Raw genomic sequence first — 57,671 nt, 5'->3', positions numbered from 1 at the left:
GGAGATAAGATGCGGCATCCTGTTTATAAAGTTGCACTGCTTTTTGTTCTTCAGTTAAAAACCGGTCGATTGCTTTTGCAAACCGGGCATCTTTAAGCCAATGTGCAGAATAAGTCGTGATTGGCTCAAAGCCACGAGCAATCTTATGTTCGCCTTGCGCGCCAGAATCAAAACGCTTTAAATCATGCTCAATGCAATAATCCAGTCCCTGATAATAGCAGGTTTCAAAATGCAGACTGTTATAGTCCTCAAAACAACCCCAATAGCGACCATATAAAGTATCGGCACCGATAAAACTGAGCGCTGCTGCAATAATTTTATCGCCTTTAACTGCCAGAACAAGCAATAATTGCTCACCCATGGTTACCGCTATTTGTTTAAAAAATGCCAGGTTTAAATAAGGCTGCGAGCCTCTTTTTAAATAAGTCATCGTGTAAAGTTCAAAAAACACCTGCCATTGACCATCACTGACATCCGGTCCTGCAATGCGTAACAAATGAACATCTTGTTCGCTTACCCTGCGGCGTTCACGTTTAATCATTTTACGTTTACTGGCGCTTAAGGTTTGCAGGAAATCATTAAAATCCCCGTAACCCTTGTTAAACCAGTGAAACTGTACGCCCTCGCGAATACTTAAATTCAATGACCGCAACAGGTCTACCTGTTGCGGGTCAGGGAACAAACAATGCCATGAAGAAATGCCACGCTGCTCTGATAGTTGTTTTATAAAAGTCAGTAAGGTACGCGTAATTTCAAGCTGATCCGGCTCTTCCGTTTTACTAACAATACGCGCTCCCTGGCAGGGCGTCAGAGGGATGGCAGTCAACCATTTTGGATAATAATCAAGTCCATGTTGCTGATAAGCTTGGGCCCACTGATGATCGAATACATACTCGCCCCAGGAATGCTGTTTAAGGTACAACGGCATAAAGGCAATTAATTTATGATTATCCAACACCAGTAAATGCGCAGGCAACCAACCCGTTTCCCCGGAAACACAACCGCTTTTCTCCAGTGCCAATAAAAATTCATGGCGCAAAAAAGGGTAAGTATGACCGGTAAGGTCATTCCAGTCTGCGCTGGCAACTTGGGTCATACTACTGATTTGTTTTACTTCCATTTTTAAAAACAGTACAGTTAAAACAACAGAATAACATCAATTCATTAAACGCATAGCCCATAAATATTTTTATTGGCTTACTGAATATACTAAAAAAATATATTTCAACGGTTAATGCAGGTAGGTTGTAATTTACTTTGCGTAGCCATCTCTCTCCATGCACAGAGCTTGTGTACTTTGGTGTTTGTTTTTACCAATCGACTCCAGTTTATTAAAAGCCTGGAGCAGCTTGACGTCAGAACTGACAGCCTCAATACAAGTCCCTGTTTCTGGAATTATTAACACCTGTTTACGGATTAAATCAACATGCTGAGATCGTGGAGCCTGAAAATGGATTTTAGCAAGGCCTCAGGTCTTGCTGTCTATCTGCAAATAACGCAAAAAATTATTATCGACATTCAACTGGGGCGATTACCGCCTTCCACCATGATGCCGGGAAGCAGAAAGCTGGCTGATAGTTTGAATATCAACAGAAAAACTATCGTGCAAGCCTACGATGAGTTGGTGGCGCAAGGCTGGTTGTCTACAGAAAGTCGTCGGGGCACCTTTGTTTCGGCCAAGCTCCCATCAAGCCATATTGCCGAAAACTTATGCACTGAAACCGTAACTTATACACCATCCGCAGTTACAGAGGCGCCCTCTTCACAGGGAAATGTTATTGATTTTAATGACGGTATTCCTGATACCCGGTTGATTCCGTTTGAAGTGCTTTCCAGAGCCTTTCGTCATGCGCTGGTGATATCCGCAAGAGCCAATCGTTTAGGCTATGATGACCCTAAAGGTATCTTGGCGCTCCGTAAAGCGATTGCTGCCATGCTCAATATGGAGCGGGGTTTACATGTGGGGGTTGATCATATTTGCATGGTACGCGGCAGTCAGATGGGTATTTTTCTTGCGGCAAGATTATTGACGCGGCCTAATGATTGTATTGTCTTCGAGCGGCTGACTTACCCGCCGGCACGTGAGGCGTTTAAATCTTGTGGTGCCAACGTGTTGAGTGTGGGGCAAGATGAATACGGCATTAACGTAGAGGAGTTGGAGCAGTTATGCAAACAGCAAACGATACGTGCCGTCTATGTCACGCCTCATCATCAATTCCCTACGACCGTGATGATGACGGCAGAGCGCAGGCTCAAGCTGTTAATGCTGGCAGAGCAATATGATTTTTCCATCGTTGAAGATGATTATGATCATGAGTTTCATTTTTTACACCATCCGGTATTTCCACTGGCGAGTACGGATCGTGCAGAACGAGTGATTTATGTCGGTTCATTATCCAAAGTTCTGGCGCCTGGTTTGCGTATTGGCTATCTGGTCGCGACTGCCGCTTTTATAGAGCGCTGCGCCGCTGAAATTATGTTGATAGATCGCCAGGGTAATTCAGTCACCGAATTGGCGGTTACCGAGTTGATGGATGCCGGTGAAATCAAGCGCCATATTCGTAGAACTTTTAAAATTTATAGCGAGCGTCGAGCTACGCTGGAGCAGCTCATCCATCAGGAGCTGAGTTCACTGGTTGATTTTGAATTACCGTCAGGTGGTTTGGCATTTTGGCTGCGGCTCAAAAAACCCATTACTATCGATAATCTGGCTGAACGTGCTTTCTCCCAAAAGGTACGTATTTTGCCCGGCTCACTTTTTACGGATGACAATGAAGCGACTCAAGCCATCAGACTAGGCTTTGCCAGCCTGAACAAGCTTGAGTTGACGGAAGGTATTCAACGTCTTAAACGCGTCTTGAGTGCGCCATAACTGTCATCTGGACCAGTCAGGTTTCTAATACTGGAGGTTACAACTAGACCAGTAAGCCTTTACTATTAATCCTGACATTATCACTGTGGACACCTCCGCAGAGATTTTTACATTACAAAAGGAAAATTTCAAGATTATGGCCGATACCTTTCACATTGAAAAATCCGAACTTATTGCCAAGGCCCATCAACAGATGCAACAGGTACTGCCGGATAACTCATGGACTATTCGAGAAAAATTGGCGCTTACTTGTCGCATTCTTTTCGATGCGGGGCATGATTCCGGCTTGGCAGGACAAATCACCGCCAGAGCCGAGCATTCCGGCACCTATTACACGCAACAATTCGGCCTGGGTTTTGATGAAATTACACCGTCAAATCTGGTGCTGGTGGATGAGGATTTGAATGTCATTGGCGGCTCGGGCATGGCCAATCCGGCCAATCGTTTTCATAGCTGGGTCTATCGTGCACGTTCTGATGTTAATTGCATTATACACACGCATCCGTTACATATTGCGACCCTGTCCATGCTGGAAATACCGTTAGTGGTATCGCATATGGATATCTGTCCCTTGTTTGACGATTGCGCATTTTTGCAAGACTGGCCGGGCATACCGGTGGGCAATGAGGAAGGCGAAATTATCTCGGCTGCCCTTGGTGACAAACGTGCCTTGTTATTATCCCATCATGGTCAATTAGTCGTAGGCACAACCGTTGAAGAGGCTTGTATACTCGCCATACTTTTCGAGCGTGCCGCCAAAATGCAACTGCTTGCTTTGGCTTGTGGTGATATTAAACCCATCCCGCAAAAATTGGGCAGCGAGGCACATGACTGGATCTCCACCGAAAAACGTAACCAGACCACCTTTGCGTATTATGCCCGCCGCGCATTAAGGGCCCATCCTGATTGCCAAAATTAGGTGATATCCAAGAATTAATATACCCAAGTGACACAGGATTTTTGTTTATTTACAACGACTGTAAGGATGCAGGAGCTAGAGCAACGCAGGAGCAGTTGCCGAGGCGGAAAAATAGGCGCGTAGCTGGCTACGTAACTATTTTGACAACGTGGTAAATAAATAAAAAGACCAGCAAGCTGGGTATATTATTCGCAGGAAATCACCTTAAATGTTTCGATAAGTAATTTAGCCGACATTTACTCCGCGAGGTCATATTTACGGAGTTTATGCCGGTCATCTTTTTACCCACCACAAGGACTTAAATATCATGTCAAAAAATCTGTTCAGAGGTATCATCTCTTATCCAATTACACCTTTTCTTGCAGAAAATGGTGGGGTTGATATTAAAACGCTGGAGCAACTAATTGATCGTCTTATTGATGACGGCTCTCATGCAATTGCTCCACTAGGCAGCACCGGCGAGAGTGCATACCTGAATGATGAGGAATGGAATGCGGTGGCTGAAGCCTCGGTAAAACATGTCGCGAAACGCGTACCGACAGTGGTTGGCATATCCGATCTGACGACTCAAAACGCCGTGCGCAGGGCTAAGTTTGCCGAAAAAGCGGGGGCAGATGCAGTAATGGTTTTACCTGTTTCTTATTGGAAATTGACCGAACGGGAAATTTTTCAGCATTACGCAACTATCAGCGAAGCCATCAGTATTCCGGTGATGCTCTATAACAACCCGGCTACCAGTGGTCTGGATTTGTCGCCCGAGTTAATCGTGCGCATTATCAAGGAGATTGACAATGTGACGATGGTTAAGGAAAGCTCTGGCGATATTCAACGTATGCATCGAATAGCCCAACTTTCCAATGCAGAAATCCCTTTCTATAACGGTAGTAATCCTTTGGCACTGGAAGCTTTTGCCGCAGGTGCTGTCGGCTGGTGTACTGCAGCACCCAACCTTATTCCTGCCTGGCCGTTGAAGCTGTATGAGGCGAGTCTGGCTGGTGATTTAGGGCAGGCGCGCGAAGTCTTTTATAAACAGCTCCCCTTGCTGCAATTTATTCTTAAAGGTGGCCTACCTACGACGATCAAAGCCGGCCTGCAAGTACGCGGATTTGATGCCGGCGTTCCCCGTAAGCCTTTGTTGCCACTGGATTCTGCCGGTAAAAATGAATTAGCAGAATTGATTAAACAATTAAATGGCTAAAACTTACGCCAAGGATATTTATTCTTGGCGAATTTTTTGAGGATATGCTATTTATGGATTATTCAAAGAATCATTCACCCAACCTGAGAGGCCGATGATTAGTAGTGCTTGTCCACAGTATTTAGCAACAATTACCCCCCGCTGCTACCGACTCACCCTGCGGTCCCGCTGTACAATCAAATAAACCAAAGTGTGTGGTTTTGTCTCCCCATACTAAAAAATGTGGCGCGTAGCGGCTTTCCATCAGCATATCAGTAGAATTACCACAGATGCGCAAGGGACGTCCGGTTTCAAAATGATGATGGTCGTCCAAATCAAAAGCATGTAGATGTTCCGGTATCGTGCCGAGATAACAGGCCACTTGTCCATAATCTTCGCAGCGGTCTTCCAGCGGCATTTTGAAAGCACGCACGGTGACAGAGCGGAAATTCACCATACCGATTTTTGCTGCCACTTCCGGATCGTCCAGACTAATGGTGCTTTCCTTGGTTGTACGTATGTCGAGACAACCCAGATCAGTCAAGATACGGCGAAAGTCTTCCCAATACATGGCGCCACCCAGGCATTCGCCAAGCAGGACAGGATCATTACGTAAAGTCGCCGGAATACGACGGTCGGCAAATACATCCGAGAAATAAAGCTCGCCGCCGGGTTTAAGAACCCGAAAAATTTCCGCCATTACCTGTGCTTTCTCAGGAGATAAATTGATAACGCAATTGGATACCACTACGTCAATCGAATTATCCGCAATACCTAAAGTAGCCAGGTTTTCAATATGACCGTACAAAAATTCCACGTTGGAGTTTTTGTAGCCAAACCGTTCCGCATGCCAGCCGCGGTGGCGAGTGGCAATTTCTAATTGTTCCGGTGTCATATCCACGCCGATCACGCGCCCCTTTTCACCCACTAGTTTCGATAACAGGTAACAATCCCGTCCTGAACCACAGCCTAAATCCAATACGGTACAACCTGACAGAATCGGCGGTAAAGGTGAGCCGCATCCATAAAAACGTTCCACTACTTCAGGGTGTAGTTCGGCGAGCAGTATTTTCAGGTGAGCAGGGATCGAATCGATACTGCAACAGGCACTAGTTTTTAAATCGTTAGTGGATTGTAGTACTTTGCCATAGTAGTGCCGCACGGATTCACTGATTTCAATAATACTGCTCATATTGTGCCTCTTATTAAGTTATATAGGGTCATTGTAACCAGCAATGCCTAGCCTTGCCAGTTATTCAACAGGCATATCCAAGGGACGCAGAAAATAATAATATACCGCTTATAATTAAAGCTCTGATAGAGCGCCGTTGTAAATTATCGGCCAGTATTTTAAGAAATATCGCTTCCTTAATTGATGCTTAAAATTATCGCATCTACACAACATCAACTTCTATTTGCTGTTTCAATGGGTAAGGTAAAATAAAAAGTACTACCTTTCCCCAATTCACTATTGAAATACAAAGTACCTCCATAAGATTCAATAAGTGAGCGACTAATGGATAAACCCATACCAGTGCCGTTTATCTTGGTGGTGTAAAAAGGCGTCAATATTTTATATCGTTGGATTTCATCAATTCCCAAGCCATTATCTTTTACGCTAACCTGTATATCATTATTGGCGGCAAAGTGACTTCGAATGGTTATCTGACGTTGAATATTTTGGGGCAAATCTTGTAACGCTTCAACGCTGTTTTTGATCAGGTTTATGATGACTTGCTCAATTTGTATATGATCAACGAATACAGGACACAAATCATTTATTAGTTCAAAATTTAACTTCACGTTATTGTACTTAAGTTCTGTAATGCAGAAGTCTGAAGCGTCATAAATCAAGCGATTGATGTCAGTATTTAAATGATGGTTTGAATGTGACTTACCAAATTCCTTCATACGATGAATTATTTGTCCCGCTCTTAATGCCTGTTGCTGAGTTTTAGATAATATCTCCTTGATCTTTATCAGATCAGGATTTTCTATATTGAGAAGATTTATAATAACTTGCGTGTAGGTAGTAATAGCACACAGGGGTTGGTTGACTTCATGAGCAATGCCTGAGGCCATTTCCCCCATCAGTCCAAGGCGTGTGACATGGGCAAGCTTTTCAAGATGCAACCTCTCTTTATCGTCCGCCCGTTTACGCTCAGTGATGTCACGTGATGAGCAGAACAAAACTTTCTTGCCGCCTAGTTCAAGCGAAGAAATGTTAATTTCGACGTCGATAATAGCTCCATCTTTACGCCGGTGACTAGTCTCGATCAGTCTGTTAGCCTGCTTTGTGAGCTGATCCCGTACTATGGAGAGGCATTCGGCTTCGGTGAAACTGACATCCCATTGGGTTACGTTCATCCCGATAATTTCATCATGTCGGTAACCTAGCATTGCGCTAAAGGAATCACCGGCATCAATGATATTACCATCGGAGTCTAGGATATGAATGCCATCGCTGGCATTACGTAACAGAGCAATGTTTTTCTCAGCCTCAATTAGTAATGAATGCTCAGCTTGTATACGATCATTGATTTCCTGACGAAGAGATATTTCGGTCTCTTTCAGTCTTTTAATTACCACGGCCATATCTGCACGAGTAGCTTCATCACTATCGAGTAATTTTTCTATTTCATGCTCCAAATGTCTACTCGATGGATACACCTCGAATTCATCAAATGGATCACCTTTGGCAACAAAAGAAGTCTGGGTCGCCCAGCAGTTCTTTTGGAATAATTTTGAGCATATTCCTGAAAATTTGCCAGCAAGCATACCGCTACCCCAACAAACACCTATAGACGTCTGATACATCCCTTCCCAGTTGTTATACGCGCGAAAAATACAATGTTGACGTTTTAAATCGTAACTAATGACTTGCCAATCGCCCCAACCAGCCACGGCAGCAGTAACCTTAAATGCAGAAAAACCTTCATGAAAATCTTCAAAGCCAGAGATTAGGAGCCAATCGGATTCAACACTTTTCCTACCTTCGGACTGTAGGGATAGATTAAATCGTTCCGGTCCCACCATAGTGGCCATTCCTGTCATTAAACCAGCGAGAGTACTGTCTACCCACAGCATAGCTACAGGGATACCCTGGAATGTGCACTGCCCCTTTTTTATATCCCATTCAAGTTCGATTCCGTTGACGTTAATTTTTTCTTCATATGGCCCATGCTTCAGTCTGTCGGGAATAGATATGGTTTTTTCTTTTTTTTCGATTTTGTTAATATTGATCATAAATATTCTGAATAGACTTGAGTTTTCGTTGAGAAATGCTTAAACAATAAACCAGGTACCTAGTCAAGCTGATTTTGTTAGATACTATATCAGTAAATTCGAGTTTTTAATGCTAATTTTGCCAGAAATTACAAGACTGACAGTCTCTTAATATGTATCTACTCTTCAAGTATTGATTGGCATTTTATATCAATGACGATCCCTATTAGCATCACCTTTTTATTTAAAAAAGGGGACAGAGTAAAATGTAAAGCAGGCGGTTCTTAAGAAGTATCGATTACCTGATAAACCGAATGAAGGTTTTAAACGTGCGATAAATATAAAAAATCCACGACTAAATTCGACTTTAAAAGTGTAACTAAAGATAACAAAGTGCAATAATTTGAAAATGAAAATTGTGAGGTTGTTAATTAGTCAATTTTGCTATAATTGAAGCGTTTACAGGGCGCGTTGCTTATGTAATGAATCTAGGTTTCTTTGATATATGACACTATTTTCGTTTGATACCGAACGATTTTCAAAAAGCTGTTACTTTTTTTACAAAAACAGATGTTTTCTGGAAGTCCGGATCAAGTAGTAGTCCGGGGTGATAATATCGTGAAAGGCTTCCCTTATCTAAATCATCTGGGTGTATATTTTGCAATTTTTTGCTTATATAGTATAAATAACCAACTATAAAGAGTAATTAGTCATGACAACTAACAAAACGCCTTACAGCCTGATCGGCGGTGAACAGACTATCCTTGGTTTGGTTGACCGGTTTTACTTTTATATGGATACCCTGCCTGAAGCACAAGGTATACGCGAGATGCACCAAGCCAATCTTGCCTCAGCCAAGGATAAGCTGTTCAAGTTCTTGTCCGGTTGGCTGGGTGGCCCCAATTTGTTTATTGAAGAATTTGGTAACCCGATGCTACGTGCCCGTCATTTCCCGTTTACCATTGGCGAATCAGAGCGTGATCAGTGGCTGTTGTGCATGAATAAAGCACTGGCGGAAATGACTATGGACTTACAGCTAAGAACCACTATCCAAAATGCTTTGCAGCAACTGGCAACGCACATGATTAATCAAGAGCCTGCGACAAAATACTGAACCGGCGTTTCAAAATCGATTGACGAGCACAATTACTAACTATAGATTTTGGGATAATTAAATTCCACGCATATAGATACCATCCCTCGAAGGGATGTTATCTATATGAGTTTACAATGAGGTACATTGGAAATTTAATTTCTAAAAGTCTATAAATGGCTGGTCAATTTCTGAAAACGGTCATGTATAACGACTCATATAACCCGCGCCGATGAGCAGCGGGAAACAATCGCTCATCTGGCTGGCTAGACTTCCACCGGAGCATTTCTATTCTCAAGTGCCTGAACTTCAACACGAGCGCCCCATAGTTGGGAAAAAACTGTCTGCGCATTTTCCGGTGAGCCCGTGGTGAAGAATATTTCTCGGCCTGCACACTCATTTGGGTCGATGTTCATCTCACTACCCAGATGCCGCATGGTTTGGCGGGCAACGGCTGCTGATGATTCAATTATATGCACTCCCGGTCCAACAATGCTGCGTATCTCGGCTTCCAAAAAGACATAGTGCGTGCATCCGAGGACGAGGGTGTCAGCTCCTTGATCTATCAACGGGGAAACAAGCTTTCGAAGGTACTCGCGGGTAACCGCGGATGAGAGTTCGCCGCGCTCGACCAGTTCCACCAAGCCGGGGCAGGGTTGTAGGAGTATATTCACACCCTGGCCAAATTTCCTGCACAGCTTTGCTACAGCGAGACTCTCTAAGGTTCTTTCAGTAGCCAGAACGCCGATAATTCCGGTCTTTGTATGAGCGACCGCCGGTTTTATCGCGGGCTCCATCGCAACGATAGGGACGGTCAGTTGTGAACGAAGCTTTTCAACGGCTACCGCAGTCGCGGTATTACACGCCACGACAATGATCTGTGCCCCGGCGCCAACCAGGGAGCCTGCTATATGAGAGGCCCGACTTTCGATGAATTCTGTCGATCGGCTTCCATAGGGAGCATTACCTGAATCTGCTATGTAGATAAAATCAACTGTAGGGTGCTCTTTTCGAATTGCTTTGAGTACGGACAAGCCGCCGACACCGGAATCGAAAACCCCGACGGTTTGAACAGAAGCGGATAGATTAGTTATTGCTTTGATTCGTAGACCTAACAAGTTATTAAAAAAATTTTGCTAACATACCTACTTTATTGTTTTATTGTCAAGAATTACAGGTCAACGCCGGATTTTCCAAGCGGTGTAATCAATCTATAGACTTTCAGATAAATAATTTCAATGCTAACGGATACCATCCCTTCAAGGGATGTTATCCGTAAAGGCTCAAAATTTAATGTAGTGGAAATTTAATTTCTGAAAGTCTATATAAGTTTCCACTACACATCGCTGTGTACATAGAAATTATTTATCCGGGAATCTTTAGCTTGCCAATCTGGAAATTTCATTCCTGGCAGTCTATAGTTATTAGTAAAGACAGCACCAAAATGCTTTAACTTAGCAAAGGTACATTCATTTTGGATAAATACCATACTCCTACCGCGATAGTGTTTGAAGGGATTCAATCGCTTCGGGCTATTGCCGCGATATTTGTGTTACTCATGCATCTGACTTTTATAGAGCAAAAATATGGTGCTGGTAAGTCAATAATGCCGGAAGTGTTTCACTATGGGAGTATCGGGGTAGATATTTTTTTTGTGATTAGTGGCTTTATTATGGCTATGATCACTAAAAATTTATTCGGCACTTCTTGTGAATACAAATTTTTATATAAGCGATGTATCAGAATTTTCCCTATCTATTGGTTTTACTCTTTGTTGGTGCTGGGAGTTTTTCTTTTTAAACCAGAAATAGTTAACAGTACGCAAGGCAATCAAGTCAACATCATAAAATCTTTGCTATTACTGCCGGATAAAAACCTGCCGTTGTTAATGGTTGGGTGGTCGCTTATTTATGAGATTTATTTTTATTTTATAGTGACTTTAGCTCTGCGAACAGTCAAAGATACTCGTTACCCTTTATTTCTCATTATATGGGCTTTTGCTGTGGTTCTGATTTCTTGGGTATTTTCCGAATTTTCTTTGACGAAAGAAAGCCCATGGTTTAACGTCATGACAAGTCCGTTATGTCTTGAGTTTATTTCCGGAAGCTTTATTGCACTTTTTTATCATAGGGTAAAGCCAAGCTATGGAGTTATTTTTCTTGGCACAGGCACGTTAGTTATTTTAACTACCCCTGTTTATATGGTGAGTATATCGGTTCCTTATATTCCGGGAGGATGGGCTAACACGGCAATATTCGGTACCGGAGCTTTTTTACTGGTTTTGGGAACGGTTGTTTGCGAGCAAAAACTGAAGCTTGTTCTTCCAAAATGGTTAACCAAGATAGGCGATGCATCTTATTCTTTATACCTATCGCATATTTTAATCTTGTCTGCATTAGGTAGAGCTTGGTTATTATTACCATTTGGACATAGTGGGGGTGGCCATATTGTTGCTCTCGCCTTAATATTTTTCTTGGCCATTTTATGGGCATTAATTAGTTATAAACTTATTGAAATACCTATAATCGCATGGCTCAATAAAAAAGATTATCACTTTCCTTGGTCGATACGCCCATTTCTATCCAGGCTCTTACCTTGACTATTGAATGCTTGGCTAAATATAGATGGTTATATTTTTTGCTGTTTATTGACAGAAAAATTTTGTCAGTAAATAGTAATCAAAAGGCATCATCTTAGCCACCAGACTTAGTGATTTGTTTTTTATGGTCTTATCAAGCCGAAAAATAATAAAAAACCGATTGGTTTCTAAAAGTATGCAATACAAGACAATAATTTTTTTAGAAATAAAGGGGGAGTAAAGCAATTAAATCGAAACGTTGTAAATTCGCACTGGCTGCTTTGTTGATGCCGTTACTTTTGACTCCGGTCGCTCTGGAGAAAATAAGGTAATATATGACAGCAAATTTATCCAAGACACTTTTTACGGTTCAAGCTCTACGTGCACTGGCTTCTGGTGCTGTCCTCGCTTATCACGTCCTTTTTATGTTGGTCCATAATGGCGGTTATTCGTTTGTTGTTTCAGACATCGGTGCAATAGGCGTTGATTTATTTTTCGTTATAAGCGGCTTTATAATGATTTATACAACCTATAATTCATTTTGTCAGCCGAATGCTTCGGTAGCCTTTTTTCGCCGCAGAGCAATCCGAATTGTTCCTATATATTGGCTTTACACTACTGTAGTTGTCTTATTGCTGGCATTTGTTCCAGGATTGTTTTCCGAAACCAAATTTAACTGGCAGCACGTTATATCGTCCTATCTGTTTGTCTTGTCCAAAAATTCCACTGGTAATGTCGGTACTGTTATGCAAACGGGATGGACTTTATGTTACGAAGTTTATTTTTATCTGCTATTTGCAATACTCCTTAATTTTCCCCGAAAGTATTTTCTTATTATTTCCGGTACTGTGTTTATGGGGGGCATCATTCTTGGCTCAATAAATGAGTTGCCGCCTTGGGCGACGGTGGTAGTAAACCCAATCCTGTTTGAGTTTTATTTCGGGACAGTCATTGCCTTTTTGTTGATTAATGGCTTTTTTTTACCACGAGCGCTCGCTATTGCCGCGATAATTCTTGGTATTGTAATTATCATCATAACCAGAGATGAAGATATCGGTAAATGGACGCGTGTCATCTTTTATGGTCTCCCCGGTGGTATTTTACTACTGGGCACTATTTCACTGGAGAATGCCGGAATGAAAGTCTCACGGCTATTTGTCGCTCTTGGCGACAGTTCTTACAGCCTCTATCTCGTTCATCCTTTCATTGTTCCTGCATTGGGCAAGCTGTGGGTAAAACTACATCTTTCTGAGTGGATGTCCCCGGTAATGCTTTTCCTGGTTGCTTTCAGTTGTTCCTTGGGGGCTGGTCATGCGTTATATCTCTTAATCGAGAAACCGATCACACTTTGGTTGTCGCGGACATGGAAAAACGTGGCGAGCTACAATCCATAAACTGCAATTGTTTATTACCGTATTTTAAAGGTGGAGTAGGGTTGTCTTGGTTTAAAAGCCAATTTTGCTGATGGCTGTAGGTTGATTACAAATATTCAAAAACATCTATAGATGTCATTAGTGATTTCCTTAGAATAATATACTCGGCTTGCCGGTCTTTTTAATCGTTTACTGCATGGTAAAAAAAGCTTTTTCGCAGTAGGTTTTCTATTCTCGGACAGCTGTTCCTGCGTTTTTTAAGGAGCTTACTGTTGTTAAAAACAGGCAAAATATTGGTAGACCGGAACCGGGGAAAAGCATGAGCGGCGAGTTTGGAGTAACATACCGGGATTAATATTAATAATCCCGGTATGTTAAATTGTGCAGGTTATTTAAACAGTTTCTTGTTCAGTTTCATTGGCGCGGTCAACTGACCATAATTTTTCCAGTTGATAAAAGCCACGGGCTTGGGCGGTCATGGCATGAACAATTACGTCACCCAAATCCAACAGTACCCAGTCTGAACCCAAATCACCTTCAATACCCAAGGGTTTAAAGCCGTCTTCCTTGGCTTTTTCTACAACGTAATCGCATAAAGCTTTCAAATGACGGTCAGACGTTCCTGTGACTACCACCATGTAATCAGTAAAGCTGGTTTTTCCCCGGACATCCAATGTTGTTATATTCTGTCCTTTACGTTCATCCAAAACATCTTGGACAATTTTCAATAAATCTTCTACTACTTGCATTAAAATTCCTAGTATAAATGAAGAGACTAAGGTCTCTGGTAAAGCTTGTGTTGCCTGATATAGGCAATAACATTATCGGGTAATAAAAAGCCCGGATTTTGTTGTTCTGCAATTTTGTTTCTGATAGCCGTTGCCGAAATATCCAGTTGCGTGACTTGCTGAAAGTATAACTTACCCGCACCGGTGTTTGCCAATTCTGTTATCCCGGTAGCCAGTCGGCTGTTAAAAAAATCATCGAGATTCTGTAGGGTAAAGCCCGGTCGGGTCATCACGACAATATGCGCAAAAGTAAATAAATGCGGCCATTGGTGCCATGTTTTTAACTGATTAAAGGCATCACTGCCGATAAACAACACTAACGTTTCGTTGGTTAATTCTTGTCGCAAAGACCGTAAGGTATCCACCATATAAGATGGACCCTCCCGGTTGAGTTCGCGGGTATCAATAACCAGGCCCGGTTGATCTTTTATGGCCAGTTCCAACATGTGTAAGCGCATTAGTGCGCTTGCAGCAGGTTGTTCCCGATGCGGTGGTTGGGCGCTGGGGATTAAGCGAACTTCGGTTAAGCCAAAAATTTCCTTAACTTCAAGGGCTGAACGCAAATGTCCATAATGAACGGGATCAAAAGTACCGCCAAAAATACCGATCATTGTGTAAAAAGCAGTTTGTCCACGAAAGGCGCGAAAATAGTCAAAGGAATAGGCAGTGATAAGTCATTGTTACAAGGACAGGTGACTGTGCAATAAGACCTGTTGATTTTTTTATTTCGTGTCTAAATGATGTTTCAAGATCGGATATGGCCATCACCCAAAACAATATACTTTAATGACGTAAGACCTTTTAAACCGACGGGGCCACGTGCATGCAACTTATCGGTACTAATACCAATTTCTGCACCCAAGCCGTATTCAAAGCCATCGGCAAAACGGGTTGAAGCGTTAACCATTACCGAGCTTGAATCCACTTCGCGCAGAAAGCGTCTTGCCAGCGTGTAGTCTTCAGTGACAATGGCTTCGGTATGGCTGGAGCTGTATTGGTTAATATGCTCCATCGCTTCATCAATACCCTGCACAATTTTGATTGATAAAATGGGGGCCAGATATTCGGTGTGCCAGTCTTCTTCTGTGGCTCTTGAGCACTGTGGAATTAAGGAGCAGGTTTTAAGACAACCGCGTAATTCAACACCTTTTTCAAGATAGATTTCAGCCAATAAAGGTAATACTTTTGCAGCAATACTTTCGGCAACCAGCAACGTTTCCATGGCATTACAGACGCCATAACGATGGGTTTTGGCATTGACGGCAATCTTGACGGCTTTGGCAATATCGGCTTTATCATCGATATAAACATGGCAAATACCATCAAGATGCTTGATCACCGGAATGGTCGCGTCTCGAGAAATACGTTCGGTCAAGCTTTTGCCGCCGCGTGGCACAATAACATCCACATATTGCTTCATGGTAATGAGTTCGCCCACCACCGCACGATCTGCGGTTGCTACAATCTGCACGGCTTGAGGAGGTAAGCCGGCAGCTTCAAGTCCTTTGGTAATGCAGATGGCAATGGCTTGATTGGAATGCAAAGCTTCAGAACCGCCCCGTAAAATACAGGCATTGCCGGATTTAAGGCACAAGGCAGCGGCATCGATAGTCACATTGGGACGGGATTCATAAATAATACCAATCACCCCTAAAGGGACGCGCATTTGCCCGACTTGTATGCCGCTAGGTCGATAACTTAAGTCGCTGATTTCGCCGACTGGATCAGGTAACGCAGCGACTTGTTTCAAGCCTTCAACCATCGCTTGAATGCTGGCGGAAGTTAAGGCCAGCCTGTCCAGCAAAGCAGCATCCAGGCCATTTTGCTTACCGGCCGCCAAATCTTTTTGATTTTCAGTGATCAGTAGGTCATGGTTGCTTTCAAGTGCCTCGGCAATTTTTAATAAGGCCAAGTTTTTTTTGCCTGACTCAGCCCGGCTGATTTCCCTTCCAGCCTTTCTGGCTTGCAGGCCAAGGCCTTGCATATATGCTTTAATATCCACGGCGTTCTCATTGGCTGGAATAATTTAGCCGCTTATTATATAGGTTAAAACAGGTTATTAACAGGTTTTAAATCAATCAACTAACGGATAATAAAAGGATTTATGTTGGTTGCTTAGATTACTTGTGCTGGTTGGGATATAGTATTGATTTATTAAACTTGATTAACGAGAATATAATTTCGGACAGGATTTACAAGGCAAGCTGTTTTTATTAATCTTAATTTGACGAGGAATACGATGATGAAATCTTACACATTACTATGGGCAGGGCTTTTGTTTTTTTCTACAACAGCGTCAGCACTTGAAAAAGTTAACCCCAAACAGGTTGATGAAGTACAGCAACGCACCCGGCAAGTGGTGCCTTATGCGCTGGATAAAACGACTATGACGTTTACCAAAACTGTCCATGGCGGCGTTCAGCATGTGGTTGCAAAATCGGCTGACAACACCCGGCAGATAAAATTGATTCAGGAAAATCTGCTTAAAATGGCCAATGATTTCAGAAAAGGTGATTTTTCTGTTACTGAACATATTCATGGCACTATTATGCCTGGCCTTACGCAGTTAAAAAAAGCCGAAACTGACGACATTAAATATCAATATGAAGCTTTGCCAAATGGTGCGCAGATTCATTATTCAACTGAATATCCGCAGTATGTTCAAGCGCTGCATGAATGGTTTGATGCCCAGATGAGTGAGCATGGCAACGAAGCCATACCTGAACATAGTCGGCACCATTCAACACCGGCAGAATAATTCAATAATGGCCGTGCGTACAACAGGCAGGCAAGCTTGACAGTCGGGTCGCTGGTAACCCGTCGTATTGGCCATTTATAATGACGGGTTACGACTATTACTTTATTTATGTATTTTAAAAAATACTCTGAGCGTTATGTTTAATTATTCATTACCATTATTTTTTACCCATATAGGTTCAGCAAGTCCGCTAGAGTTGCTGATTATTTTTTTTGGCCTGTTTGTGGTGCTGTTTATAAGCTCACCGCCAGCCAGTGAAGATTTTCAGAAGCAGGCTAACAGCTATTTATTTTCTGCATGGGCTGGTCGTGTGGCGTTAGGATGGGTGTTTTGGCCTTTTTTCCTCATTTTAAACAGTAGCTTGTATGCAGCAGATACCTTGGCAAAAATCGGTATGTTAACGGTATCCAGTTGGGATGATGTGCATTTGATGCTGTTACTGCCGATTGTTTGGTGGGTTGTCGCTATTTGGCGTTGTTCAGTCAATACGCATTTACGCGTTTGGATGGCGTGTGCACGATTGCTGACACTGGCGGTGTTTTTTGAATATGGATTGAAATTGCTGATACGTATCGATTATCCACGTATCTTTTTTGGCTGTGAGGAGTTGTTGCTGGATTATGGTAGCTGTTTTTAAGTAGCAACTTACTTTTTTAAATTAATTATTAGATCACTTAAGGTCTTTGCGATGGCTTTTGCTGTCGGCAGGATATAAAAAATTATTTTATGTGCAAAAATAAACTATTGTGAGCATAGGGTTTTCAATGCCTTGAAATCACGTATTATTTCTTCGTATTTATCGATATATTTTGCGTGAAACAGACTCTTTAAAGAATTATTTTAGACTGCTTTATCTGCTTCTGTTGCTGTTAAGTATGAAATATTGGTTATTCAGGTAAAATGTGCGGTTACGCGTCAGTCATTATGGCTGATGTGATGACTGTTTAATTCGGTATATGGTTAATGAAAATACTAATTCTTGGCGCTGGCGTCACTGGTTCATCTGTTGCGGCAGCTTTAGCGAAAGAAGAAAACGATATTGTTGTTATTGATTTTAAGCAGGACCTCCTCGATGCTTTAAAAGAACGTTTTGATATTGCCACGGTCACCGGTAATGCCGCCCATCCCACTGTGCTGGAACAGGCTGGCGTATACCATACTGATATGGTGATAGCGGTTACTGATAGTGATGAAACCAACATGTTGGCCTGCATGATTATCAACACACTTTACAGTCGCCCGAAAACAATTGCCCGGGTGCGTGCCATTGAATATCTGAAAAATCCCAAATTATTTGGCCCGAACGGTATTCCTGTCGATATTGTTATCAGTCCGGAACAAATTGTTATGGAGTCGATTCGTAATTTAATTGAGTTTCCGGGGGTTTTACATATATCCGATTTTGCCGGCGGTCTGGTACGACTATTTTCTGTTAAAGTAGGTGCTGAGGGCGTTTTAACGGGTAAAAAAATTAAAACCCTAAAAGAGCGTCTGTCTGATGGTAAAACCCGTGTGGTGGCTATTTTTAGGCAAGGCAAGCCGGTCTGCGTTAGCGGCGATGCAACCATAGAAACGGATGATGAAGTTTTTTTGGTTGCACCCCGTAAAGAAGTACGCAAGGTATTGAAAGAACTGAACAAGCTGGAGGCACCATTAAAGCGTATTATTATTGCTGGTGGCGGGCATGTCGGTAAACGTCTGGCGCTTGCCCTGGAAGATAATCACCAGGTAAAAATTATTGAAAAAAATCCCCAGCGCGCCCATAAAATCGCTAATGATCTTCGCAAAGCTGTCGTACTTTTGGGTGATTGTTCTGATGAGTCACTATTAGTAGGCGAATCTATTGAGAGTGCTGATTTGTTTTGTGCCATTACCGATAATGATGGCGTCAATATTATTTCCGCTTCTTTGGCAAAAAGCTTGGGCGCGCGAAAAATTATCTGTCTGCTTAATCATACGTCATACACTAAATTATTGCCGGGTACCGGTATTGATGTCACTGTCTTACCCAACCAGGAAACGCTGGGCAGTATTTTAAAGCATGTGCGACGCGGTGATGTCGTGCAGGTTAGTTCTCTTTGTGGTGGCGCCGCTGAAGCCATTGAAGCTATTGCTCATGATAATGACAATGATGATTCTGTCGTTGGTCGCCGCGTGGATACCATTAATTTCCCGGAAGGCATTGTTATGGGTGCTTTGATTCGTAATAATGAAGTTATTTCCATCCATCACGATACCGTTTTTAAAGAAGGCGATCACGTTGTTATGTTTGCGATGGATAAAAGACTGGTTAGTAATATCGAAAAATTTTTTCAACCCCTTTCAAAAATATAACCAGGGCTTAATAAGTCCGGTTTAAGATAGACAAGCATGATACCTGTGTTTTTTAAGCCTTTGGTTTTTTGATATTACATAAACTTTAACGATTCCATGAAATCCATTTTTACCATCGTCCATATTTTCGGCCTAGTCACTATGGGCTTTAGTGGCCTGATGAGTACTTGTCTGATCACCTCAAAAATAGCCGATGATGGAGCTACTACCGCTTTTTATCAAGGTACGTTGATTACTTTTCTGTTTGGTGCTTTGATGTTTATTCCGACATTACGTATGCCCAAAAAAGTATCCCGACAAGCGGGTTTTTTGCTGGTAGCAAGCACTTGGTCATTAACACCGGTATTTTGTACTCTCCCTCTAATGATTTATATGCCGGGACTGAGCTTTATTGACGCTTATTTTGAGACGGTTTCCGGTCTTACCACGACGGGTGCAACCATATTTTCCGGTATTGATGCTTTACCGATGTCGATTAACCTCTGGCGACATGAATTGTGTTGGATTGCGGGAATGGGGATTATTATTTTTGCCGTCGCTATTTTACCTATCTTGGGTATTGGTGGTATGCAGTTATATAAAGCGGAGTCGCCGGGCACTGTTAAGGAATCAGACTTACCACCACGTATAGCGCAAACCGCAAAAGCCTTATGGATGGTTTATGCCGGTATTACAGTGGCTTGTATGATTGCTTTACGCCTGGCTGGTATGGATTGGTTCGATGCAATTTGCCATGCCTTTGCTGCGATGAGCTTAAGCGGATTTTCTACTCATGATGCCAGCATCGGATATTTTAATTCATTGTCAATTGAAATAGTCCTCACTATTTTTCAATTATTAGCGGCTATGAATTTTGCCACTCATTTTGTCGCACTTCGCAAGCAATCACTCAAACCTTACATAGATGACCGGGAGGCTCGAGCTTTTCTGGTTTTAGTTTTGGGAAGTTGTATTTTAGCTACGTTGATATTGTGGCATGCAGGAACTTATCCTGATTTTTTTACCGCTTTGCGTTATGCAACCTTTAATTTGGTAACTATTGCTACGGATTGTGGTTTTTCTAACCAGGATTTCAATAAGTGGCCTATTTTTGTGCCCATGTGGATGTTGTTTTTAAGTTGTCTTTCAGCCTCTTCCGGTTCTACCGGGGGCGGTATCCGGATGATCAGAACCATTATTTTAATGAAGCAGGCACGTCTGGAGATGTTTAAATTTATTCATCCTTTTGCGGTCAGGCCCTTAAAGATAGGGGAGATGATAGTTAGTAATAATATTATTAACTCAGTGACCGGATTTATTTTCCTGTATTTTATTAGTATTGTCATCCTGGTCTTTACGTTGCTATTAAGCGGATTGGATTTTATGACAGCTCTTTCTGCAATCATCGCCTGCTTTAACAATGCAGGTCCCGGATTAAACGAAGTAGGTCCTGCGTCTAATTACGCGAGTCTAAGTGATTTTCAAAAAGCCGTATGTGCCTTTGCCATGCTGTTAGGTCGGGTACAAATATTCTCCATTGTTATTTTATTCGTGCCGGAATTTTGGAGAAAGTAACTACGTACTTTATTGCGTCTATGGTTATTTACTGAAGAGATTTTCACCACGAACGACTGCATGGACAGATATTTGCTCTTGCAAACTCTGCATTCACCACATCCTTGTGGATTATGCAGGAGGTAGAGCACCAAAAGTAGGCGCTTTAGGCGACGCAGGGAGCGGTTGCCGAGACACGAAGGACACGAAGAAAGAAAATTTTATCTTCCTTCGGGTTTTGCGGCGAACAAACTATTTTTAATGCCCCCGGTGATTAATGAAAAGCTACCCTGAATCTTCACGGTTATTTTTTGCTTTATGGCCCGATGATCGAATCAGGCTGAAATTACTGTACTTGAATCAGTCTTTGGAAGTGCAAGGATTTAAGCCGGTACAGCCACATAATCTCCATACAACATTGGTGTTTTTAGGATTAATTGATATCGCTTCTGAATTATTAATTAAACACGGTGTTATCACTATTTCTGCAAAACCTTTTGTGTTGACGTTTGACCAGTTAAGTTATTGGAGTAAACCTAAGGTGTTATGCCTTACCTGTTCGCACATACCCGATGAGATTGAAAAATTGGTAACTGCGTTGAACAGGGAGGTTGCCAGTTGCGGATTGCAAACTGAAACTCGGCCTTATATGCCGCATATTACTTTGGCGAGACATGCCGGGTATTTACCTGATGTAGAATTTGAGCCAATTGTTTGGTACGCCGAAGCATTTTGTCTGGTAGAGTCATGTAGTGAGTCGGGCGGCGTAAATTACAAAGTGAGGCAGCAATGGCCTTTTATCAAACCTGCTAATTAAGTGACATACCCATAGTACACGAAAATATTCAAAAGAACTTTCTGTCTATATATTTTCAGAAATTAAACTTCCAATTCATGTTGCTGTAAATTCATACAGATAACATCCCTTGAAGGGATGGTATCTGTTGGCATCGAAATTACTTATCTTTCTTCGTGTCTCGGCAACTGCTCCCTGCGTCGCCTAAAGCGCCTACTTTTGGTGCTCTACCTCCTACATAATCTACAAGGATGTGGTGAATGCAGAGTTTGCAGGAGAAAATATCTGTCCTTGCAGTCGTTCGTGGTGAATATTTTTGGGCTATTTTAATCCTGCATCTTCTATACCTATAATTTTTTTAACTTGACTGGTAAAGCAACCTTCGGCAAGACGTGTTTCAACGATATCACCTGGTTTTAGTTGTTGTGTAGATTGGATGAGTTGCCCTGATGGTTGCTGAATAACCAGCGCATAGCCGCGATGTAATGTTGCTAACGGACTAACCGCGTGCAATGTCTGGCTGGCATTTAATAATTGTTGGTTGAGCCCTTCCAGTTTGTGACGGATTACGGTAATCAGCCGCTTACTTAAATACTCCTGTTTTTGTTTATAGTTGTTGATGGTTATGGCAGGATTGTATTGCCAAAGACAAGCTATTTTTGCTTCAATATGGCTTTTGTGGTGGCGTAACTTTGTCTGCATCGCCTGATTAAGTCGTAATTCAAGCTCATCCAGTCGTTGCGCATTTTTTGCCAGTTTTTGACCGGGATGTTGCTGCTGTAAACGCTTGCTTAACCACGCCAAGGATTGCTGTTTTTGGTTTAACTTAAGTTGTAGTTGTTGTTGCAATCGCGCTTCTAATTGAACAAACCGGGATAACCATTCTTGTTGGTCAGGTGTCGCGTGTTCAGCTGCTGCCGAGGGTGTTGCGGCACGTAAATCAGCGACAAAATCGGCGATGGTGACATCGGTTTCGTGACCTACGGCTGAAATTATCGGAATTGTGCTGGCGAATATGGCACGGGCAACTATTTCTTCATTAAAAGCCCACAGATCTTCCAGTGACCCGCCGCCTCGTCCCAAAATAAGCACATCGCATTGTTTATGCTCGTTGGCTAGCGCTATGGCTTTGGCGATTTCATGTTTGGCATTATCACCTTGTACGGCAACGGGATAAATAATAACCGATACCGCTGAAAAACGTCGTCGTAATACCGTCAGTATATCTCTAATCGCAGCGCCAGATGGCGAAGTGATGACGCCGATGGTTTTAGGCAGGGTAGGGAGGCTTTGTTTATTTTCAGCAGCAAACAAACCTTCTTCCAACAGTTTTAGCTTTAATACGTCAAATGCCCGTCGTAAGGCACCATCTCCGGCTTCTTCAATATGTTCGACAATAAGCTGAAAGTCACCTCTGGGCTCGTACAGGCTTACTTGCGCTTTAACGACGACCTGTTTGCCATTTTCCGGTTTAAAGCCCAGTCTGCTTTGCCGGGTTTTAAACATCGCGCAGCGCACCTGGGCACCGGCATCTTTTAGAGAAAAATAAAGGTGACCAGATGATGGTTGTGCCAAGTTGGATATTTCACCCTCAACCAAAACACTCAGGAAATGTTCGTCAAGTAACCGGCTGGTTGCCCTGTTAAGCTGTGAAACAGTTAGTATATTGCGTTGCGTAGACGTTGATGAAGTATTCATTACTGGTTAGTAGGGATTGAGTGCAAGCTTATTATGCAGACTATTGTAAAATAGCCTGCTTGTATGTACAAAAAAAGAGGAGTTTTTATGGCGTGGTTGCTTTTATTTTCTGCGGGATTAGTAGAAATAATTTTTGCTTTAAGTCTTAAATATAATGCAGGTTTTACCAAGCTTTGGCCCAGCATAGCGACTGTAATGTCGGGAATTGGCAGTTTTGGTTTATTAATGTGGGCGATTAAAACGTTGCCACTAGGAACAGCCTATGCGGTTTGGACAGGTATGGGAGCAGTGGGTGTCGCCATACTCAGCATTATTTTATTTAAAGAATCAGCTGATTGGTATCGGTTGTTATCGATTACTTTAGTGATTGCCGGGATTGTCGGGCTTAAATTAACGGATAGTCAGTAAGATGCTGCATCTTATTTTTCAGTCACCCATTGACAGTGCTATTCTGGAGCGGATTGATTCAGGTGATGATGTACTGTTTCTTGAAAATGCCGTTTTGCGTATCCTGAAAAAAGGCAGCTTATGCGTAGCATTAACACAGTTATTGATACAAAACCGTCTTTATGTTTTAGTTGATGATATTGAGGTTAGAGGCATTGGTATGGCTGAGCTGATTGAGGGTATTGAAATTATTGATTATTCGGGGATGGTCGACTTGACCGTTAAAAATCCGGTGATTCAATCATGGTCTTGAGAAGTTGTTTGGAAACAACTGATCAGGGTTTTTTAGTCAACCTGGCCGACTGGAATGAAGAGGTTGCAAAGCAACTGGCTCAACTTAATAATATTTCGCTAAATGACGCGCACTGGGAAATTATTGCGTTTATTCGTGATTATTATTTGCAATTTAAGCATCTACCTAATGCCCGCGTATTTACTAAAGCGATTGCCCGAAAATTAGGTGAGGACAAAGGCAACAGTCGCTATTTACATAAATTGTTTCCTGACGGGCCGTTGAAATATGCCTGTAAGCTGGCTGGATTACCAAAACCACCGACTTGTTTATAAAAAGACATTCATCACGAAGAGACGAAGGACACGAAGAAAAAACTTGGGGTTTTCGTGGTAAAAAGTCTGGTTGAGTTAGTGGCAGGATAACTTTACAGTCTAAGCATTCAACCGCCGACTATTTGTAAATATATTCACCATATCCTTATGGACTATGCAGGAGGTAGAGCAATGCAGGGAAGCAGTTTCCGAGACACGAAGTTTTTCTTGGTGTCTTTTTTCGTGTTCTTCGTGTCTTCGTGGTGAATAAAAATTCAATTAATCGCTTACTTGCTTAAAGCGATGTATCAAGCGCCGGTCTTTTTTGTTGGGTTTATGATCTTGCCCGCTAAAATCAAACAGTTCGCGTTGTTCGCGTTGCAAAATCATTTGTTGTTGGCGTTTTGTAAAGCTTTCAGGGGCTTCTTCATAGAGTAAAACAGCCTCTTTTGAAGGTCGTCGTTGTTTGGAAAGTCCGATTATTTCCACTTCCCAGTTTAGCCCGTCTTTATTTATGGACAGCAACGCCCCAGGTTTGATTTCTTTGCCTGGTTTTGTGCGCTGCTTGTTAATATGAACTTTGCCACCAGAAATGGCATCAGCAGCCAGCTTGCGCGTTTTAAAAAAACGCGCAGTCCATAACCATTTATCCAGTCGGATGCTTTCGAGTTCAGTCTGCACTCAACTCTTTTTCTTTTTTTAAGCCCCTAGGTAAAGAAAATACCACTTTTTCTTCTATACCCTGAATTTCAATGGCCGATTTACCGCCCCATTGTTTTAACTGATTGATCACTTCCTGTACCAGTACTTCTGGCGCAGAAGCACCGGCAGTAACACCAACTACGTTAACGCCATCAAACCAGCTTTGTTGCATATCTTTTGCGGTATCAATCAGATAGGCTGTTTTACCCAATTGCTCGGCAATTTCCCGTAAACGATTTGAGTTAGAGCTGTTGGTTGAGCCAACAACCAGAATGGTATCCGCTGTCTTTGCCAGTTCGTAGACGGCATCCTGGCGGTTTTGGGTAGCGTAACAGATATCGTCTTTTTTCTGTTCCTGAATGGAGGTAAAGCGAGCTCTCAACGCATCTACCATAATTTTGGTATCCGTCATTGATAGCGTAGTTTGGGTCACATAAGCCAGATTGTCGGGGTTATTGACGACTAATTTGTTAACATCCTCAGGTGTTTCTACCAAATAGATGCCCCCATTGTCAGTGCACTTTTCATATTGACCCATGGTACCTTCAACTTCGGGATGCCCTGCGTGACCGATAAGAATAACTTCCCGATCTGATTTTGCATGTTTGGCAACCTGTATATGAACTTTAGTCACCAGCGGGCAGGTAGCATCAAAGACCGTTAATTTACGTTCTTTAGCTTCCTGTTGGACTTGTTTGGAAACACCATGAGCACTAAAAATCAGGTAGGAACCTACGGGTACATCCGTTAATTCTTCAATGAAAATAGCGCCTTTTTCTTTAAGACCATCAACAACTGTGCGGTTATGAACAACTTCATGCCGAACATAAATTGGCGCACCAAATGTTTCGAGTGCCTGATCAACAATTTCGATTGCGCGGTCTACACCGGCGCAGAATCCACGGGGGTTAGCGAGTACAATTTGCATATCTTGACTTCTTTACTAGGTTAAATTGAGGTTATTTTAACTCAACATCGTTGCTGATACGATAATTCCGTCCATATCCGCATATAAAAAATGATCTTTTTTGAAATTTACGCCTGCGAAAGAGACTAATAAATCGCGATCGCCATGATCTTTTTTATGGCTTGTTAAAGGATGTGTATGCAGGGCACGTATACCGATCGGTAGGTCGGCCAGCATTGCAGAATCCCGAATGCAGCCATAAACAATAATACCTTGCCAGCCATTATTAATGGCAATGGTTGCCAAATTATTGTCTATCAAAGCGCAGCGGTGTGATCCTCCACCATCAATAACCAATACCCGATTTTGCACTTTTTCTTCCAGAACGGTTCTGACTAAAATATTATCCTCAAAGGCTTTAAGCGTGGTGATTTGACCGGAAAAAGCCGGGTTAGCACCATAAGACATAAACAGAGGCTCGGCTATCTGGAAATAATCCTCTCCTGAATGGGTATCGCAAAGATTAGCTGTAGTAAAAGTCATGGTTAAAGGTTTCAAGGTTTAAGGTGAAAGGTTTGAGATTAAAAGCATTGGTACCTTTAATCTTACACCTGATTTTGATCAGTATAGCGTGACAACAGTCCATTAACACTACGTATTTCCGGTAACGGTATTTTTACTTCATAGCCGCCGCCTGAGGCTTCTTGCATACTATGGCCATGTATATCTTCCATGCGCTCAACGATAATGTCCTGGTTACCTTCAGGCAGAATGAGTTCCAATTTATCGCCCACCGAAAATTTATTTTTTACATCAATGATAGCCAGTCCGTTACTTGGATCATAGCTTCTTATTTCGCCGCAAAATTGCTGTTGATGGCTCTTGGAATAACCGGTGATATAATTTTGCTGTTCGTGGCTATGGTGGCGCTGGTAAAAGCCGTCAGTATAGCCACGATTTGCCAGGTTTTCCAGAACACCAATCAGTTCCGGTTGAAATGCACGGCCTGCCAGTGCATCGTCAATAGCAAGGCGGTAGGTTTGCGCGGTGCGGGCGACATAATAATGTGATTTGGTACGACCCTCAATTTTAAGGCTATTTATACCAATTTCAACCAGGCGTTGCACATGCTCTATCGCCCTTAAATCTTTGGAGTTCATGATGTAGGTGCCATTTTCATCTTCCATGATAGGTAACAGTTCGCCTTTGCGGCCTTCTTCTTCAAGAAAATACAGCTTGTCGGCTAATGGATGGCGTTCTGCGCCGCCACAACTGGCAGTGCTGATATCGGCCATTGACAGTACTTCGTTATCCGGGATCAGCTCGCCTTCGGCATTTTCATTAGCGGGCAGGGTATCGTATTTCCAGCGGCAAGAATTGGTACAAGTACCCTGATTAGGGTCGCGATGATTAAAGTAACCTGATAGTAAACAGCGTCCTGAATAAGCAATACATAGAGCGCCATGGACAAATACCTCCAATTCTATATCCGGGCATTTTTGACGGATTTCTGCTATTTCATCAAGAGATAGTTCGCGTGACAAAATTACCCGTTTAACGCCCATACTTTGCCAGAATTTTACCGTCGCATAATTAACGGTATTTGCCTGCACTGATAAATGGATAGGCATATCCGGCCAAGCCTCACGGGTCATCATAATCAAACCGGGATCAGCCATAATCAAGGCATCCGGTTTCATGGCGATAATAGGGGCAATATCGGTCATAAAGGTTTTAACTTTGGCGTTATGGGGAATCACATTGGTCGCCAGAAAAAACTTTTTGCCTTGCCGGTGCGCTTCGTCAATGCCTTTAGCCAGATTATCGGCAAGAAAATCGTTATTACGTACTCTAAGACTGTAGCGAGGTTGCCCGGCATAGACAGCATCCGCGCCAAAGGCAAAGGCATAGCGCATGTTTTTAATGGTTCCGGCAGGGGAGAGAAGTTCTATTCGTTTCATGATGATAGCTGTCAATGATCAGTGTAATATGGGCCATATATTACACCAGGTTAGGCAAAGCTAAAAAAAGGAATACAAAAAATGTGGGTATTATTGCTGATAATTGCTTTATTGTTTGTTTTAGGAGGGGCATTAATTTTACTCAGGTCGGCAAAAATGCCGAAAATTCCTGATACGGTCAAATCGCAGCCTTACGAAGAAGATAAATCAGATGACTGGTAAGTTGGATTTAATTAACTTATTCACCACGAAGACACGAAGAAAAAATGGTAAAAAACGTCGTGTTGATTTTACAGCCCCTAAAAAAAACCTGGTTAGTATCCAGGTTTTTTTGACTTGCTTATTATTGAAAAATTAATTACTGAGCAATTTTTTTCTGCGACCAAATCCTAGTAGACCTAAACCACTGGCAAATAACCAAACTGCTGTGGGCACGGGTACTGAAGAAACAGGAGATGAGGAAAATATGTAATTGCTTATTACATAACCAAGTTCAGTATCGTTAATATGCGCTAAATAAAGATCACCCGAACCTAACCATAAATTAAAGTCCAAACCAGAAACGGAATTGTGGAAACCAAGTCCATAATTATCCCAACCTCCGGTAGTAACAAGTGTGGCAGGGTCAAACACATTATTAGAGAAACCAAATAGACCTGTGGGAGCCAGTATAAGTGTATCTAAATCTGCTGTACCGTTGAAAGTAGTAATGACAGTAATGTCCGTGTCATCGGCAGTAAAGTTGAGATTATAGTGAATGCTATTAGCGTCGAATTGCTCGTTATAATTATACGGTGCCGCATTTGCAGAAATAGCTGGTGCTAACACTGCAACAGTGGCTATAACGCGAAGCAAATATTTATTCATAAATTGAGCTCCTAAAAGAAAAAAATAAAAAAAATGCTATGATTTTATTCAGTACACTCTATGAAAAAAAGTGTACTGAATAAAATTATAGTGTTGGATTTTACTTCCGCTGAAAATTGTGGAAACGGAGTCAATATTTTCAGTCTTAGATAGGCTGCATATGTTTTAATGAAGCGTAACGTAGTGAAAATGTAGGATTTATGAAACAGGGTTAAGTCATTGCGTAGTGATGTTTCAACCACTTGTTAGGTTGAAACGGACGAAGCAGGATAGGGCGGGGCAGCCTAAGGCAGTGGCGGATGTGTGATTTATGCTGATTTTCGAGCAGGATGCCCGGAAAAATCTATCGCAGAAATAGCGAATCCCAATCTCTGCCAGCTAAATCAATAAAGTTAGAAAAAATAATAATTATCTGTCATTAAACGCCCCATTAATTATTAGTAGTTTTTTAATGACTTTCTTAATCGAAGGCACGAAGAAAAAACTTCCTGTCTCGGCAAGAAGCTTTTGAATCTTGAGTAAAAGTGTGAAACGTAGCAAGGTTTTGAAATCTATTTAATTCTTCAAATATTTCGGTCAGGATTGCAAACCCAGATCGCACCGAGTAGCTTTATCTTAAGCGGCATAAGTTTTCATAACCCATACAGCTTGCGTTTACGCCAGAAAGTGGCCCGGCTCATAGTCATTAACTGCGCAGCGATGGTGACCATGCCTTTACTTTGTGTTAGCGCTTGACGAATGGCGGCAATTTCTTCTGTTGCAGATAATGGTACGGATGACAGGCTTTGATGATTAGCTCTGCGTGGTTCTCTAAATTCCGGCGGTAATTCAGAACAACGTAAAGTTGTGCCACGGCCTACCGCAAATGCATATTCCACAACATTATGCAGTTCTCTGATATTGCCGGGCCACGTATAGTCAAGCAAAATCCGCATGGCCTCTGGTTCAATTTTTTCTATTTTTCTAAAATTAGCGGCATTATGCTGATAGATAAAATGCCAGAGCAATAAACTGATATCTTCCCGGCGATCGCGTAATGGCGGGATAAAAATGGGGACAACTCTTAACCGGTACATCAAATCTTCACGAAAACGCCCTGCTTTTACTTCTTCCCTTAATGACCGATGCGTCGCTGCTACTATGCGTACATCAACCTCAATCGAACGATCCCCACCCACCGGAATATAGTTTCTTTCCTGTATCACTCTGAGCAGTTTAGCCTGTAGTTCAAGTGGCAGTTCGGCTACTTCATCCAGAAACAAGGTTCCGCCATGTGCACGTTGAAACAAGCCGCTATGATCTTTGATAGCTCCGGTAAAAGCGCCTCGCACATGACCAAACAATTCACTTTCCAGCAAGTTGCTTGATAAGGCTGCGCAATTTATTGCCAGAAAAGGCCTGTCATGACGAGCACTAAGATCATGGATTGCCTTGGCGACCAGTTCTTTACCGGCTCCACTTTCGCCTCTTACCAGCACAGTCGCTTCTGTTTCAGCGGCATTTGAAATAATCTGAAACACGTCTTTCATGGCCGGTGAGCGACTTAATATGCCTTGAAAATTTTGGCTTCCAAGCTCTGTATTGGTTACTTTGGCGCTCACTTTCGGTAAAGTATCCAAAGCCATGGACTTTGGCAGAATGGCAAGCAAGACTACTCCGCCAGCAAAAATGTTTTCCTTGTCATGTAAAACTTGCACCACTTTTTTTACTTTGACGTCGCTACCGTCCGTGCCGGATATTTTGATAATAGTTTCTTGATGGTTGTCGGTATCAGTGATTTTGTATTCGGGTAAACAAGATTTTCCGACAACATCCTCGTGCCGTAAGCCTGATAATTCGGCCATTCCCTGGCTCCAATAAAGCACTTGTTGATTGTTGTTAATAATATAAACAGTGGCCGACTCACAAAGGTCAAGTACTTTGATTAAAAGCGTTGAACTGTCAAATTGCGTCAGCCATAGTGGGTTGTTTTTGGCAAATAATGCGGATTGTTTCATAGCTGTATCAGTATGTCATATTGTTGTTTCATTGAAACGATACATGAAACATACAGGTTAAGTCCATCTGTTTTATTTTGAAAATAAAAACAATGAGTTATAAAATAAATGTTTGTTGGCATGGTTTTAGCTATGTACATTATATGTCAGTGCTATTGATATTATGAAAGGCAAACAAGGTAACCTTCGGGATATCAGCGAAATTGTCGTGCGTTATTTGACAACCTTACTTAAAATGAAGGGTAACAACTACGGTATTTATTCAGTCCCCCCTCTTTAGAAAAAGAGGGGATAGGGGAGATTTTATTAGATAAATGATAAATCCCCCCTCAATCCCCCTTTTTCAAAGGGGGAGGTGAATAACTACCAACTACGTAGATCATTGCATTAATCTGCTTTACCTTTGTCAGTCCCGGCTTTTGGTAATCCAGAGTGAAAGGCGTAATACTTAATTAATTCTTCCTACAAAAATCGGAGAGACATGATGATATTTAAACAATTATTTGATAAAGAAACCTGGACTTACACCTATTTAATTGCTGACGCTATCAGTAAAGAGGCTGTTTTTATTGATCCTGTCAACACTCACATTGATGACTATATCTCTTTGTTGGAAGTACATGGTTTACAACTGAAATATACTCTGGAAAGCCATGTTCATGCCGATCATATAACGGCAAGCGGCTTGCTGCGTCAACGCTTGGGCGCACAAACAGCGGTCAGCCAACTTTGCGGTGCAGAGACTGCCGATGTCCAAATTCAGGATGGCGATATTTTTAAATTAGGCGCTAATGAGCAAATTAAAGTAATTGCTACGCCAGGCCATACGCCCGGCAGTATTTCTTTTTTATGGCGTGACCGGATTTTTACCGGTGACTCTTTATTGATAGGGGGTTGTGGGCGTACCGATTTTCAGGGTGGTGATGCCGGTGCGCTTTATGATTGCATTACTCAACGGTTATTTACTTTACCTGATGAAACACTGGTTTATCCGGGTCATGATTATCAAGAGCACTGGGTTAGTAGCATCAAGCAGGAACGCACAACTAATCCACGTCTGGCCGGAAAAACGCGTGAAGAGTTTATTGCCGTAATGAATAATTTAAATTTGCCAAAACCACGCTTAATCGATCAAGCAGTACCTGCCAACCGTTATTGCGGTTTGGATGAAAATGAACGTCAGGATGCCATTATGGTAAGAGAGACTTCGCGCCCCATTCGCAATGAAATAAGCCCTCAAGATTTGGTAGCTCAAGCCAAGCAACAGATTACCGAAGTGAATGTAACTACGGCCAAACAACTGCTGGCAGAAGGAAATATTGTGGTTGTTGATACGCGTGAAGAGAGTGAATATGCGGCGGGTCATATTGATAACGCGCTGCTTTTACCACGTGGAGTGCTGGAATTTAAGGTGGGTAACAGCCCTGAGTTGGCTGACAAATCCAAAGCAGTGCTGATTTATTGCCGTACCGGTGGGCGTTCTGCATTGGCAGCGCAGACCATGCAACAATTGGGTTATAACAATGTCCTGTCAATGGCAGGTGGTTATGAGGCTTGGCAAAAAGCATAAATTGCTTAAAGGTGCAAGGGCGATAACTCTTACAATTAACGTCAAGTGCGTAAAATGAGATAGTGCGCCTTGCATCTTAAAACTATAAATAAATAATAACAGGAAGAGTTCATGTCACAACAACACCATACTATTTTGATTGTCGGCGGCGGCGCAGCAGGCGTTTCCGTTGCCAATAACATGCGTCGTCAAAATGCCGATATTGATATTGCCATTATCGAGCCATCTGAAAAACATTATTACCAGCCAGGTTTTACCATTATTGGCGGCGGCGCTTATACCTTAAAACAAACCACCCGCAATGAAGCAGATTTGATTCATCCAACCGTTATCTGGCTGAAAGATTACGCAGAAACTTTTCAGCCGGATAACAATACCGTGAGTTTACGTTCCGGTGCAACGATCAGTTATGATTACCTGGTCGTTTGTCCCGGTTTGCAACTGGACTGGGGCAAAATTGCGGGCTTAAAAGAAACACTGGGTAAAAATAACGTTTGTAGTAATTATTCACCCGATACGACTGAATACACGTGGGAATGCATTAAAAATAGTGAATCGGGAACTGCGCTATTCACACAGCCGCCGATGCCGATTAAATGTGCCGGCGCACCTCAAAAAATTATGTATCTGGCTGCGGATAGATTTCGTAAAAAAGGTATTTTGGATAAATTTACCATTGAATTTTGTAATGCCGGTCCTGCCATGTTTGGCATTCCTTTTTTTGCCAAAGCCTTAAATAAGGTCGTCGCGGGTTATGGGATTAAAACCAATTTTAATCATAATCTGGTAGCTATTGATGGCCCGGCCAAAACAGCCACATTTGAGATGACCGATGCAGAAGGCAACAAGCAGCAAGTCGTTAAAGCCTTTGATATGATCCATGTCACGCCGCCGCAAAGCGCCCCCGATTTTATTAAAAACAGCCCGTTAGCCAATGCGGCAGGCTGGGTGGATGTTCACGACAGAACGTTGCAGCATAACAAATACGCCAATATTTTTGGTTTGGGTGATGCGACATCAACGCCAAATGCCAAAACAGCGGCTGCCGTCAGAAAACAGGTGCCCATTTTGGTTGATAATATTTTGTATCTTATCAACGGTAAAGCCGTTGAGGAAAAATATGATGGTTATGGTTCTTGTCCATTAACCACCTCACTAAGTACCGTTATGTTGGCCGAATTTGCTTATGGCGGTAAGGTGACCCCGTCTTTTCCGTGGCTGGATCCGCGAAAAAGTTTGTTTATCTGGTGGATAGGCAAAAAAATAGGTTTTCCCTGGATGTACTGGTCTTTAATGCTTAAAGGGTATCGCATCGATATACCGCATTTGGAATCTTATGCCAAACGCTTTACTAAAGAAGAATAAGTAAAGCAGATTCAAGGTTAAAGGTACAAGGTGTGAACGAATCAGTTTGACCTTGACCTTTTATCTATGATTTTTTCTCTCGCTCCAGGGCGCAGTTAAGGAGAATAGATCTCTCTGAGTTCTTCACTACAGTCTGATACAAGGGTAAAAAACCACAATGACTGATTTACAGAGCAACCTGTCACGATTAACGGCATTGTTTCCTATAGTAGGCTGGCTAAAAACCTATACCCGTCAGGATTTTAACGGCGATCTGTTCGCCGGTATTATTACGGCTATCTTGCTGGTTCCTCAAGGTATTGCTTATGCGATATTGGCTGGCTTGCCACCACAGCTTGGGCTTTATGCCAGTATTTTGCCGCCTGTACTGTATGCTTTGTTTGGTACCAGTCGAACCTTATCGGTAGGGCCGGTTTCAATTGCCGCTATTATGATTGCCAGTACCCTAAATACGCCTGAGATTAGTGCGCTGGGCAATCCCGTGCAAAGCGCGTTAATTTTGTCAGCCGAAAGCGGCTTGATCATGTTGTTGATGGCTCTGTTACGGATGGGGGGACTGGTTAATTTTATTAGTCACCCTGTGCTTACCGGCTTTACCAGCGGTGCCTCCCTCTTGATTATAGGCAGTCAATTACCCCAATTATTGGGTTTAAAAAGTCCTGTTTGTGGTTTTGATGGTATTTGTTACCGGGATTATTTGTCGGGCTATAATTCGACGACTTTGTTACTGGGGATGACCGCAGTCATGTTGTTGATAGTTTTTGGAAAACCACTCACTATGCTACTTAAAAAAGCAGGGTTCAGTTTGCCTCTGGTAACGGCTGTTAGTAAATGTGGCCCTTTGTTAACAGTGCTTTTGGCGACGGTTGTCGTTAGTTATTTTGGTTTAACGATGCACAATAAAGTGGCTGTTGTAGGTTTGGTTCCTGCCGGCTTTCCTGCTTTAAGCCTGGATTTTATTGATCTTGAAAAATGGCGTTTGTTATTTCCCGGTGCTGCCTTTATTGCCTTAATTGCTTATGTAGAAAGTGTCGCAATTGCTAAAGTCACTGCCAACCTGAGAGGTGAGAAAATCAGTCCTAATCAGGAGTTGATTGCCTTGGGTGTCGCTAATCTGGCTACGGCTATTTCTGGCGGTATGCCGGTTGCAGGTGGCTTTAGTCGAACCATGGTCAATTTTTCAGCCGGTGCCAGAACCCAAATGGCGATGCTGATTGCTGCCGGAATATTGGCGTTGGCAGTAATCTTTTTTAGCCCATGGTTTGAAAATATTCCCAAGGCAGCATTGGCTGCCATTATTCTGGTTGCCATTATACCTTTAGTGCGTTTAGGCAGTATTGTTCACACCTGGCGCTACGATCGTGGTGATGGTTTGGCCGAAATTGTAACTCTGTTAGGTGTTTTGGTGCTGGGTATTGAAGAAGGCATTAGTTTAGGTATTATTCTTACCGTTATCAGTTACTTACGCAAGACCAGTCAGCCGCATATAGCAGTCGTTGGACGTATTCCTGAAACAGGGCATTATCGTAATATTAAACGCCATAATGTAGAAACCTGGCAGCACTTGTTATTGCTGCGTATCGATGAAAATATCACCTTTGCCAATGTCAATTACATTGAAAACTTTATTACCACAGAATTGAAGCGGCAAGCCGATATTAAGCATATTATTCTAATTTTTACCTCAGTCAGTGATATAGATGCTACGGCTTTAGAGGCATTGGAAAATGTAAACCATGCCTTACAAATATCAGGAATAACACTGCATTTATCAGAAGCGAAGGGCCCCGTACTTGATAAACTTGAGAAAACCGATTTTTTTAACCAATTAAAGCCCGGGAAAGTATTTTTCCATACCGAAGATGCAATTAAAGAACTGGCATAAAAAATAATAAGTAAACCCCCAGCTTTGCTGGGGGACTCATAAAGTTTGACAATTACGGGAATCATCGAGAGTCTGCCTATCTGTGAACCGCTTAAAGTTTAAAAGATAAGGAAACAAAAGATGAATTCACCAGAGAGTTTAAGTCATACAAAATGGGAATATAAATACCATATAATCTGGATTCCAAAGTATAGAAAAAAGCCTTTATAAGGAGTTGAGGCAATATCTGGGATCAATACTTAAAGATTTAGCCTTGCAAAAGTAATGCAAGATTGAGGAAGAATATTTGATGTCAGATCATGTTTACATTCTAATCTCAATTCCACCCAAATATTCAGTGTCACAGGTTGTTGGTTTTATTTAGGGTAAAAGCGCTATATCCATTGTACGAACTTTTATGGGGCGAAGAAAGTATTTCACCGGACAAGGGTTTCTGGGTAAGAGGATATTATGTTTCAACAGTGGGCAGGGATCAAGTCACTGTACGAAACTACATCAGGCATCAAGAGGAAGAAGATAAACGAATAGAACAAATCGATTTATTTTAAGGCATCGTCACCTTTAGGTGGCGCAATTATTGATCCGCTTTGAGCTGTTCACATTTTCAAGCCTCCGGCTTTGCCAGAGGTTTTTGACTTCAACAGTTAAAATTTTCTGCCCCAGTCTTTACAAATAAGGCGATATCCAAGAATGAATATATTCCAGCGGTACAGAATTTTCGTTTACTTTCAATGACAGCAAGGATAAATACTGCTGGAGCAAATATCTATCCTTGTTGATGCCATTATGACGTCGCTGGCCGATGTCCTTATCAATCAGGCGATTTTTCAAGCTATATCGGCCAGGTTTCCTCTGGTTTCCAGCCATATTTTTCGGTCTTGTGAACGTTTCTTGGCCAGTAATAAATCCAGTTGTCCGCTGGTATCGTCGTCTTCAGTAATGGTTAATTGCACCAGTCTTCGGGTATCGGGATTCATGGTGGTTTCCCGAAGCTGACTGGGGTTCATTTCTCCCAAGCCTTTGAAGCGCTGCACGTTGATTTGCCCTTTGAGTTTTTCGGCTTTAATTCTATCCAAAACACCTTGGCGTTCTGCTTCATCCAAGGCATAAAAGACGCGTTTACCCACATCAATTCGGTATAAGGGGGGCATCGCTACAAATACATGACCCTCTTTAACCAACGCATTAAAGTGTTGATAAAACAAGGCACAGATTAACGTCGCAATGTGATTACCGTCAGAATCAGCATCCGCCAAAATACAGACTTTACCGTAGCGCAGGTTCTGCAAATCACTGGAGCCTGGCTCTATGCCTAAAGCAACAGCAATATCATGTACTTCCTGTGAAGCCATTACCTGACTGGATTCCACTTCCCAGGTATTAAGAATCTTGCCCCGCAACGGCATAATGGCCTGAAAGTCACGTTCACGGGCTTGTTTGGCTGAACCACCCGCAGAGTCACCTTCCACCAGAAATAATTCCGTTCTGGTTATGTCCTGAGCGGAGCAATCTGCCAGCTTTCCTGGTAGGGCAGGGCCTGAGGTGATTCTTTTACGGATAATTTTTTTATTGGATCGCAATCTTTTTTGGGCGCTAAAAATAATAATTTCAGCTATTTTTTCGCCTTCCGCCGGGTTTTGATTTAACCAAAGACTAAAGTTGTCTTTAGCAACACCCGAAACAAACGCCACACATTCGCGTGAACTGAGCCGCTCTTTGGTTTGGCCGGAAAACTGGGGATCTTCCAATTTAACGGACAAGACAAAATGGCAGTTTTCCCATACATCTTCCGGTGCGACTTTAACGCCACGTGGCAATATATTACGTATATTACAAAATTCACGCATGGCTTCGGTCAAACCTGCACGCAAACCGTTAACATGGGTCCCACCTTGCGCGGTCGGCACCAGATTAACGTAACTTTCGTTAAGTATTTCAGCCGGATTTTCAAGCGCCCAGACGATACCCCATTCGACAGCCTCATGATTTGCAGCCATATTACCCATAAACGGCTGTTCCGGGCAAAAGTCAATGTCGCCTATCCGATCCAGTAAGTACTCTTTAAGACCATTCTGGTAACACCAAACGTAATCTTCGTCGCTTTGCTCAACCTTTAAGGTTATTTTTAAGCCGGGACACAAAACGGCTTTGGCGCGTAAAACGTGCTTTAATTTGGTAACGGATATTTTATTGGAATCAAAGTATTTTTCATTCGGCCAGAATTTAACTGTTGTTCCCGTGTTATTGCGACCTACTGTGCCGATTTCCGCTAATTCAGTTTGCTTTTCACCATCGGCATAGCTCATGCCATAAACTTTACCATTACGCTTGACTTCAATATCAAGTTTCGCTGATAACGCATTAACAACCGATACGCCGACACCGTGCAAGCCACCAGAAAACTGGTAGTTTTTATTGGAAAATTTGCCACCGGCATGTAACTGGGTAAGAATCACTTCAACCCCCGGGATGCCTTGCTCGGGATGAATATCAACCGGCATCCCACGACCATCATCACTGACCAGTACTGAACCGTCTTTATACAAAACCACATCAATAGCTTTGGCGTAACCGGCCATCGCTTCATCAACACTGTTATCAACGACTTCCTGTACCAAGTGGTTGGGCCTGGTGGTATCCGTGTACATGCCGGGACGTTTTCGAACCGGATCCAATCCGCTTAAAACTTCTATCGCGGCCGCATTATATTCGTTACTCATTATTCCTAAGTACTCTTAATCCAATTTATCTACAAAGTTTGTTACTAAAAGCGTCTGTTATTGTATCGATGCCATCAACATAAACCATAAAGCCTGACTATTTAAATACGAAGACACAAAGAAAAACCTTCGTGCTATTCGTGTCTTCGTGGTGATTGCCTTTATTTCTTTTTTAAAACCAACTTTGCCTCATTCCAGAAAGCATCCAATTCCATCAGCTCACAATCGAGCAAACTTCGCCCGGATGCTTCAACCTGTTGCTCAATATAGTTAAAGCGTCTGGAGAATTTTTTGGTACTTTCTTTAAGGGCAATTTCAGGATTGACATTTAAATGCCGTGCCAGGTTTACGGCAACCAGTAATAAATCACCAATCTCTTCCTGTATATGTGCCTGATCACCGGACTCCCAAGCTTCTTTGACTTCTTCCAGTTCTTCCAATACTTTGGCAAAAACAGGTGGAACATCGGGCCAGTCAAAACCGTGCTGTGCAGCACGATCCTGAATTTTTTCACACTCAATCAACGCAGGAAGGTTGCCAGCGACACCCGATAAAACGCTATCCGGTGTTGCTGTTTTATTTTTCTCTTGTCGCTCGATGGCTTTGGCTTGTTCCCAAGCTTGGTGTCGCTCGGCATCCGTGTTAAAAACCGCATCAGAAAAAACATGGGGATGTCTGCGGATCAATTTTTCACAGATACCAGCCGATACCTCTTCAAAAGAAAACAAGCCACGCTCATTGGCAATCTGGGAATGAAAAACAACCTGTAGCAAAAGGTCGCCTAATTCCGAGCGTAAATCATCCAAATCATTACGTTCAATGGCATCAACGACCTCGTAGGCTTCTTCAATAACGTAAGGAATAAGGCTGGTGAAGTCCTGTTTAATATCCCAGGCACAGCCATCTTCCGGACGACGCAGGCGAGCCATAAGGTCTATTAGTTGTTGGGTATTTTTTAACATTAAAAGCTCGGATTATTAAAACGAACAACCAAAATTTTCATGATAGCGCTGCTTGAACTCTATCATGTCTAGCGTATGGTTTTGGGTACCGTGATGTTCTATTTTAATGGCCCCCATCAATGACGCGATTCTGCCGGTAGTGTCCCAGTCCAGTTCATTCATCAAGCCATAAAGCAAGCCTGCACGATAAGCATCGCCGCAGCCGGTAGGATCAAGCAGTGCTAAGGGTTTTGCCGCGGGAATAGTGATGCACTGGCCTTTGGTATAAATTTTTGAACCTTTACTGCCCAGAGTAACAATCAACGCTTCCAGTCGTTCTGCCATTTGCTCCAAGGATAATCCGGTGCGTTCCTGCATTAACTCGGATTCATAATCATTTAAAGTCACCCAGGTTGCCTGATCAATAAATTTAAGCAATTCTGCGCCATTAAACAGGGGCATGCCTTGACCGGGATCAAATATAAAGGGGATATCCAACTCAACAAACTGGTCGGCATGTAGCAGCATACCTTCTTTGCCGTCCGGTGATACGATACCTATCTCGATAGCTCTGTCGACAGGAACCGAGTTGATATGAGAAAAGCTCATTGCTCCAGGATGGAATGCGGTAATCTGATTGCCATCTTCGTCAGTAGTGATATAAGCTTGGCCGGTATAGTTATTATCCATAATATGAATAAACTCACTGGATAAACCGTTCTGGCTCATCCATTGGCTGTAGGGTTCAAAATCATGTCCCACGGTAGCCATTGCCAAGGCTTCTTCACCCAACAAATTTAAATTGTAGGCAATATTGCCCGCACAGCCGCCATATTCACGGCGCATGACGGGCACTAAAAATGATACGTTCAGAATATGAACTTTTTCCGGCAAGATATGGTTTTTAAATTTATCATGAAATACCATGATGGTGTCATAAGCCATAGATCCGCATATTAATGCACTCATTGGTATTCCTCTTTAAAGTAAAATTAATGCCCAGGTGACTGCTGCCCAGACTAAAGACATCATTACTGCTGCAGAACCTATATCTTTGGCTCTACCGGATAATTCATGATGTTCAAGACCTACCCGGTCAACCACAGCTTCTACTGCTGAATTTAATAATTCAACCAGCATAACCAAAACGATGCTGCCGATTAACAGCAGTTTTTCAATATTGCTTTGTCCCAACCAGATTGCCAGTGGAGTAGTCACCACAAAGAGAATAACTTCTTGTCTAAAGGCTTCTTCATAAGTCCACGTTGCTTTAAATCCGGCAACAGAAAAGAAACACGCGTTAATAAGGCGCTTAACGCCTTTTGCATTTGGATTTGCCATTGTGTCAGTAATTATCCATGTAAAAGAAGTGAATTGTACCCAAGTTAATTATAAAAAGTTGATATTGTCTTATTGGTCAATGACCAGTTGGTACGCATCTGCATCCATTAACTTATCCAAACCTGATAAATCTGTTGTTTTAACACAAAAAATCCATGCTCCATAGGGGTTCTCATTGACCTGCTCAGGTTCATCCTCAAGGGTTGAATTGACTGCAACAATTTCCCCGGAAACCGGACTGAATAAATCTGATGCTGTTTTAACCGATTCAACCACCGCACATTGCTCTTGCGCTGTAATTTTGCGCCCTAATTCAGGCAATTCTATAAAAACCAAATCGCCTAATTGTTCTTGGGCAAAATCAGTGATGCCTACACGAACAACATTATCATCCTCGACATGCGCCCATTCGTGTGACAGCGCATATTTTAAGTTTTCCGGTAAATGATTCATGGTTGACTCTCTCAAAAATTAATAAAGTGCAAAGTTAAAGGATCTCGGTGCTGTATTAAAGGCTATTTTTGACTCTTTAACATTTAATCGTTAACCTTGGTGCACTATATTAACAAACATCATTAAAACATGCCTGAGATACTGATCTATACAACCAATATTTGCCCTTACTGCATTATGGCCAAACGTCTACTTGACAAAAAAGGGGTTTCTTATACCGAGATTAATGTAGATGCACAAGCGGGGATGAGAGAAGAAATGATGCGTAAAACAAAGCGTCGAACCGTACCGCAAATTTATATTGGCGATCTTCATGTTGGCGGATTTGACGACTTACATGCATTGGAACAGCAAAAAAAACTGGATACTTTGCTCAAGCTTGCTTAGCGTCAGGTAATCCCCAATAGCGGTTCGATTAAACAGATTCGGAAGTCGTGACTTTTTACCAGGTAATAATTGACTTGTTTTGAATGCATTAAGGTTTTTAAAAGCAAGCTTGATTATTATTCAATAGTTATGCCCGGACGTGTTACGCTTATTGGTAAAAGAAGGCATTACACGATAGCAATAAAAATATTATTGTGTAACGTAACCTAACGTAAAGCTAACTATATAATTTATAAGGTAATTATTTCAATTTATCCTGTATTGATCAGTAAGTAAATTGGGTGAAAATTCCTACCTGACCAACAATAAATATTATTAATGAACCCGACTCAGACTCTTATATCTTCACCTTGTATCAGGAAATGTTGTTTGAATGATGAGGATATCTGTATGGGATGTTTTCGTTCTCTTAATGAAATTATCCGCTGGACTCAAGTTGATGAAAAAACACGTCGTCACTTTATGGACAATGTTGAAAGTCGTCAACGGTAAACCCATAATAAACGAATATTGAACACTTATCTTGTCGAAAAAAATAGTGCATGCACAAATTAATTGAGGATACCTTAAATGAAACAATTGCATAGAAAAGATTTATTTGGCTGGTCAGAGTTTAATAAGGAACGTAATCTGGATTTTCATAGTGTGCTTTGGGTACGTGACGGCGGTAATGTCTTAATAGATCCTTTGCCTATGTCAGAACATGATCATAGTCATCTACAACGTTTGGGTGGTGTCAATTTCATCGTTATTACCAATAGCGATCATTGCCGTGATGCTGAAAATATTGCCGGTAGTACCGGTGCGCCGATTTATGGTCCGGCAGGTGAAGAAGATACCTTTCCTGTTTCCTGTGAACGCTGGTTGCATGATAATGAAGAAGTCGTTCCGGGGTTGATCGCTTATCAACTGGAAGGATCCAAAACGCCGGGAGAACTTGCGTTACTTTTGGAACACACTACCTTGATAACTGGTGATTTAATTCGCTGTCAAATTGCCGGTGAATTATGTATGCTGCCGGAAACAAAACTGGCTGATGCACACAAGGCAATTCAATCGGTTAAACGTATTGCGGACTTACCCGGCATTAAAGCAGTTTTAACGGGTGATGGCTGGCCAGTATTTAATCATGGTAGCGAAGCGTTGCATCGCTTGGCAAAATCGCTTTAATTAGTAGCTAACCAAGCCGGTTTGCAGGCTTTTTATACCGAGTACGTAAAACCTGCAAACTGCCTTGGAAAGCCTCAATATAGCCATATAAAAGATATGTTATAAACCAACTTATTAACGCTTAACCAACACCGGCAGCGTCGTTGATTTAATCCGGATATCGTTTTAGGACTTGAGACAACAGTTCACCGACATTGAGCTAATAAAGTTTGATAACTCGATGTTCAAGTTTTTAATTCTTGATTTTAGAGAAGCCCATTGAATCAAGCCTTACAGCCATGATTGAAATCATGTGGCACTTGAGTCTATTGATGAAAACACCTTGATTTATCTGGGTTCGTCCCAGTCAAGCTAAAAAAACTTGAACATCGAGTGATAACTAATGATTTTTTTGATTTTGAATTTTATGAAAACATCTTCTATTATTCAGTTGATGTGTCAATTAATCGGCCATTTTAGAATTAGAAGGATAAAAAGTGTATATAATTGATTTAAGGAAAAGTCCGCGAAGGTTATTTATAACTTGTAAATTGGACGAACGACGTAAAATTACCCATGAATTTGGTTCATCTGAATGGTTGGCTACTATAAACAATAATAAAGTGGATTGTCCCGATTTTAATCGCCGTAAAGTAGAAAAGCTTATTGATAATAGACACTTGTCTGATCGTCGAGCGCCATTAGTCACAGAACCTGACCTGAGTAAAAAAAAAACGTCTATTTTTCTTACTCAGGGGGAAGCAAGGTTAATTGAAGATATCTACTTAATGGATTTGAAATAGCGGGTTATTGAAATCCCGCTTATATCAAAGAAATGCCACGGTTTTGTCGCTTAAATTTAAAGAACTCATTCCATCAGGAATCTTTACTAGCGGCATCTGTTACTGTACAGACTGGCAAATCCCCAAAAAGTCATTTTATAATCTGTAGCACATCAATCTCCATTTTTTAATCGTTGAATGGTGACAAATTTTCTGGATACAGTTTTTTTTAACTGATTTTTCAGGCTAATCTTTTAGTGCTTTCTCGTTACTAATGCCATGCGGTACATGAGCTGTCGCGACATGTTGAGCAGCAGAATTACAGTGCCCCCTTTGATCATCAAAGAAAATATCCGCACCAAATGCTTTTAAAAAATCACCTTTAGACATCCCTCCCAAAAAAAGCGCTTCATCAATACGAATTTCCCATGCTCTTAATGTTCTTACCACTCTTTCATGAGCAGGGGCAGAGCGTGCAGTAACCAGCGCCGTTCTAATAGGAGATTCAGAATCAAATCGGGATTGAATATGATGCAATGCCTTGAGAAAATCCTTGAAAGGGCCGCCAGGTAACGGTTTTTTTGCTTCATGACGTTCATTTTCAGCAAATACAGCCAAACCTCGCTGTTGATAAATACGCTCTGACGCATCTGAAAATAATACCGAATCCCCGTCAAATGCTATACGTAACTGACTTGAAGAGTTGGTTAATGACGAGCCACATAAGATTGTCGCCGCAGCAAAGCCCGCATCCAGTGTCTTGACAACATCGTCAGCATTTGCAGACAAAAACAAATGCGCTCCAAATGCAGCCATATAGTGGTAAGGTGATGAACCACTGGTAAATGCTGCACGGGTAATATTTAATTTATGATGGGCAATGGAATTAAAAATTCTCAAGCCTGTATCGGCACTATTTTGGGACAACAGGATTATTTCAACAAGGGGATCATCCGGGCAACTGGTATTGATAGCCAGTAGTTTTTTAACTAAAGAAAATCCGTATCCTGGAGCCAGTACTTCATCTTCATGCTTTATTTGATAGCGACAAAAAGCTTCTTTACCCTGCGTTTCAAATATCGTATGTGAATCATCCAGGTTAAATAAAGCCCTGGATGAAACGGCTACGACCAGTTTTTGTTTTTTTATTGACATTACTTATTTTCGACAGAAATGTTGTTCAAATGATGCGATTTTTTTATTCTGGCAGCATAAGCGTCTGCGTTCGTTTTATTTTTAAAACTACCCAGTTTAAGTCGATACCATTTGGTATTATTCATATCAACCGCTATTACTTTAACAGGAATACCTTTTTGGATGAGTTGGTTAGCTTTCCTTTTAGCATCACTCTGTTTTTTATAGGCGCTTAGATTAACTGACCAACCTGAAGCTGCTTTGGTATTGTGTGTTTTTTTTTCTGAGGAGGTTGGTTTAACTGATGCGTTTATTGATTTTTTTGCTGCCAAATTTGAGGTATTGGTATTTTGTTTATCAATTGACTTGTTAATATTAGCAATCGCTATGGTGTTATTTTTTGACTGTTCCAGTGATGCTTGCGATTGGCCAATAATATGTTTTTGTAAGGTTACTTTTTTTTCCAGTTCAGATGTCCGGGTTTCTAAATTGATGATTTCTGTAAAACGCCGGGTAAGTCCATTGATCTTTTGATTTAACTGTTCAATGGATATATCGCTACTGTTAATGTCCATGTCAGTATTTTTTTCAGTACTTCTGCCGCCTATATCTTCTTCAATAATAGACACCATATCAGTCAGTTTTGATACTTTAGTTTGGATATTAGTAATGATGATGGCTATAACTACTGAAGCTAATAAAGCTACAATAGCCAAACCCAGCGCAGTGTAAGTGATAATATTGGTTTTCTTGATTTTATCTACAGGAGCATTTTGCTGCTTTTTAATCGTGTTCTGTTCAGTTTTAAAGCTATTGAATGGTGTTGCTTCAGTATCGTTATTAACGGCTTCTTTTCGATAAATTGTTTGGGTATCTGCTTGCGCCTGGCTGATGGTTTCAGGCTTTATTTCTTTAGTCAAATTGCTGTTGTCCAGGGCTTTATCGGAGTTCTTTGCATTGAAAATATTTTTTTCAGTCAGAACGGTATTTTGTTCTTTAAAAGACACAGTAAGCTCATCAGCCTGATTAATTCCATCAATTACCCGTGCATCTTGAATTTCATTGTCATCAGTGTTTTTAGTCGCTGGTTCATCAAAGCCTGAGGTTGAGTGTTTATTTGCTTCTAACAGGGTTTGTTCTGTTGGCTCAAAAGGCTTAATAACAAACTGATCAACATTTGAGAAATCATCAACCAAGTCTATGTCATCAATGACCTTGGCATCGGCTTCCTTATTTTTTTCTGCCCGTTGATTTACGTCAAAACCGGTGTCAACAAGTAATCTGTCAATGGCATCCAAATCGGCTTTGGAGCCCATCCCTGAAGCCGAGAAATTATCCGCTAAATGTAACTCCTCTGCTGCCCAATTATCCAAATTTCTGTAATTTCCTTTCAGCTCGTCATAGGTTTCAAAATCCGGTCTGATAAGTAATCGATTAATAATTTCTTCATCATCAGAAAAATTATTTAAATGGACGGGAGAAGGGTATTCTTTGTCCGACATAACATCCAAATCAACCAAGATAAAATTGTCTTCCCCTGTATTGATGTCAGCGGAAAAGCTATTCCTTCTGTGTTTTTGTTTTTTTGTCATAGTTGAGTACTTGGTTAAGGTGAAAAATAACCATAAAACTGAATTTGTGGCTTTTTATTGATATTTTGAATATATTCTTTTATTTTAATACCAATAAAATTTAATGTTCGCATAAGTTTTAGGTATTTAATGCTAAACTTTCAAAAAAACTTTTTTAAAAAAATACAATGCAACTAGCTATTACTGTTTTAGGTAACAATCACATTAATTTTATTGGAGAAATACTACCCGTTGTTCGTGATTGCAACTGTAATATTTTAGAAATAAGATCCTCGCATCTAGGTCAATCTGTTGCCGCTTACTTGCTTATTCAAGGTAACTGGAATCAAATTGCCAAGTTTGAAAATACGCTGGATAGCATCCAAAAGCGTCTGGAAATAAAAGTCCATACTTTACGTCCCGATCAAAAAGATAAGGATAAGGATAAAGATAAAGGTAAAGACTGTATACCTTACTCATTAGAAACTATCTCTCTGGATAAGGATAGCGTCGTAGAATCGATTACTTCATTTCTGTTTGATCGTGATATAAGTATTGAAGAAATAACAGGTAGTTCATATCAGGCTCCTTATATTCAGTCAGCAGTATTTTCAACCAAATTTATTGTTTTAATTCCACAGCAACTGCCTCTCTTGTCATTACGGGAAGAGTTTTTGGATTTTTGCGATCATTTAAACATAGACGCAATTCTTGAGCCTATAAAACGCTAGGAGTTATTATGAGCCAGATTAGTATCGGTACGGTTATGCCTGATTTTGAGGCGATTTCTACCGGTAATAAAACCATTAAACTGACTGATTATCGAGGTCAGTTTGTCGTTATTTATTTTTACCCCAAAGACAATACGCCAGGCTGTACTCAGGAAGGTCAGAGTTTTCGGGATAATATTGAAAAATTTACGGCATTAAATACCGTTATACTTGGTGTCTCCCGTGATAGTGTTCGCATCCATGAAGGTTTTAAAGCCAAGCAGGAATTTTCCTTTGACTTATTGTCAGATAAGGATGAAAAGCTGTGCGAGTTATTTGATGTTATAAAAATGAAAAATATGTATGGCAAACAGGTTCGAGGTATCGAGCGCAGTACTTTTCTCATTGACCCTCAGGGCATACTGATTCGTGAATGGCGTAAAGTAAAAGTCAAAAACCATAGTGAAGACATTTTAGCCGCTTTAACTGAAGCTTCCAAAGTCTGATTATAGGCGCCTGATAGCTTCTTAAAGTCGCGTAGGTCAGGTTAGCGACAGGCGTCCCGAAAAATCAAAAATCTGTGTCGGGTTACGCTGTCGTTAACCTGACCTATAAAGATTATTAGCATTTTTTATGCTAAAAAACGTGTCAACTACTTTGGGGCTTCTATGAAGGATGCTCTTAAAGTATTATAAACAGTCAAAATTGCTGATAAATGAGGCTATTTAAGGGCTTATAAGTCTTAGTTGTTAAGGCTTTTGATAAGAAGTTGGTACAACCGTCCAGTAATATTAAAAACGTCAGTTGCCATTTTGATTATTAGAATTGCCCTATTATTACTGTTCTTTGCTTTTGCTGTATTGATATCGGCAGACCTGTTGTTAGCGCTGGATATGCCGGTGTTACCTGAGCTAATTACTCAATTGGGTTTGGCTGTACTGTTAACTGCGATTGCTTTATTAATAATAACGGGATTATTGGTTATAATTAAGCTGATTATCACCGCCTGTTTTGAATACTTTTCCGCTACACAACGCTTGCAGCGGCAGTTATTATTTATTCAATCCCAACAGGATCGCTTCAAGCAGTTGTTTTTTTTTAGAGCAACACAAATCAATTATTTTAATGAAACAAAAAGAAAGCAATTGTTAACGGCTAATAATCGTCAACATATAGACGCTTTATCCAAAGCCATCAATAAAGACTTGCAGTTGATTAAACATCAGCTATCAAAAACAACTTATCTGCAATTACAACAAGAAAATTTCCGGTATCGCAATCAACAAGATATTGAGTCTTTAGTGAAATTACAGCAAAAAATAGCCACTTTTATTTAGGCAATGACAACTTTAAAAAATCGGGTTTTCACCTTGATCAAGCTTTTTCATTCTGTTAAAGATGAAAATCTGCAATGGCAAGCAAGCAACCTGGATCAACAGATTAAACTCAAACACACCAAAGTAATCGCACAGAAAGCACTGGAAGCGGAATTAAAAAAGAAAAGTGTTCAGTTGGCGCATGAAATTATCTTGCTGCAAACTAAAAATGCGACTGAATTATCCATGCTTAAGACCAAGTGTAAGCAGGATATCAAGGACTATAAACAGTACTTGATATCATTGGATCAGCTCAAACAATCAATAAAGATAAGTTATACTCATCTGCCCGAAGCGGTTGCTTTCACCATTCATCATCATGCCAAACAACTATTAAACCAGATGTGGGAAGCGGAAGATTTTGAACAAAAAATGCACCACGAGTTACAGTTGATTAACTTTATGACCACGGTACATGAAGATGCGCGTCTGCACCTTGAGGGCACAACTACTGAAAAGTTGCCGGAAAGAACGCTAAGCCTGATTCAACAAAAAGGTAGTCGGTTAAACCGTTAACCCGGTTCATCTTTATTGGAAAAACGAATCTTCTCCTTCATCGTTTTCCAACTCCAGTGATTCGCCAGGAATTATTTTTTCTTCCATGGCCCACTCACCCAAGTCGATTAATTTGCAACGTTCACAGCAAAAAGGTTTAAATTTCTCCTCAGGTATCCAGGCAACGGGGCGCTTGCAATTGGGGCATTTTACAGTGATTGGTTTACTGGTTGAGGACATTAGAATAAACAGCAAGTTAGCGTAAAGGGAATATCATGGATACTTTGTTTTGGGCGATTATCATCCACAGATGCTTCCATAAAACGGATGGTACAACGATGTTTGCCGCCACTTATTTCAGCAAAACAGGATAGTGATTTATCCATGCTTACCTTGATAAGCTGAAAAGGTTGGTTTTTATCCAGAGAAACCTGGAAAAAACCGGCAACAGCGACTTCCTGTTTTGCAGATCGACTGTTACGTATGAAATTAAGGATAAAATCAATTGCTGTATGAATATCAATAAACGGACTGCTCCAGTGTTGCAAGTCTTTTACCCGAGTAGCTTCATCCTGTTCCAGCCAGTAATGGTATTCCGGTAAATCAAAAGAGCAGGTGCCGCCGGGAATGGAGCTACGTTGGCTAATACTTTGGAATAAATCACTCTCCATAATATTGATACCGATTTTTCCGGTAATCGCATAAAGTTTTTTACTGATACCGGCGAGTTGGTCAAGGATATCTTGCAATTTTTCCTTATCAACGCCTTCACTGTTGGCGATTTTATTAAGCACTGCTGCCTGACGATCAAGTTCCTTAATGATTTCTGATTTTAGATCGTTACGCCGGAAAATCGACATGATATCAAGTAGCACGGTTATTGCTGCACGTTTATCGGCAATAGATTCTCCTACTGAAAAGTGCATAAATTGTTGAAATAGTTGTTCGAGCCTTATGAAAACACGGATTCGTTCATTGAGTGGAAATTCATAGGTAATAGTATTATTCACAGGCAGTTTTATCCTTGAATTTGCTTAATGAAAGATAGAAATTGTGCAGTTTTTTAACGGCTTCTGCAAGTCTATCGTCGGTTTTCGAGTTATCAATCAGATCATTGGCTTGTGCTTTTCTGACATCGCTTGATACCTGACTGTCAATAATGGACTGTATTCTTGTTATCGTCATATTATCGCGTTTTTGTAAGCGTTCGATCTGGATTTTAACCGGACAGTCGACAACCAGTACCCTGTCGACCAAATGAGCCATATTGGTTTCGAATAATAACGGGATACAAATAATGCAGTAGGGTGCTTTTATTAGTTTGAGTTCTGCTTGTATGGCTTGATAGACTAATGGATGCAGAATAGCTTCCAGTTTTTGCTTTTTTTTGCAATCTGAAAAAATGAGTTCTTTCAGCTGTTTTCTGTTTAGCGAACCGTCTGCATTGATTACGTCTGCACCATATTCCTGCTGTATCTGTGCTAATGCCGGTTGCCCGATAGCAACCAGTTGATGCGCTATTTCATCCGCATCAATAACCGGTATTTTTAATTGTTCAAAAATTTTGGTGACGCTACTTTTGCCACAACCTATGCCGCCGGTAAGGCCGATTTTGAGCATGGGTTTACAAACCTGCCGTTGTTAAATAAAACTGATTGATATCGTTACCCCACAATAGTGCCAGCCATCCGGCGACTGCCAAATAAGGACCAAAAGGAATAGGGATAGTGTGATCGCGTTTGGCAAAAATAATCAGGGATACGCCAATGACTGCGCCTACCAGTGATGATAATAAAATAATAAGGGGTAAATATTGCCAACCCAGCCACGCGCCAAATAAAGCCAGTAATTTAAAGTCACCAAAGCCCATGCCTTCCTTGCCGGTTGCCAGTTTAAATAAATGAAAGACAATCCAAAGGCTGGTATAACCGGCAATGGCACCGATAATACTGGTATGCGTGTCAGTAAAAAAACCAAACAGGCTCAACAACAAGCCCAGCCAAAGTACGGGCAGTGTTATGTTATCGGGTAATAACTGGTGGTCTATATCAATAAAGCTGAGTGCAATCAGCGACCAGGTCAGCACCAGGGCAAAAACAGTTTGCGGAGAATAGCCAAAATGCCAGGCCACTATGGCCGATGTTAGGGCAGTGAGCGCTTCTATAAGCGGATAGCGTAAAGAAATTGGCTGGCTACAAGTTGCACAGCGACCCTTTAAAAAAAGGTAACTGATGACGGGGATGTTTTGGTAAGGCTTGATAGGTGTTTTGCAATGAGGGCAGCGTGATAAGGGCAAAGACAGGTTAAAGGGTTCTTGCTGCGTATCTGTTTCGATAGTGTCTAATTGCAGATATTCAGTGCACTCCTTACGCCAGTTTTGTTGCATCATTACCGGTAATCGATAAATAACGACATTGAGAAAGCTACCAACCATTAAACCAATAAGGCCTGCCAAAGTTATTAGTAAATAAGGGGTTGTTAATAAAATATGCAACTGCTGTATCATGGTTTTTTAAAAAAGTGAGTGCAAAAAGTATTTGGTATAAAATGAAACACTGTGAAAATTTTGGGAGGTTTAGCTGACAGCCGCACCCATTTTGAAAATGGGTAAATACATGGCGACAACCAAGCCACCAATCAGAATGCCTAAAATAACCATAATAATAGGTTCCATTAAACTGCTTAAGTTGTCGACGAGATTATCCACTTCTTCTTCGAAAAAATCAGCGACTTTAGACAGCATTGCATCCATTGAGCCGGACTCTTCACCGATAGCAACCATCTGTTGCACCATATGTGGAAAAAGATTGGTTTGCAACATGGCAACCTGTAGCCGCTGGCCGGTTGCGACTTCTTCGCGCATTTTTAAAACTGCTTCGGCGTAAATAATATTACCGCAAGCGCCTGAGACTGATTGTAACGCATCTACCAAGGGCACGCCTGCCGCTGACATGGTTGATAAGGTTCTGGCAAAGCGGGCAATCGCGGACTTGTTGATAATCATACCGACTATGGGCATTTTTAGTAATGTCTTATCTAAAAAGTGATTAAAGGGCCGTGAGCGTTTTTTAAAATAACCAAACACATAAATAACAATTATAATTATGCCAAGTAAAACCCACCACCATTCTTTCATCCATTGAGACATAGTGACAACCATACGGGTAAAAGCCGGTAAATCGGCACCAAAGCTCTTAAACATGTCTTCAAATACAGGTACAACAAACAACAGGAGAATAGCGGTAACAATAAAAGCGACAACGATGACGGCAATAGGGTAGCCCAGCGCTTTTTTGATTTTTTTCTTCATGGACTCGGTTTTTTCTTTGTAAGTCGCAATTTTATCCAGTAGTGTTTCCAGTACCCCTGCTTGCTCGCCGGCATCGACCAGATTACAAAATAATTCATCAAAATACAGGGGTTTTTTCTTTAGCGCTTCCGCCAAGGTATCACCGGCTTCAATATCCGCTTTTACGCTTAACAGCATATTCTGCATGCTGGGGTTTTCATGGCCTTTGCCGACAATATCAAAGGATTGAACCAGCGGTATACCGGCACCCAGCATAGTGGCTAATTGCCTGGCAAAAATGGCGATATCTGCGGGGGTGATTTTTCTTAAGCGCGGGCTAAAAAACGACTTGGGTTTTTTCTTGATTTTAGTGACGCGATAGCCTTGTCGTCGTAATTCGGTTTTGGCTATCAGCTCATTTTTAGCGGCGATAATTCCGTTGGTTTTTTTTCTGTTTTTATCGACACCTTGCCAGATAAAATCAAGTTGTTCAGTGGGATCTGCCATGTTACTCCTTGGTTACTCGATCAATTTCTTCAAGACTGGTGATACCCATACGGACTTTATTTAAGCCCGAGGCACGCAGATCATTGATGCCTTCGGCTTTTGCCTGCGCTGCTAATTGCATCGCATTGCCGCCTTCCAATATTAGTGCGCGCATATTTTCACTTAAGGTCATTACCTGATAAATACCGACCCGGCCTTTATAACCATTGGTACAGTGATCACAACCTACAGAACTATATATCTTAAGCGTTTTTAATTCGTCTTCGGTAAAACCCGCCGAGACAAGAATATGCTCGGGAAAATCAGCAGGGATTTTGCAGTACTCACATAGACGTCGCGCCAGACGCTGAGCCATAATCAGAATAACCGCAGAGACTATATTAAAAGGTTCAATGCCCATTTGCATGAGTCGGTTTAATGTTTGCGGGGCATCATTGGTATGCAAAGTTGATAATACCAAGTGACCGGTTTGCGCGGCTTTTACGGCAATATCAGCGGTTTCCAAATCCCGAATTTCACCAACCATAATAATATCGGGATCTTGACGCAAGAAAGCCCGTAAGGCATTAGCAAACGTCAAGCCGGCCTTAATGTTCATATTCACTTGGTTGATACCTTCCACAGTAATTTCAACGGGATCTTCAGCAGTACAGATATTACGTTCGATACTATTAAGTAGGTTTAAACCGGTGTACAACGTCACGGTTTTACCACTACCCGTAGGTCCTGTAACCAATACCATGCCGTAAGGTTTGTTAATGGCGTGGAGAAAAAGCTTTTCTTGTTCAGGCTCAAATCCCAGTTTTTCGATACCTATCTGGGCACTGGTAGGATCCAAGATACGCAGGACTACTTTTTCGCCGAATAATGTGGGACAGCTATTAACGCGAAAATCAATTGCAAGGTTTTTGGACAGGTTCATTTTTATACGCCCATCCTGCGGTACTCGACGTTCGGCAATATCCATTTTAGCCATTACTTTAACCCGGGATATTATTCGGCTGGCGATATTGGTTGGCGGACTGGCTACCTGATACAGTATGCCATCGGCTCTAAAACGAATACGAAAGTTTTTTTCATAAGGTTCCATGTGTATATCTGAGGCGCCTTTTTTTATGGCATCCAACAGAATTTTGTTTACAAATCTAACAATCGGCGCGTCATCAATATCGGTGTCGATATCAGTTTTGGTGGGTTCTTGGTCACCGCCACTAATATCAAGATTATCAAGATCTTCATCAAGAAGATCAGTCATTGAGGTATCAACAACTTCCAGGGCAATTTCAATAGCTTTGGCCAGCTTGTTTTCTTCGACCAGAATGGTTTCTGGGTGTAGCCGGCTTTGAAATTTTATTTCATCCAACGCCAGAAGGTTGGTGGGATCAGATTGGGCTATAAATAATGTTTTTCCCCGGATAAAAACAGGCAAAATGCGATGTTTACGGATCAGTTTTTCGTTGATTAAACTTATTGGCAAGCTATGGAGATCAAGGGCATCGAGATCAAGAAAAGATACCCCATATTCAATGGAGGCTTTTGTTGCAACTACTTTACTGTCAACAAGATGACTTGCAACAAGATAACTTAATAAAGTGAGGTTTTTTTTTTGTGCTTCCTGGATATGAATTTTGGCTTCACTTTCCGTTAGCAAACCTTCCAGAATTAAGAACTTTATAAAGCCACTAAGCTGAAAATCTGTGGGTGCGTTGGGCATATGATGATTTGCGGGTTGGAGGTATAAGAACAAGGCACAGGATTCTATGTGTAGTTGAAAAATTTTATTACACTTTAGCCGGTAACACAACGGAGAATCACTGTTTATAGGCTAAATACAAGATAATCTGATAACTTTAAATACTGATGCAGCATTGGCTATCAGCAGCAATTATCATCATCTACTATTGACAAGATTGTCTTACAATCAAGATATGGTGTTTTATGAGTTGAATTTATCAGAGGTAAAATCAATTCTAATTTTACTTTTCCATTCTCATCAGAGATGTTTGCGTCAAAAATGCCAATATATCGACTTTCAGAAAGTAAACGATTAATTCACGTCACTAAAGTCATATAAATAATAATCCCGACCGGATTTTTTTTGTCCACGAAACACACGAAAACCACGAAAAAAAGCAAAGACAAGAGCTAAAGGTTTTCTTGATTTTCTCATCCACCTTTCTATATCAACTTAGATCGAACGATTAAGTCTTGCTTTTTACCTCGTCTTAATTTGGTCACCCAAATGTATAAGATATTGCGATGTTTTTAATAAATTCGCTGTAAAAGATAAATTAAATATAAATAATGCAAATATTACTCTTTTTGTGTGATATGGTTAAGGTAAAGCTAAAGTATGAAACACGCATAACTTGAACAGCTTTAAACAAAAAATCTATGCACCTTCAATTTGTGGCAGGCATTATTATTAATGCTTTAATCTGACCCGGATTGGTTTGATATCGCCAGCGAAAAATAGCTGCTATACAAAAAATAATAAAAACAAGCGATAACCTCACGATATGAAATAGTTAGTTGATACGATAATCAAACCAAATTTTAGAGCAGAAACATGACGGAAAAGTTGTATTACAAGTATTGGGGCAAGGCCAGTTTAGATAATGACAGCGGCGCAAGTTACCATTTGTTGCCTTATCATTGTTTGGATGTGGCTGCGGTTGGGTGGCAATTATTAGCGCCTGACAAACCACTTTGCAAACAATTAGCAAAGCAATTAAAAGTAGAGCCCGAATGGTTAAGACAGTTTTTTGTTTTTTGTTTGGCGTTGCATGATTTGGGTAAATTTTCTCAAGCTTTTCAAAGCCTACGGCAGGATTTGTCAGTTGATTTAGTAAAAGCTAATCCAAGAATGTCTTATTCTGAACGACACGATAGTTTGGGTTTTTGTCTATGGCAAGAAATACTGCAAACCAAGCTTGATGAGCAATTACTAGCCAGTGATTCGACTGATTCTGCTGGTAACGCCTGGCCGATCCAGCTCAAATCTTGGCTGGAAATAGTAACAGGTCATCACGGTATGCCGCCCAAAACGAATTTACGAACGCGGAATTTTTTTGAAGTTGTAGATGAACAAGCCGCAATGGCATTTGTTCAGGATTCAGTTGAGTTCTTTCTTGCAGATTTCGACTTCCAACCACTGTTGGACAAGGCACTTAAAAAACGGCTGAAACCGGTATCCTGGCAATTGGCCGGTGTTGCTGTGTTAGCTGATTGGTTGGGTTCTAATCAGGAATATTTTATTTATTACGATAAACCTAAAGAATTAAAAACGTATTGGCATGAGATTGCTTTAGAAAAAGCAAAAGAGGCTATCGGTGCATTACCTAAAATCCCGGATGTTAATGCATTTCAAACTATTGAAAAACTGTTCCCTTTTATCCAGCAACCGACGCCGTTGCAAGAATATGCCATTAAAGAACCGCTCACCGAGCAACCGCAATTGTTTATTTTGGAGGATGTCACTGGAGCCGGAAAAACCGAAGCTGCTTTGATTTTAACTCAGCGTTTGATGGCACAAGGCTTGGCGGATGGTTTATATATTGCCTTACCAACCATGGCAACTGCCAATGCCATGTATAAAAGATTGAGCAATGTTTATCACCAATTTTATCAATCCGGCAGTAAACCGTCTTTAATTTTGGCGCATGGTGCGCGTGAGTTGTCTCAAGTTTTTCAGGATTCTGTTGTTTTAGCCAAGCAATCGATAACAGATGGCGATTATCTGAGTGGACAAAACGAGGAGGATCAGGAATTAAGTGCGACCGCCTATTGCAATGCTTGGCTGGCTGACAGCCGAAAAAAAGCATTATTAGCCGATGTGGGTGTTGGTACATTGGATCAGGCGTTGTTAGCCGTTTTACCCGCACGCCATCAATCTCTACGCTTGCTGGGTCTGGGTCGTAAAGTGTTACTGGTTGACGAAGTCCATGCTTATGACAGTTACATGCAAAAGTTGCTGAATGCGTTACTTGAAGCTCACGCCAGGCAAGGCGGTAGTGTGATTTTATTATCGGCAACCTTGCCGCAAACCATGCGTGAAGGGCTTGTTAACGCTTTTTATAAAGGTCTGGGGCAAAATGCTCCAGCGTTGAGTTATCCTGCTCCTTATCCTTTAGCAACACATACACCGGCTACAGCCATTGAACAGTCGATAGATACCCGCGAAGCAGTTAAACGTATCGTCAACATTCAACGCTTGAATAACGAAGAAGAAGTTATTGCACAAATTAAGTTAACTGTTGTCGCTGGTCGCTGCGTGTGCTGGATACGCAATACGGTAAAATCTGCCAGACAGTCATACCAAGATTTATTGGATGCCGGTATTGCTTCGGATCAATTAAGCCTTTTTCACAGTCGCTTTGCGATGATAGATCGTCAAGTAATTGAAAACAGGACGCTGGAATACTTTGGTGATAACTCGACCCCTGAACATAGAAAAGGTCAGGTATTAATCGCCACGCAAGTAGTTGAGCAATCGCTGGATTTGGATTTCGATGTGATGATCACTGATTTGGCACCTATTGACTTGATTATTCAGCGGGCCGGAAGATTAATGCGTCACATCCGGGATGAGCAAGGCAACCGGATTAGGCAGGAAGGCGCTAAAGACTTGCGAGGCAGGCCGATACTTTACCTGCTTTCACCAGATCCGATAGAAGGCGCCGATATAAATTGGCTAAAACCAGATTACGCCGGAACACAGGCCGTTTATCAGCATATCGGTCAGCTTTGGTTGACGGCGAAACTTTTGGTTAGGCGAGGCCAATTTACTATGCCTGATGATGCGAGGGATTTAATTGAAGGCGTGTATTCATTTGATGCCGAAGAGGAAATACCGGATGTACTGTTAGACGGTTCTATACAGGCGACAAGTAAAGCCATGGTGCAAAAAAGCATGGCCGATCTGAACGTGCTCAAACTCAACAAAGGCTATACCCGTTCCAGCGGCGATTGGGATGAAGAAACCAAAATCCCGACGCGTTTAACGGAAGAAGAAACCATGTCGGTAGCGTTGGCCATTGTTGAAAATGGTCAACTAAAACCCTATGCCAAAGCAGAAACTTATGCTTGGGCTTTGAGTACCGTTAAATTACCGAGCCATGAATGGAAAAAAGCACAGGCACAAATACCAGGTAATCTAAAAGCTATGATCGAAACCTTGAAAGCCGAGCAAAAAGCGTTGCGCTGGGTTGAGATATTGCCATTTGAGGAAGGACAAGTTATTTATTCCTCTTCGCTTGGATTTGTAGGATAGCAAGTGATTTTTTGGCAATTATACACAGTAGACATCTTTCCTAAATACAGCCATAGCGTAAGTTAACAAGAGCAGCCACTAAATTCCATGTCAAGGAGTAATGCTTGTGTTTGCCCCGATAAACATCTTTGGCAATCCTGAAAATTTTGCATC

Annotated in this window: 54 protein-coding genes and 1 pseudogene (1 of these 55 running past the window's edge); 28 read left to right on the top strand and 27 right to left on the bottom strand. The window is 41.5% G+C overall.

What is annotated here, in order from left to right; all coding sequences use genetic code 11:
* Positions 1-1,120, bottom strand: the 5' portion of a protein-coding gene (locus N7974_RS11260; RefSeq protein WP_262965711.1) for a GNAT family N-acetyltransferase. 29 nt of this gene lie to the left of the window's left edge; the window shows 1,120 of its 1,149 coding nt (coding positions 1-1,120); the start codon lies at positions 1,118-1,120; its stop codon lies beyond the left edge, outside the window.
* A gap of 330 nt (positions 1,121-1,450) precedes the next feature.
* Here N7974_RS11260 and pdxR point away from each other — a divergent pair, with 330 nt between their 5' ends.
* From pdxR to N7974_RS11245, 3 genes are all read left to right on the top strand, one after another.
* On the top strand, positions 1,451-2,872 hold the full coding sequence (gene pdxR / locus N7974_RS11255; RefSeq protein WP_262965710.1) for a MocR-like pyridoxine biosynthesis transcription factor PdxR: 1,422 nt from the start codon (positions 1,451-1,453) through the stop codon (positions 2,870-2,872).
* A gap of 136 nt (positions 2,873-3,008) precedes the next feature.
* Positions 3,009-3,791: an aldolase gene (locus N7974_RS11250; protein WP_262965709.1), complete on the top strand. Its 783-nt coding sequence runs from the start codon at positions 3,009-3,011 to the stop codon at positions 3,789-3,791.
* 307 nt (positions 3,792-4,098) lie between these two features.
* The gene (locus N7974_RS11245; protein ID WP_262965708.1) at positions 4,099-4,989 is read left to right on the top strand and encodes a dihydrodipicolinate synthase family protein; all 891 of its coding nucleotides are present in this window, start codon (positions 4,099-4,101) and stop codon (positions 4,987-4,989) included.
* A 121-nt stretch (positions 4,990-5,110) separates the two neighbouring features.
* Here the strand turns inward: N7974_RS11245 and N7974_RS11240 are convergent, their stop codons facing one another.
* Together N7974_RS11240 and N7974_RS11235 are read right to left on the bottom strand one after the other, a co-directional pair.
* Positions 5,111-6,160: a methyltransferase domain-containing protein gene (locus tag N7974_RS11240; protein WP_262965707.1), complete on the bottom strand. Its 1,050-nt coding sequence runs from the start codon at positions 6,158-6,160 to the stop codon at positions 5,111-5,113.
* A 212-nt stretch (positions 6,161-6,372) separates the two neighbouring features.
* Positions 6,373-8,214: an ATP-binding protein gene (locus tag N7974_RS11235; protein ID WP_262965706.1), complete on the bottom strand. Its 1,842-nt coding sequence runs from the start codon at positions 8,212-8,214 to the stop codon at positions 6,373-6,375.
* 691 nt (positions 8,215-8,905) lie between these two features.
* Between N7974_RS11235 and N7974_RS11230 the strand changes: the two genes are divergently transcribed.
* Positions 8,906-9,307: a group II truncated hemoglobin gene (locus tag N7974_RS11230; RefSeq protein WP_262965705.1), complete on the top strand. Its 402-nt coding sequence runs from the start codon at positions 8,906-8,908 to the stop codon at positions 9,305-9,307.
* 245 nt (positions 9,308-9,552) lie between these two features.
* Here N7974_RS11230 and murI read toward each other — a convergent pair whose 3' ends face one another.
* Positions 9,553-10,404 (bottom strand): glutamate racemase, encoded by an 852-nt coding sequence (gene murI, locus N7974_RS11225; RefSeq protein ID WP_262965704.1) that lies wholly within the window; start codon positions 10,402-10,404, stop codon positions 9,553-9,555.
* 356 nt (positions 10,405-10,760) lie between these two features.
* Here murI and N7974_RS11220 point away from each other — a divergent pair, with 356 nt between their 5' ends.
* Both N7974_RS11220 and N7974_RS11215 read left to right on the top strand, forming a co-directional pair.
* Entirely contained in the window at positions 10,761-11,885 is a 1,125-nt protein-coding gene (locus N7974_RS11220) for an acyltransferase family protein (RefSeq protein WP_262965703.1), read from the top strand.
* Positions 11,886-12,199: 314 nt separating this feature from the next.
* A complete protein-coding gene (locus N7974_RS11215) occupies positions 12,200-13,258 on the top strand; it encodes an acyltransferase family protein (RefSeq protein ID WP_262965702.1) in 1,059 nt (352 codons plus the stop codon).
* A gap of 371 nt (positions 13,259-13,629) precedes the next feature.
* Here the strand turns inward: N7974_RS11215 and rsfS are convergent, their stop codons facing one another.
* The 3 genes from rsfS to N7974_RS11200 all read right to left on the bottom strand — a co-directional run bounded on the left by rsfS (position 13,630) and on the right by N7974_RS11200 (position 16,009).
* Complete coding sequence (gene rsfS / locus N7974_RS11210; protein ID WP_262965701.1) at positions 13,630-13,986, bottom strand: ribosome silencing factor; 357 nt, start codon at positions 13,984-13,986, stop codon at positions 13,630-13,632.
* 26 nt (positions 13,987-14,012) lie between these two features.
* Entirely contained in the window at positions 14,013-14,636 is a 624-nt protein-coding gene (gene nadD / locus N7974_RS11205; RefSeq protein WP_262965700.1) for a nicotinate-nucleotide adenylyltransferase, read from the bottom strand.
* 134 nt (positions 14,637-14,770) lie between these two features.
* Positions 14,771-16,009, bottom strand: coding sequence for a glutamate-5-semialdehyde dehydrogenase (locus N7974_RS11200; RefSeq protein WP_262965722.1), 1,239 nt, complete (start codon positions 16,007-16,009; stop codon positions 14,771-14,773).
* Between the two features lie 255 nt (positions 16,010-16,264).
* Between N7974_RS11200 and N7974_RS11195 the strand changes: the two genes are divergently transcribed.
* The 5 genes from N7974_RS11195 to thpR all read left to right on the top strand — a co-directional run bounded on the left by N7974_RS11195 (position 16,265) and on the right by thpR (position 21,467).
* On the top strand, positions 16,265-16,783 hold the full coding sequence (locus N7974_RS11195; protein WP_262965699.1) for an aspartate carbamoyltransferase: 519 nt from the start codon (positions 16,265-16,267) through the stop codon (positions 16,781-16,783).
* A gap of 136 nt (positions 16,784-16,919) precedes the next feature.
* Positions 16,920-17,420 carry a hypothetical protein gene (locus tag N7974_RS11190; RefSeq protein ID WP_262965698.1) on the top strand — a complete coding sequence of 167 codons (501 nt, stop codon included), beginning with the start codon at positions 16,920-16,922 and terminating at the stop codon, positions 17,418-17,420.
* A gap of 326 nt (positions 17,421-17,746) precedes the next feature.
* Positions 17,747-19,117: a Trk system potassium transporter TrkA gene (trkA, locus tag N7974_RS11185; RefSeq protein WP_262965697.1), complete on the top strand. Its 1,371-nt coding sequence runs from the start codon at positions 17,747-17,749 to the stop codon at positions 19,115-19,117.
* Between the two features lie 96 nt (positions 19,118-19,213).
* A complete protein-coding gene (locus tag N7974_RS11180) occupies positions 19,214-20,671 on the top strand; it encodes a TrkH family potassium uptake protein (RefSeq protein ID WP_262965696.1) in 1,458 nt (485 codons plus the stop codon).
* 256 nt (positions 20,672-20,927) lie between these two features.
* Positions 20,928-21,467 carry an RNA 2',3'-cyclic phosphodiesterase gene (gene thpR / locus N7974_RS11175; RefSeq protein WP_262965695.1) on the top strand — a complete coding sequence of 180 codons (540 nt, stop codon included), beginning with the start codon at positions 20,928-20,930 and terminating at the stop codon, positions 21,465-21,467.
* 300 nt (positions 21,468-21,767) lie between these two features.
* On the opposite strand, the gene xseA is transcribed toward thpR, so the two are convergent.
* Complete coding sequence (xseA, locus tag N7974_RS11170) at positions 21,768-23,144, bottom strand: exodeoxyribonuclease VII large subunit (protein ID WP_262965694.1); 1,377 nt, start codon at positions 23,142-23,144, stop codon at positions 21,768-21,770.
* A gap of 87 nt (positions 23,145-23,231) precedes the next feature.
* On the opposite strand from xseA, the gene N7974_RS11165 reads away from it, so the two are divergent.
* The 3 genes from N7974_RS11165 to N7974_RS11155 are packed head-to-tail and all read left to right on the top strand — an operon-like array spanning position 23,232 to position 24,158.
* Entirely contained in the window at positions 23,232-23,552 is a 321-nt protein-coding gene (locus N7974_RS11165; protein ID WP_262965693.1) for a DMT family transporter, read from the top strand.
* A 1-nt stretch (position 23,553) separates the two neighbouring features.
* Positions 23,554-23,844 (top strand): sulfurtransferase complex subunit TusB, encoded by a 291-nt coding sequence (gene tusB, locus N7974_RS11160; RefSeq protein WP_262965692.1) that lies wholly within the window; start codon positions 23,554-23,556, stop codon positions 23,842-23,844.
* An 8-nt stretch (positions 23,845-23,852) separates the two neighbouring features.
* On the top strand, positions 23,853-24,158 hold the full coding sequence (locus N7974_RS11155) for a TusE/DsrC/DsvC family sulfur relay protein (protein ID WP_394813110.1): 306 nt from the start codon (positions 23,853-23,855) through the stop codon (positions 24,156-24,158).
* Positions 24,159-24,416: 258 nt separating this feature from the next.
* Here the strand turns inward: N7974_RS11155 and N7974_RS11150 are convergent, their stop codons facing one another.
* From N7974_RS11150 to trhP, 4 genes are all read right to left on the bottom strand, one after another.
* Complete coding sequence (locus N7974_RS11150; RefSeq protein ID WP_262965690.1) at positions 24,417-24,818, bottom strand: RNA-binding S4 domain-containing protein; 402 nt, start codon at positions 24,816-24,818, stop codon at positions 24,417-24,419.
* Entirely contained in the window at positions 24,808-25,767 is a 960-nt protein-coding gene (ispH, locus tag N7974_RS11145; RefSeq protein ID WP_243218115.1) for a 4-hydroxy-3-methylbut-2-enyl diphosphate reductase, read from the bottom strand. Before ispH ends, N7974_RS11150 begins: the two co-directional genes overlap by 11 nt.
* Before the next feature lie 36 nt (positions 25,768-25,803).
* Positions 25,804-26,289, bottom strand: a complete 486-nt coding sequence (gene rraA / locus N7974_RS11140) for a ribonuclease E activity regulator RraA (RefSeq protein ID WP_262965689.1) — start codon at positions 26,287-26,289, stop codon at positions 25,804-25,806.
* Positions 26,290-26,351: 62 nt separating this feature from the next.
* A complete protein-coding gene (trhP, locus tag N7974_RS11135; protein ID WP_262965688.1) occupies positions 26,352-27,707 on the bottom strand; it encodes a prephenate-dependent tRNA uridine(34) hydroxylase TrhP in 1,356 nt (451 codons plus the stop codon).
* 81 nt (positions 27,708-27,788) lie between these two features.
* Here trhP and N7974_RS11130 point away from each other — a divergent pair, with 81 nt between their 5' ends.
* Complete coding sequence (locus N7974_RS11130; protein WP_262965687.1) at positions 27,789-27,929, top strand: hypothetical protein; 141 nt, start codon at positions 27,789-27,791, stop codon at positions 27,927-27,929.
* A 132-nt stretch (positions 27,930-28,061) separates the two neighbouring features.
* On the opposite strand, the gene N7974_RS11125 is transcribed toward N7974_RS11130, so the two are convergent.
* Both N7974_RS11125 and N7974_RS11120 read right to left on the bottom strand, forming a co-directional pair.
* Positions 28,062-28,574, bottom strand: coding sequence for a PEP-CTERM sorting domain-containing protein (locus N7974_RS11125; RefSeq protein ID WP_262965686.1), 513 nt, complete (start codon positions 28,572-28,574; stop codon positions 28,062-28,064).
* A gap of 632 nt (positions 28,575-29,206) precedes the next feature.
* Positions 29,207-30,571: a sigma-54 interaction domain-containing protein gene (locus tag N7974_RS11120; protein WP_262965685.1), complete on the bottom strand. Its 1,365-nt coding sequence runs from the start codon at positions 30,569-30,571 to the stop codon at positions 29,207-29,209.
* A 481-nt stretch (positions 30,572-31,052) separates the two neighbouring features.
* Between N7974_RS11120 and N7974_RS11115 the strand changes: the two genes are divergently transcribed.
* The 4 genes and pseudogenes from N7974_RS11115 (at position 31,053) to tnpA (ending at position 35,939) form a co-directional block, all read left to right on the top strand.
* Entirely contained in the window at positions 31,053-32,141 is a 1,089-nt protein-coding gene (locus N7974_RS11115; protein ID WP_262965684.1) for an MBL fold metallo-hydrolase, read from the top strand.
* 111 nt (positions 32,142-32,252) lie between these two features.
* On the top strand, positions 32,253-33,506 hold the full coding sequence (locus tag N7974_RS11110) for an NAD(P)/FAD-dependent oxidoreductase (RefSeq protein WP_262965683.1): 1,254 nt from the start codon (positions 32,253-32,255) through the stop codon (positions 33,504-33,506).
* Positions 33,507-33,663: 157 nt separating this feature from the next.
* Positions 33,664-35,391 (top strand): SulP family inorganic anion transporter, encoded by a 1,728-nt coding sequence (locus N7974_RS11105; RefSeq protein WP_262965682.1) that lies wholly within the window; start codon positions 33,664-33,666, stop codon positions 35,389-35,391.
* A gap of 120 nt (positions 35,392-35,511) precedes the next feature.
* A pseudogene (gene tnpA / locus N7974_RS11100) lies at positions 35,512-35,939 on the top strand (IS200/IS605 family transposase).
* Positions 35,940-36,218: 279 nt separating this feature from the next.
* Here the strand turns inward: tnpA and parE are convergent.
* The 5 genes from parE to gcvH all read right to left on the bottom strand — a co-directional run bounded on the left by parE (position 36,219) and on the right by gcvH (position 40,846).
* Entirely contained in the window at positions 36,219-38,111 is a 1,893-nt protein-coding gene (gene parE / locus N7974_RS11095) for a DNA topoisomerase IV subunit B (protein WP_243218108.1), read from the bottom strand.
* A gap of 161 nt (positions 38,112-38,272) precedes the next feature.
* Positions 38,273-39,073 carry a nucleoside triphosphate pyrophosphohydrolase gene (gene mazG, locus N7974_RS11090; RefSeq protein WP_262965681.1) on the bottom strand — a complete coding sequence of 267 codons (801 nt, stop codon included), beginning with the start codon at positions 39,071-39,073 and terminating at the stop codon, positions 38,273-38,275.
* A gap of 15 nt (positions 39,074-39,088) precedes the next feature.
* The gene (locus N7974_RS11085) at positions 39,089-40,021 is read right to left on the bottom strand and encodes a carbohydrate kinase family protein (protein WP_262965680.1); all 933 of its coding nucleotides are present in this window, start codon (positions 40,019-40,021) and stop codon (positions 39,089-39,091) included.
* A 12-nt stretch (positions 40,022-40,033) separates the two neighbouring features.
* Positions 40,034-40,393 carry a diacylglycerol kinase gene (locus N7974_RS11080; protein WP_262965679.1) on the bottom strand — a complete coding sequence of 120 codons (360 nt, stop codon included), beginning with the start codon at positions 40,391-40,393 and terminating at the stop codon, positions 40,034-40,036.
* Positions 40,394-40,462: 69 nt separating this feature from the next.
* Positions 40,463-40,846 (bottom strand): glycine cleavage system protein GcvH, encoded by a 384-nt coding sequence (gene gcvH / locus N7974_RS11075; protein ID WP_262965678.1) that lies wholly within the window; start codon positions 40,844-40,846, stop codon positions 40,463-40,465.
* Between the two features lie 129 nt (positions 40,847-40,975).
* On the opposite strand from gcvH, the gene grxC reads away from it, so the two are divergent.
* The 4 genes from grxC (at position 40,976) to N7974_RS11055 (ending at position 43,185) form a co-directional block, all read left to right on the top strand.
* Positions 40,976-41,233 (top strand): glutaredoxin 3, encoded by a 258-nt coding sequence (gene grxC, locus N7974_RS11070; RefSeq protein ID WP_262965677.1) that lies wholly within the window; start codon positions 40,976-40,978, stop codon positions 41,231-41,233.
* A 390-nt stretch (positions 41,234-41,623) separates the two neighbouring features.
* A complete protein-coding gene (locus N7974_RS20760; protein ID WP_394813109.1) occupies positions 41,624-41,725 on the top strand; it encodes a DUF1289 domain-containing protein in 102 nt (33 codons plus the stop codon).
* Positions 41,726-41,803: 78 nt separating this feature from the next.
* A complete protein-coding gene (locus N7974_RS11060; protein ID WP_262965675.1) occupies positions 41,804-42,403 on the top strand; it encodes an MBL fold metallo-hydrolase in 600 nt (199 codons plus the stop codon).
* A 476-nt stretch (positions 42,404-42,879) separates the two neighbouring features.
* Complete coding sequence (locus N7974_RS11055; RefSeq protein WP_262965674.1) at positions 42,880-43,185, top strand: hypothetical protein; 306 nt, start codon at positions 42,880-42,882, stop codon at positions 43,183-43,185.
* A gap of 225 nt (positions 43,186-43,410) precedes the next feature.
* Here the strand turns inward: N7974_RS11055 and N7974_RS11050 are convergent, their stop codons facing one another.
* Both N7974_RS11050 and N7974_RS11045 read right to left on the bottom strand, forming a co-directional pair.
* Positions 43,411-44,319 (bottom strand): 5'-nucleotidase, encoded by a 909-nt coding sequence (locus tag N7974_RS11050; protein ID WP_262965673.1) that lies wholly within the window; start codon positions 44,317-44,319, stop codon positions 43,411-43,413.
* The gene (locus tag N7974_RS11045) at positions 44,319-45,890 is read right to left on the bottom strand and encodes an SPOR domain-containing protein (RefSeq protein WP_262965672.1); all 1,572 of its coding nucleotides are present in this window, start codon (positions 45,888-45,890) and stop codon (positions 44,319-44,321) included. Before N7974_RS11045 ends, N7974_RS11050 begins: the two co-directional genes overlap by 1 nt.
* Before the next feature lie 167 nt (positions 45,891-46,057).
* Here N7974_RS11045 and N7974_RS11040 point away from each other — a divergent pair, with 167 nt between their 5' ends.
* The 4 genes from N7974_RS11040 to N7974_RS11025 all read left to right on the top strand — a co-directional run bounded on the left by N7974_RS11040 (position 46,058) and on the right by N7974_RS11025 (position 48,471).
* Positions 46,058-46,600, top strand: a complete 543-nt coding sequence (locus N7974_RS11040) for a glycine cleavage system protein R (RefSeq protein ID WP_262965671.1) — start codon at positions 46,058-46,060, stop codon at positions 46,598-46,600.
* Between the two features lie 8 nt (positions 46,601-46,608).
* The gene (locus N7974_RS11035; RefSeq protein WP_262965670.1) at positions 46,609-47,085 is read left to right on the top strand and encodes a peroxiredoxin; all 477 of its coding nucleotides are present in this window, start codon (positions 46,609-46,611) and stop codon (positions 47,083-47,085) included.
* A gap of 306 nt (positions 47,086-47,391) precedes the next feature.
* The gene (locus N7974_RS11030) at positions 47,392-47,916 is read left to right on the top strand and encodes a hypothetical protein (RefSeq protein WP_262965669.1); all 525 of its coding nucleotides are present in this window, start codon (positions 47,392-47,394) and stop codon (positions 47,914-47,916) included.
* Positions 47,917-47,919: 3 nt separating this feature from the next.
* Positions 47,920-48,471, top strand: a complete 552-nt coding sequence (locus N7974_RS11025) for a hypothetical protein (RefSeq protein ID WP_262965668.1) — start codon at positions 47,920-47,922, stop codon at positions 48,469-48,471.
* 12 nt (positions 48,472-48,483) lie between these two features.
* Here N7974_RS11025 and yacG read toward each other — a convergent pair whose 3' ends face one another.
* The 6 genes from yacG to pilB all read right to left on the bottom strand — a co-directional run bounded on the left by yacG (position 48,484) and on the right by pilB (position 53,960).
* Positions 48,484-48,690: a DNA gyrase inhibitor YacG gene (gene yacG, locus N7974_RS11020; RefSeq protein ID WP_262965667.1), complete on the bottom strand. Its 207-nt coding sequence runs from the start codon at positions 48,688-48,690 to the stop codon at positions 48,484-48,486.
* Positions 48,690-49,460 (bottom strand): cell division protein ZapD, encoded by a 771-nt coding sequence (zapD, locus tag N7974_RS11015; protein WP_262965666.1) that lies wholly within the window; start codon positions 49,458-49,460, stop codon positions 48,690-48,692. The genes yacG and zapD overlap by 1 nt, the downstream gene beginning before the upstream one ends.
* Positions 49,453-50,070 (bottom strand): dephospho-CoA kinase, encoded by a 618-nt coding sequence (gene coaE, locus N7974_RS11010; protein WP_262965665.1) that lies wholly within the window; start codon positions 50,068-50,070, stop codon positions 49,453-49,455. The genes zapD and coaE overlap by 8 nt, the downstream gene beginning before the upstream one ends.
* 4 nt (positions 50,071-50,074) lie before the next feature.
* Positions 50,075-50,956, bottom strand: coding sequence for a prepilin peptidase (locus N7974_RS11005; RefSeq protein WP_262965664.1), 882 nt, complete (start codon positions 50,954-50,956; stop codon positions 50,075-50,077).
* Between the two features lie 69 nt (positions 50,957-51,025).
* Positions 51,026-52,246: a type II secretion system F family protein gene (locus N7974_RS11000; protein ID WP_262965663.1), complete on the bottom strand. Its 1,221-nt coding sequence runs from the start codon at positions 52,244-52,246 to the stop codon at positions 51,026-51,028.
* 1 nt (position 52,247) lies between these two features.
* Entirely contained in the window at positions 52,248-53,960 is a 1,713-nt protein-coding gene (gene pilB, locus N7974_RS10995) for a type IV-A pilus assembly ATPase PilB (protein WP_262965662.1), read from the bottom strand.
* Positions 53,961-54,815: 855 nt separating this feature from the next.
* On the opposite strand from pilB, the gene cas3 reads away from it, so the two are divergent.
* On the top strand, positions 54,816-57,518 hold the full coding sequence (cas3, locus tag N7974_RS10990) for a CRISPR-associated helicase Cas3' (RefSeq protein ID WP_262965661.1): 2,703 nt from the start codon (positions 54,816-54,818) through the stop codon (positions 57,516-57,518).
* The last annotated feature ends 153 nt before the right edge of the window (positions 57,519-57,671 follow it).

Source organism: Methylobacter psychrophilus, from assembly GCF_025583945.1.
GTDB lineage: Bacteria > Pseudomonadota > Gammaproteobacteria > Methylococcales > Methylomonadaceae > Methylobacter_C > Methylobacter_C psychrophilus.
The sequence above is the reverse complement of the archived record's forward strand: the minus strand, read 5'-3'. Positions and strand labels throughout refer to the sequence as shown.

Coding starts and splice junctions, on each gene's coding strand:
- pdxR (WP_262965710.1), top strand. CDS start 1,451: ATGGATTTTAGCAAGGCCTCAGGTCTTGCTGTCTATCTGCAAATAACG.
- N7974_RS11250 (WP_262965709.1), top strand. CDS start 3,009: ATGGCCGATACCTTTCACATTGAAAAATCCGAACTTATTGCCAAGGCC.
- N7974_RS11245 (WP_262965708.1), top strand. CDS start 4,099: ATGTCAAAAAATCTGTTCAGAGGTATCATCTCTTATCCAATTACACCT.
- N7974_RS11240 (WP_262965707.1), bottom strand. CDS start 6,160: ATGAGCAGTATTATTGAAATCAGTGAATCCGTGCGGCACTACTATGGC.
- N7974_RS11235 (WP_262965706.1), bottom strand. CDS start 8,214: ATGATCAATATTAACAAAATCGAAAAAAAAGAAAAAACCATATCTATT.
- N7974_RS11230 (WP_262965705.1), top strand. CDS start 8,906: ATGACAACTAACAAAACGCCTTACAGCCTGATCGGCGGTGAACAGACT.
- N7974_RS11215 (WP_262965702.1), top strand. CDS start 12,200: ATGACAGCAAATTTATCCAAGACACTTTTTACGGTTCAAGCTCTACGT.
- rsfS (WP_262965701.1), bottom strand. CDS start 13,986: ATGCAAGTAGTAGAAGATTTATTGAAAATTGTCCAAGATGTTTTGGAT.
- nadD (WP_262965700.1), bottom strand. CDS start 14,636: ATGATCGGTATTTTTGGCGGTACTTTTGATCCCGTTCATTATGGACAT.
- N7974_RS11200 (WP_262965722.1), bottom strand. CDS start 16,009: ATGCAAGGCCTTGGCCTGCAAGCCAGAAAGGCTGGAAGGGAAATCAGC.
- N7974_RS11195 (WP_262965699.1), top strand. CDS start 16,265: ATGATGAAATCTTACACATTACTATGGGCAGGGCTTTTGTTTTTTTCT.
- N7974_RS11190 (WP_262965698.1), top strand. CDS start 16,920: ATGTTTAATTATTCATTACCATTATTTTTTACCCATATAGGTTCAGCA.
- trkA (WP_262965697.1), top strand. CDS start 17,747: ATGAAAATACTAATTCTTGGCGCTGGCGTCACTGGTTCATCTGTTGCG.
- N7974_RS11180 (WP_262965696.1), top strand. CDS start 19,214: ATGAAATCCATTTTTACCATCGTCCATATTTTCGGCCTAGTCACTATG.
- thpR (WP_262965695.1), top strand. CDS start 20,928: ATGAAAAGCTACCCTGAATCTTCACGGTTATTTTTTGCTTTATGGCCC.
- xseA (WP_262965694.1), bottom strand. CDS start 23,144: ATGAATACTTCATCAACGTCTACGCAACGCAATATACTAACTGTTTCA.
- N7974_RS11165 (WP_262965693.1), top strand. CDS start 23,232: ATGGCGTGGTTGCTTTTATTTTCTGCGGGATTAGTAGAAATAATTTTT.
- tusB (WP_262965692.1), top strand. CDS start 23,554: ATGCTGCATCTTATTTTTCAGTCACCCATTGACAGTGCTATTCTGGAG.
- ispH (WP_243218115.1), bottom strand. CDS start 25,767: ATGCAAATTGTACTCGCTAACCCCCGTGGATTCTGCGCCGGTGTAGAC.
- rraA (WP_262965689.1), bottom strand. CDS start 26,289: ATGACTTTTACTACAGCTAATCTTTGCGATACCCATTCAGGAGAGGAT.
- trhP (WP_262965688.1), bottom strand. CDS start 27,707: ATGAAACGAATAGAACTTCTCTCCCCTGCCGGAACCATTAAAAACATG.
- N7974_RS11130 (WP_262965687.1), top strand. CDS start 27,789: ATGTGGGTATTATTGCTGATAATTGCTTTATTGTTTGTTTTAGGAGGG.
- N7974_RS11125 (WP_262965686.1), bottom strand. CDS start 28,574: ATGAATAAATATTTGCTTCGCGTTATAGCCACTGTTGCAGTGTTAGCA.
- N7974_RS11120 (WP_262965685.1), bottom strand. CDS start 30,571: ATGAAACAATCCGCATTATTTGCCAAAAACAACCCACTATGGCTGACG.
- N7974_RS11115 (WP_262965684.1), top strand. CDS start 31,053: ATGATGATATTTAAACAATTATTTGATAAAGAAACCTGGACTTACACC.
- N7974_RS11110 (WP_262965683.1), top strand. CDS start 32,253: ATGTCACAACAACACCATACTATTTTGATTGTCGGCGGCGGCGCAGCA.
- N7974_RS11105 (WP_262965682.1), top strand. CDS start 33,664: ATGACTGATTTACAGAGCAACCTGTCACGATTAACGGCATTGTTTCCT.
- parE (WP_243218108.1), bottom strand. CDS start 38,111: ATGAGTAACGAATATAATGCGGCCGCGATAGAAGTTTTAAGCGGATTG.
- mazG (WP_262965681.1), bottom strand. CDS start 39,073: ATGTTAAAAAATACCCAACAACTAATAGACCTTATGGCTCGCCTGCGT.
- N7974_RS11085 (WP_262965680.1), bottom strand. CDS start 40,021: ATGAGTGCATTAATATGCGGATCTATGGCTTATGACACCATCATGGTA.
- N7974_RS11080 (WP_262965679.1), bottom strand. CDS start 40,393: ATGGCAAATCCAAATGCAAAAGGCGTTAAGCGCCTTATTAACGCGTGT.
- gcvH (WP_262965678.1), bottom strand. CDS start 40,846: ATGAATCATTTACCGGAAAACTTAAAATATGCGCTGTCACACGAATGG.
- grxC (WP_262965677.1), top strand. CDS start 40,976: ATGCCTGAGATACTGATCTATACAACCAATATTTGCCCTTACTGCATT.
- N7974_RS20760 (WP_394813109.1), top strand. CDS start 41,624: ATGGGATGTTTTCGTTCTCTTAATGAAATTATCCGCTGGACTCAAGTT.
- N7974_RS11060 (WP_262965675.1), top strand. CDS start 41,804: ATGAAACAATTGCATAGAAAAGATTTATTTGGCTGGTCAGAGTTTAAT.
- N7974_RS11050 (WP_262965673.1), bottom strand. CDS start 44,319: ATGTCAATAAAAAAACAAAAACTGGTCGTAGCCGTTTCATCCAGGGCT.
- N7974_RS11045 (WP_262965672.1), bottom strand. CDS start 45,890: ATGACAAAAAAACAAAAACACAGAAGGAATAGCTTTTCCGCTGACATC.
- N7974_RS11040 (WP_262965671.1), top strand. CDS start 46,058: ATGCAACTAGCTATTACTGTTTTAGGTAACAATCACATTAATTTTATT.
- N7974_RS11035 (WP_262965670.1), top strand. CDS start 46,609: ATGAGCCAGATTAGTATCGGTACGGTTATGCCTGATTTTGAGGCGATT.
- N7974_RS11025 (WP_262965668.1), top strand. CDS start 47,920: ATGACAACTTTAAAAAATCGGGTTTTCACCTTGATCAAGCTTTTTCAT.
- yacG (WP_262965667.1), bottom strand. CDS start 48,690: ATGTCCTCAACCAGTAAACCAATCACTGTAAAATGCCCCAATTGCAAG.
- coaE (WP_262965665.1), bottom strand. CDS start 50,070: ATGCTCAAAATCGGCCTTACCGGCGGCATAGGTTGTGGCAAAAGTAGC.
- N7974_RS11005 (WP_262965664.1), bottom strand. CDS start 50,956: ATGATACAGCAGTTGCATATTTTATTAACAACCCCTTATTTACTAATA.
- N7974_RS11000 (WP_262965663.1), bottom strand. CDS start 52,246: ATGGCAGATCCCACTGAACAACTTGATTTTATCTGGCAAGGTGTCGAT.
- pilB (WP_262965662.1), bottom strand. CDS start 53,960: ATGCCCAACGCACCCACAGATTTTCAGCTTAGTGGCTTTATAAAGTTC.
- cas3 (WP_262965661.1), top strand. CDS start 54,816: ATGACGGAAAAGTTGTATTACAAGTATTGGGGCAAGGCCAGTTTAGAT.